This window comes from Shewanella sp. ECSMB14101 (assembly GCF_000773485.1).
Taxonomy (GTDB): Bacteria; Pseudomonadota; Gammaproteobacteria; order Enterobacterales; family Shewanellaceae; genus Shewanella; species Shewanella marisflavi.
In genome coordinates, this window is record NZ_JSFF01000019.1 from 56,356 (window position 1) to 114,026 (window position 57,671).

The 57,671-nt window shown below is 48.8% G+C and carries 50 protein-coding genes, 12 tRNA genes and 1 pseudogene (2 of these 63 only partly in view); 29 read left to right on the forward strand and 34 right to left on the reverse strand.

The window, feature by feature from the left end; genetic code table 11:
• From NY07_RS14215 to NY07_RS19545, 3 genes are all read left to right on the forward strand, one after another.
• On the forward strand, positions 1–680 hold the 3' end of the coding sequence (locus NY07_RS14215) for a DUF3413 domain-containing protein (protein WP_033540029.1). The gene continues 1,108 nt to the left of window position 1, outside the view; only the last 680 of its 1,788 coding nucleotides appear in the window; the start codon falls outside the window, past its left edge; it ends in the stop codon at positions 678–680.
• 132 nt (positions 681–812) lie between these two features.
• Positions 813–889, forward strand: a tRNA-Pro gene (locus tag NY07_RS14220).
• Between the two features lie 514 nt (positions 890–1,403).
• Positions 1,404–1,562, forward strand: coding sequence for a hypothetical protein (locus NY07_RS19545; protein WP_161783165.1), 159 nt, complete (start codon positions 1,404–1,406; stop codon positions 1,560–1,562).
• Positions 1,563–1,875: 313 nt separating this feature from the next.
• Here the strand turns inward: NY07_RS19545 and NY07_RS14225 are convergent, their stop codons facing one another.
• The 4 genes from NY07_RS14225 to NY07_RS14240 all read right to left on the reverse strand — a co-directional run bounded on the left by NY07_RS14225 (position 1,876) and on the right by NY07_RS14240 (position 6,003).
• Positions 1,876–3,291, reverse strand: coding sequence for an aldehyde dehydrogenase family protein (locus NY07_RS14225; RefSeq protein ID WP_033540030.1), 1,416 nt, complete (start codon positions 3,289–3,291; stop codon positions 1,876–1,878).
• 253 nt (positions 3,292–3,544) lie between these two features.
• On the reverse strand, positions 3,545–4,213 hold the full coding sequence (locus NY07_RS14230; RefSeq protein ID WP_033540031.1) for an epimerase: 669 nt from the start codon (positions 4,211–4,213) through the stop codon (positions 3,545–3,547).
• 27 nt (positions 4,214–4,240) lie between these two features.
• Positions 4,241–5,242 carry an AraC family transcriptional regulator gene (locus NY07_RS14235; RefSeq protein ID WP_161783166.1) on the reverse strand — a complete coding sequence of 334 codons (1,002 nt, stop codon included), beginning with the start codon at positions 5,240–5,242 and terminating at the stop codon, positions 4,241–4,243.
• Entirely contained in the window at positions 5,239–6,003 is a 765-nt protein-coding gene (locus NY07_RS14240; protein WP_052125728.1) for an SDR family NAD(P)-dependent oxidoreductase, read from the reverse strand. The genes NY07_RS14235 and NY07_RS14240 overlap by 4 nt, the downstream gene beginning before the upstream one ends.
• Positions 6,004–6,479: 476 nt before the next feature.
• On the opposite strand from NY07_RS14240, the pseudogene NY07_RS14245 reads away from it, so the two are divergent.
• Both NY07_RS14245 and NY07_RS14250 read left to right on the forward strand, forming a co-directional pair.
• Positions 6,480–7,526: pseudogene (locus NY07_RS14245) on the forward strand (Y-family DNA polymerase); the annotation flags it as partial.
• A 340-nt stretch (positions 7,527–7,866) separates the two neighbouring features.
• Positions 7,867–8,055 carry a dsDNA nuclease domain-containing protein gene (locus tag NY07_RS14250; RefSeq protein WP_033540033.1) on the forward strand — a complete coding sequence of 63 codons (189 nt, stop codon included), beginning with the start codon at positions 7,867–7,869 and terminating at the stop codon, positions 8,053–8,055.
• Positions 8,056–8,559: 504 nt separating this feature from the next.
• On the opposite strand, the gene NY07_RS14255 is transcribed toward NY07_RS14250, so the two are convergent.
• Positions 8,560–10,047 carry a hypothetical protein gene (locus NY07_RS14255; protein WP_140946911.1) on the reverse strand — a complete coding sequence of 496 codons (1,488 nt, stop codon included), beginning with the start codon at positions 10,045–10,047 and terminating at the stop codon, positions 8,560–8,562.
• A 299-nt stretch (positions 10,048–10,346) separates the two neighbouring features.
• On the opposite strand from NY07_RS14255, the gene NY07_RS14260 reads away from it, so the two are divergent.
• The gene (locus NY07_RS14260; RefSeq protein WP_052125732.1) at positions 10,347–12,527 is read left to right on the forward strand and encodes a sensor domain-containing diguanylate cyclase; all 2,181 of its coding nucleotides are present in this window, start codon (positions 10,347–10,349) and stop codon (positions 12,525–12,527) included.
• Between the two features lie 40 nt (positions 12,528–12,567).
• Here NY07_RS14260 and NY07_RS14265 read toward each other — a convergent pair whose 3' ends face one another.
• Positions 12,568–14,052, reverse strand: coding sequence for an alpha/beta hydrolase (locus NY07_RS14265; protein WP_033540036.1), 1,485 nt, complete (start codon positions 14,050–14,052; stop codon positions 12,568–12,570).
• Positions 14,053–14,143: 91 nt separating this feature from the next.
• On the opposite strand from NY07_RS14265, the gene NY07_RS14270 reads away from it, so the two are divergent.
• Positions 14,144–14,602, forward strand: coding sequence for a DUF6942 family protein (locus NY07_RS14270; RefSeq protein WP_052125737.1), 459 nt, complete (start codon positions 14,144–14,146; stop codon positions 14,600–14,602).
• A 108-nt stretch (positions 14,603–14,710) separates the two neighbouring features.
• On the opposite strand, the gene nadE is transcribed toward NY07_RS14270, so the two are convergent.
• Complete coding sequence (nadE, locus tag NY07_RS14275) at positions 14,711–15,544, reverse strand: ammonia-dependent NAD(+) synthetase (RefSeq protein ID WP_033540038.1); 834 nt, start codon at positions 15,542–15,544, stop codon at positions 14,711–14,713.
• A gap of 246 nt (positions 15,545–15,790) precedes the next feature.
• Between nadE and NY07_RS14280 the strand changes: the two genes are divergently transcribed.
• Together NY07_RS14280 and NY07_RS14285 are read left to right on the forward strand one after the other, a co-directional pair.
• Complete coding sequence (locus NY07_RS14280; RefSeq protein WP_052125754.1) at positions 15,791–16,570, forward strand: AraC family transcriptional regulator; 780 nt, start codon at positions 15,791–15,793, stop codon at positions 16,568–16,570.
• Between the two features lie 96 nt (positions 16,571–16,666).
• Entirely contained in the window at positions 16,667–17,317 is a 651-nt protein-coding gene (locus NY07_RS14285; protein ID WP_033540040.1) for a LysE family translocator, read from the forward strand.
• 25 nt (positions 17,318–17,342) lie between these two features.
• Here NY07_RS14285 and NY07_RS14290 read toward each other — a convergent pair whose 3' ends face one another.
• The gene (locus NY07_RS14290) at positions 17,343–18,272 is read right to left on the reverse strand and encodes a M14 family metallopeptidase (protein WP_033540041.1); all 930 of its coding nucleotides are present in this window, start codon (positions 18,270–18,272) and stop codon (positions 17,343–17,345) included.
• A gap of 210 nt (positions 18,273–18,482) precedes the next feature.
• Here NY07_RS14290 and NY07_RS14295 point away from each other — a divergent pair, with 210 nt between their 5' ends.
• Positions 18,483–19,136 carry an RluA family pseudouridine synthase gene (locus NY07_RS14295; protein ID WP_033540042.1) on the forward strand — a complete coding sequence of 218 codons (654 nt, stop codon included), beginning with the start codon at positions 18,483–18,485 and terminating at the stop codon, positions 19,134–19,136.
• Between the two features lie 56 nt (positions 19,137–19,192).
• Here NY07_RS14295 and NY07_RS14300 read toward each other — a convergent pair whose 3' ends face one another.
• The 8 genes from NY07_RS14300 to NY07_RS14335 all read right to left on the reverse strand — a co-directional run bounded on the left by NY07_RS14300 (position 19,193) and on the right by NY07_RS14335 (position 28,058).
• The gene (locus NY07_RS14300; RefSeq protein WP_033540043.1) at positions 19,193–19,597 is read right to left on the reverse strand and encodes a hypothetical protein; all 405 of its coding nucleotides are present in this window, start codon (positions 19,595–19,597) and stop codon (positions 19,193–19,195) included.
• Positions 19,598–19,919: 322 nt separating this feature from the next.
• Positions 19,920–21,137, reverse strand: a complete 1,218-nt coding sequence (gene sstT / locus NY07_RS14305; protein WP_033540044.1) for a serine/threonine transporter SstT — start codon at positions 21,135–21,137, stop codon at positions 19,920–19,922.
• A 300-nt stretch (positions 21,138–21,437) separates the two neighbouring features.
• On the reverse strand, positions 21,438–22,331 hold the full coding sequence (locus NY07_RS14310; RefSeq protein WP_033540045.1) for a chemotaxis protein CheV: 894 nt from the start codon (positions 22,329–22,331) through the stop codon (positions 21,438–21,440).
• A 94-nt stretch (positions 22,332–22,425) separates the two neighbouring features.
• Positions 22,426–23,817, reverse strand: a complete 1,392-nt coding sequence (locus NY07_RS14315; protein WP_235363941.1) for a phospholipase D family protein — start codon at positions 23,815–23,817, stop codon at positions 22,426–22,428.
• 185 nt (positions 23,818–24,002) lie between these two features.
• Positions 24,003–24,473, reverse strand: a complete 471-nt coding sequence (locus NY07_RS14320) for a dual specificity protein phosphatase family protein (RefSeq protein ID WP_033540047.1) — start codon at positions 24,471–24,473, stop codon at positions 24,003–24,005.
• A gap of 42 nt (positions 24,474–24,515) precedes the next feature.
• Positions 24,516–25,811, reverse strand: coding sequence for a DEAD/DEAH box helicase (locus tag NY07_RS14325; RefSeq protein ID WP_033540048.1), 1,296 nt, complete (start codon positions 25,809–25,811; stop codon positions 24,516–24,518).
• A gap of 136 nt (positions 25,812–25,947) precedes the next feature.
• Entirely contained in the window at positions 25,948–26,547 is a 600-nt protein-coding gene (locus NY07_RS14330) for a methylated-DNA--[protein]-cysteine S-methyltransferase (protein WP_052125740.1), read from the reverse strand.
• Positions 26,544–28,058 carry a DNA-3-methyladenine glycosylase 2 family protein gene (locus NY07_RS14335; RefSeq protein ID WP_033540049.1) on the reverse strand — a complete coding sequence of 505 codons (1,515 nt, stop codon included), beginning with the start codon at positions 28,056–28,058 and terminating at the stop codon, positions 26,544–26,546. The genes NY07_RS14330 and NY07_RS14335 overlap by 4 nt, the downstream gene beginning before the upstream one ends.
• Positions 28,059–28,287: 229 nt before the next feature.
• On the opposite strand from NY07_RS14335, the gene NY07_RS14340 reads away from it, so the two are divergent.
• Positions 28,288–30,117, forward strand: coding sequence for an ABC transporter ATP-binding protein (locus tag NY07_RS14340; protein WP_033540050.1), 1,830 nt, complete (start codon positions 28,288–28,290; stop codon positions 30,115–30,117).
• Positions 30,118–30,190: 73 nt separating this feature from the next.
• Here the strand turns inward: NY07_RS14340 and NY07_RS14345 are convergent, their stop codons facing one another.
• The 8 genes from NY07_RS14345 to gltX form a co-directional block, all read right to left on the reverse strand.
• Positions 30,191–30,691, reverse strand: coding sequence for a cytochrome P460 family protein (locus tag NY07_RS14345; protein WP_033540051.1), 501 nt, complete (start codon positions 30,689–30,691; stop codon positions 30,191–30,193).
• Between the two features lie 106 nt (positions 30,692–30,797).
• Positions 30,798–31,178, reverse strand: a complete 381-nt coding sequence (locus NY07_RS14350) for a GNAT family N-acetyltransferase (protein WP_161783167.1) — start codon at positions 31,176–31,178, stop codon at positions 30,798–30,800.
• Positions 31,179–31,550: 372 nt separating this feature from the next.
• A tRNA-Ala gene (locus tag NY07_RS14355) sits at positions 31,551–31,626 on the reverse strand.
• Between the two features lie 74 nt (positions 31,627–31,700).
• Positions 31,701–31,776, reverse strand: a tRNA-Glu gene (locus tag NY07_RS14360).
• A gap of 108 nt (positions 31,777–31,884) precedes the next feature.
• Positions 31,885–31,960: transfer RNA gene (locus NY07_RS14365), tRNA-Glu, on the reverse strand.
• A 109-nt stretch (positions 31,961–32,069) separates the two neighbouring features.
• Positions 32,070–32,145, reverse strand: a tRNA-Glu gene (locus tag NY07_RS14370).
• A gap of 81 nt (positions 32,146–32,226) precedes the next feature.
• A tRNA-Ala gene (locus NY07_RS14375) sits at positions 32,227–32,302 on the reverse strand.
• A 103-nt stretch (positions 32,303–32,405) separates the two neighbouring features.
• The gene (gene gltX, locus NY07_RS14380; RefSeq protein WP_033540053.1) at positions 32,406–33,815 is read right to left on the reverse strand and encodes a glutamate--tRNA ligase; all 1,410 of its coding nucleotides are present in this window, start codon (positions 33,813–33,815) and stop codon (positions 32,406–32,408) included.
• A gap of 778 nt (positions 33,816–34,593) precedes the next feature.
• Between gltX and NY07_RS14385 the strand changes: the two genes are divergently transcribed.
• The 12 genes from NY07_RS14385 (at position 34,594) to NY07_RS14440 (ending at position 42,476) form a co-directional block, all read left to right on the forward strand.
• Positions 34,594–34,669 (forward strand) — tRNA-Val (locus tag NY07_RS14385).
• A 35-nt stretch (positions 34,670–34,704) separates the two neighbouring features.
• Positions 34,705–34,780 (forward strand) — tRNA-Val (locus NY07_RS14390).
• A 54-nt stretch (positions 34,781–34,834) separates the two neighbouring features.
• Positions 34,835–34,910 (forward strand) — tRNA-Val (locus NY07_RS14395).
• 40 nt (positions 34,911–34,950) lie between these two features.
• Positions 34,951–35,026: transfer RNA gene (locus tag NY07_RS14400), tRNA-Val, on the forward strand.
• A 38-nt stretch (positions 35,027–35,064) separates the two neighbouring features.
• A tRNA-Val gene (locus tag NY07_RS14405) sits at positions 35,065–35,140 on the forward strand.
• Positions 35,141–35,183: 43 nt separating this feature from the next.
• A tRNA-Val gene (locus NY07_RS14410) sits at positions 35,184–35,259 on the forward strand.
• Between the two features lie 152 nt (positions 35,260–35,411).
• On the forward strand, positions 35,412–35,639 hold the full coding sequence (locus tag NY07_RS14415; RefSeq protein WP_033540054.1) for a hypothetical protein: 228 nt from the start codon (positions 35,412–35,414) through the stop codon (positions 35,637–35,639).
• Between the two features lie 472 nt (positions 35,640–36,111).
• A complete protein-coding gene (locus tag NY07_RS14420; protein ID WP_235363943.1) occupies positions 36,112–37,077 on the forward strand; it encodes a TRAP transporter substrate-binding protein in 966 nt (321 codons plus the stop codon).
• Positions 37,078–37,164: 87 nt separating this feature from the next.
• A complete protein-coding gene (locus NY07_RS14425) occupies positions 37,165–37,803 on the forward strand; it encodes a TRAP transporter small permease (RefSeq protein WP_033540056.1) in 639 nt (212 codons plus the stop codon).
• A complete protein-coding gene (locus tag NY07_RS14430; RefSeq protein WP_033540057.1) occupies positions 37,803–39,200 on the forward strand; it encodes a TRAP transporter large permease in 1,398 nt (465 codons plus the stop codon). The genes NY07_RS14425 and NY07_RS14430 overlap by 1 nt, the downstream gene beginning before the upstream one ends.
• A gap of 82 nt (positions 39,201–39,282) precedes the next feature.
• Entirely contained in the window at positions 39,283–41,106 is a 1,824-nt protein-coding gene (locus tag NY07_RS14435; protein WP_081953844.1) for a sensor histidine kinase, read from the forward strand.
• Between the two features lie 2 nt (positions 41,107–41,108).
• Positions 41,109–42,476, forward strand: a complete 1,368-nt coding sequence (locus NY07_RS14440; RefSeq protein WP_033540059.1) for a sigma-54-dependent transcriptional regulator — start codon at positions 41,109–41,111, stop codon at positions 42,474–42,476.
• Positions 42,477–42,487: 11 nt separating this feature from the next.
• Here NY07_RS14440 and NY07_RS14445 read toward each other — a convergent pair whose 3' ends face one another.
• Positions 42,488–43,705 carry an MFS transporter gene (locus NY07_RS14445; RefSeq protein ID WP_033540060.1) on the reverse strand — a complete coding sequence of 406 codons (1,218 nt, stop codon included), beginning with the start codon at positions 43,703–43,705 and terminating at the stop codon, positions 42,488–42,490.
• A gap of 166 nt (positions 43,706–43,871) precedes the next feature.
• Here NY07_RS14445 and NY07_RS14450 point away from each other — a divergent pair, with 166 nt between their 5' ends.
• On the forward strand, positions 43,872–44,762 hold the full coding sequence (locus NY07_RS14450; RefSeq protein ID WP_033540061.1) for a LysR family transcriptional regulator: 891 nt from the start codon (positions 43,872–43,874) through the stop codon (positions 44,760–44,762).
• A gap of 29 nt (positions 44,763–44,791) precedes the next feature.
• Here the strand turns inward: NY07_RS14450 and maiA are convergent, their stop codons facing one another.
• From maiA to phhA, 5 genes are all read right to left on the reverse strand, one after another.
• Positions 44,792–45,436 carry a maleylacetoacetate isomerase gene (gene maiA / locus NY07_RS14455; RefSeq protein ID WP_033540062.1) on the reverse strand — a complete coding sequence of 215 codons (645 nt, stop codon included), beginning with the start codon at positions 45,434–45,436 and terminating at the stop codon, positions 44,792–44,794.
• A 94-nt stretch (positions 45,437–45,530) separates the two neighbouring features.
• Positions 45,531–46,517, reverse strand: coding sequence for a fumarylacetoacetate hydrolase family protein (locus tag NY07_RS14460; protein ID WP_033540063.1), 987 nt, complete (start codon positions 46,515–46,517; stop codon positions 45,531–45,533).
• Between the two features lie 246 nt (positions 46,518–46,763).
• The gene (tyrR, locus tag NY07_RS14465) at positions 46,764–48,308 is read right to left on the reverse strand and encodes a transcriptional regulator TyrR (protein WP_033540064.1); all 1,545 of its coding nucleotides are present in this window, start codon (positions 48,306–48,308) and stop codon (positions 46,764–46,766) included.
• Positions 48,309–48,541: 233 nt separating this feature from the next.
• On the reverse strand, positions 48,542–48,880 hold the full coding sequence (locus tag NY07_RS14470; RefSeq protein WP_011865235.1) for a 4a-hydroxytetrahydrobiopterin dehydratase: 339 nt from the start codon (positions 48,878–48,880) through the stop codon (positions 48,542–48,544).
• Positions 48,881–48,913: 33 nt separating this feature from the next.
• A complete protein-coding gene (gene phhA, locus NY07_RS14475; protein ID WP_033540065.1) occupies positions 48,914–49,711 on the reverse strand; it encodes a phenylalanine 4-monooxygenase in 798 nt (265 codons plus the stop codon).
• 422 nt (positions 49,712–50,133) lie between these two features.
• On the opposite strand from phhA, the gene galU reads away from it, so the two are divergent.
• The 4 genes from galU to NY07_RS14495 all read left to right on the forward strand — a co-directional run bounded on the left by galU (position 50,134) and on the right by NY07_RS14495 (position 53,145).
• Positions 50,134–51,039 carry a UTP--glucose-1-phosphate uridylyltransferase GalU gene (gene galU / locus NY07_RS14480; protein WP_033540066.1) on the forward strand — a complete coding sequence of 302 codons (906 nt, stop codon included), beginning with the start codon at positions 50,134–50,136 and terminating at the stop codon, positions 51,037–51,039.
• A 14-nt stretch (positions 51,040–51,053) separates the two neighbouring features.
• On the forward strand, positions 51,054–52,067 hold the full coding sequence (gene galE, locus NY07_RS14485) for a UDP-glucose 4-epimerase GalE (RefSeq protein ID WP_033540067.1): 1,014 nt from the start codon (positions 51,054–51,056) through the stop codon (positions 52,065–52,067).
• Positions 52,068–52,114: 47 nt separating this feature from the next.
• Positions 52,115–52,591 carry a ferredoxin-type protein NapF gene (gene napF / locus NY07_RS14490; RefSeq protein ID WP_033540068.1) on the forward strand — a complete coding sequence of 159 codons (477 nt, stop codon included), beginning with the start codon at positions 52,115–52,117 and terminating at the stop codon, positions 52,589–52,591.
• Positions 52,592–52,701: 110 nt separating this feature from the next.
• Positions 52,702–53,145 (forward strand): bactofilin family protein, encoded by a 444-nt coding sequence (locus tag NY07_RS14495; protein WP_033540069.1) that lies wholly within the window; start codon positions 52,702–52,704, stop codon positions 53,143–53,145.
• A 50-nt stretch (positions 53,146–53,195) separates the two neighbouring features.
• Here NY07_RS14495 and NY07_RS14500 read toward each other — a convergent pair whose 3' ends face one another.
• The 4 genes from NY07_RS14500 to cysQ form a co-directional block, all read right to left on the reverse strand.
• Positions 53,196–53,864, reverse strand: coding sequence for a DUF2982 domain-containing protein (locus NY07_RS14500; RefSeq protein ID WP_033540070.1), 669 nt, complete (start codon positions 53,862–53,864; stop codon positions 53,196–53,198).
• 12 nt (positions 53,865–53,876) lie between these two features.
• Entirely contained in the window at positions 53,877–54,617 is a 741-nt protein-coding gene (locus NY07_RS14505; RefSeq protein ID WP_033540071.1) for a YdcF family protein, read from the reverse strand.
• A 62-nt stretch (positions 54,618–54,679) separates the two neighbouring features.
• The gene (mak, locus tag NY07_RS14510; RefSeq protein WP_033540072.1) at positions 54,680–55,570 is read right to left on the reverse strand and encodes a fructokinase; all 891 of its coding nucleotides are present in this window, start codon (positions 55,568–55,570) and stop codon (positions 54,680–54,682) included.
• A gap of 28 nt (positions 55,571–55,598) precedes the next feature.
• Positions 55,599–56,393: a 3'(2'),5'-bisphosphate nucleotidase CysQ gene (gene cysQ / locus NY07_RS14515; protein ID WP_052125746.1), complete on the reverse strand. Its 795-nt coding sequence runs from the start codon at positions 56,391–56,393 to the stop codon at positions 55,599–55,601.
• Positions 56,394–56,782: 389 nt separating this feature from the next.
• Between cysQ and NY07_RS14520 the strand changes: the two genes are divergently transcribed.
• Positions 56,783–57,671: the 5' portion of a capsule assembly Wzi family protein gene (locus NY07_RS14520; protein ID WP_033540073.1), read on the forward strand. It continues 578 nt past the right edge of the window; only the first 889 of its 1,467 coding nucleotides appear in the window; its start codon is at positions 56,783–56,785; its stop codon lies beyond the right edge, outside the window.

Here is a 57,671-nt window from a genome sequence, read left to right on the forward strand (position 1 = left end):
AGTCTATCGATAGCTTTAATCAGTGGCAGATTCAGCAGGACAAGCCCTGGTTTGCCCTGATCAATCTGCAAAGCCCAGACAGTTACGACACGCCCGTAGGCTTCTTAGGCATCGAGACGGTGAAACCCGCGACGCCGCTGAAACCGGCGCAAAAGGTACTGTTTAATCAATATCGCCAATCACTGAATTTTATCGACAAGCAGCTACAACGCCTGCTCGAACGTCTGCCAAGCAGTACCTTTGTCATGATCACAGGCGTATCTGGTAAAGCCTTTACTAGCGACAACGATAACCAACGAGGCAATCTGTCTCCGGCGAATGTGCATGTGCCAATGATCATCCACTGGCCCGATATGCAGTATGACAAGACAGTCAGCTACCCTAGCAGCCACTATGGTGTCGTACCGACCCTAATGACCCAGCTGCTCGATTGCACCAATAAGGCCACCGACTACAGCGCCGGGCGCAGTATTTTGCAGCCTCAGAGTGAAAACTGGACCTATATTGGCGATAACTTGGTATTTGGTATCTATCAAGAAGATGAGATCACAGTGATCGACAGGCACGGTAAATATCGTATCTATGATCGTGACTATAGGAAGCGCCTGCGCAACAAGAAGATCAGTGCACCTGAACTTATTCAGGTGATGCGCGAAGGACGTCGTTTCTATAATCACTAGAGAATCGGTGGCGACTATAAACTAGCCAGTCGATCCTGCTCCGCAGTTGAAAGGCTTGCACTGGCGCAAACGACTTGGTAAAGTTCTGCGTGTTCAGAGCAGACCCCAAGTCTTTGCTGCTTTGGATAAAATCGGTATGTAGCGCAGCCCGGTAGCGCACTGTCATGGGGTGTCAGGGGTCGGAGGTTCGAATCCTCTCATACCGACCAAATTCTTAATCAAAAAAGCCTGTAATTCTTAACGAGTTACAGGCTTTTTTGTGTCTAATGATTTATTGTTAGCAATTCAAACATGGTCAAACTCCGGTCAAACTCTGGTCAAACCTACGACGAAAATCCGTAATAAATCTGGTGTCCTTTCGATTACTTTTTGTAATGATGTGGGCGTTGTAGATGCTTATTCACTCCTTTTGTAATACAACTCCCACAGTATCTGCAAATGCCACTCTTCATTAGGCGGTAATTTGCTTGATAAATCGCCTCACCAATGTCGTTTCTTCAACTGAATCACTCTCAAAGCTAGTTGCCAACGACTCCGCCCCGTCGTTATAACTAATGCAAAAATTAACCAAGCCTGATCGACTCTCTTCATAGTTACCATCCGTTAAAAACCATTCTTTGTCGCACTGCCTCACATCCCACATGAAACCCGAAAATTCGCACCGGTCGCACCTAGATAATCATGCGGCCACTTGGGTCGCTATAAACATAATTGGGAGTACCTATGAAAGACAATGCTATCGCTCTTCAGCTCATCAGGCTAAGAGGCATCATTAAACAACTTTATAAAGTGATAAACATAGAGCTTGAAAACGTTAGCGATATTCAGCTCGGACTAATTGCTGAACAGGAATTTCTGCTCTACTCGGTTGAATCAGGTTGAATTATACTAGTCTGGACCCAACTCGCCAAATTCAAATCACGATGCAACAGATCCGAAAGGTTGCTCTGGCTCTCTTCTACCCCAAAACTGCTTAACCCAACAACCTGTCGAGATACTGTTGCCAATAGTTGACCTATTTCATCTAATGGTTAAATATGTACTCAGTTTACTATGGTAGGTTAGGCAGATTATATCTACTCTTTTTGCTCTGCTTAGCCAAAAGTTCTTCTTCTCTCACTGAAAGTTGAGCACCGTTTTCTTGGTGCTCAACTCTGAGAGTGTAACTGGAATTCTACAAAAGTAAGTAAACTGATTAGCTCACAGATTTAAGCTCCAGGTATGAGCGAATACCGAACGCCCCATTTTCTCTGCCGATACCAGATTGTTTAAATCCACCAAATGGTGCTGCTGGATTATGATTAAAGGTATTTACAGAAACCACACCTGCATCAATTCGATTTGCTATCACTTTAGCATGGTCGACATTGGTACCACTTACGTAACCAGCCAGACCATATTGGGTGTCATTCGCAATTTCAATAGCTTCTTCCTCAGTTTTATAGGTCAGTACACACAAAACTGGGCCAAAAATTTCTTCACGTGCAATGGTCATGTCGTTGGTGACATTGAAGAAAATGGTAGGTTTCACGAAGTTACCATTTTCCAGTCCTTCAGGATGACCTTCTCCTCCAATCAAAACCTCAGCTCCTTCTTCAATACCTTTGGTGATATAGCTTTGCACTCGTTGGTATTGAGCTTTTGATACCATTGGTCCAATAGCGGTGTCGTTCTCTTCCGGTCGTCCGACTTTTAGGTGCTGGGCTACAGCCTGTTTCAATGCTGCTTTAATTTCTTCAGCGCGGCTTTCTGGGATTAACAAGCGAGTTCCTGCAATACAAGCCTGACCGCTATTCATGAAGCTGGTCATCAGAATAAACGGAATTGCCTGTTCTAGGTTGGCATCTTCCAGGATGATGTGTGGGGATTTACCACCCAGTTCTAAAGTGACGCGTTTAAGTGTTGCAGCACCATCGCGAGCAATGGTTTTTCCTACCACTGTAGAGCCTGTAAAAGAGATTTTGGCCACATCAGGGTTGCGGGTTATCTCGGCACCGACCACATCACCACGACCGTTGACAATATTAATCAAACCAGCGGGTAAATTTGCTGCGTGAACACACTCCATAATCACTTGTGTTTGTAGTGCACTCATTTCGCTTGGTTTTGTCACAACAGGACATCCCGCCGCTAACGCAGAAGCTGTTTTGTTGCAAAAATACATTATGTTCGCATTCCATGGCGTAATGTGGCCGGCAACACCGACAGGGTGAAGTGACACTTCTGTGTTACCTACCATTTCCTTAAAGGTCATATTCTGTACGGCTTCTTTGGCACTTAAGATTACGCTCGCCGCACCTTGAACAAGATATTGCGCCATCTGTATTGGGCCGCCGTACTCTTTCACTAATGCCTCAACGTGATCATCTAAACGGTCAACGATAGCATCATGAAGTCTTTGTAAGTACTCTGCTCGTTGTTCCGGTGTTGATTTTGCATAGCTTTTGAAAGCCTGTTTTGCCGCAGTGATCGCTCGTTGTGTATCTTCTTCATTACCGAGTACAACTTGACCAATGATTTCCTGAGTCGATGGGTTGATAAGATCGGCAACATCATTACCGTGGGATCCCACGAAGTCGCCATTGATATAATGTTTAGTAATGATTTGCATAAAGCACTCCTGAATTGGTGAGTTTTAACGTCGGTTGCCAGTATTAAGTTTGCCCTCTATACATCTTTGAGAAGGCGCGTTCCCTTACTTAACTGATACTGATTGTATCTCGGCCAATTTGATTTTGACTTGCAGATGATGCCAAAGTTATTGCGGATGGCGTCAATTGTTTCTTGGTAAAATGGTCAAACTTGGGGGATGGAGGACGGTGGTAAGAAGAAGGCCCTTTTTCGCAAAGAGCCGGAATTAGGCGTTATTGTTTTGCCAGCATTGCGATGTCTTTGACTTCCAGGATGGGCGTGTAGTACCCATATCTCGAGGCGTTTAGCATGGCCTGACCTATATCTCGTGTCGTTAGAATATACGTTGGGAGCAGTCGCTTTAATAATGGGAATAGCGGCTTCATCATTTGGTAAAAAATACGATAGCTAGCCGTTTTCGAACGAATATTGTCTAAAGGTTGTATTACTGCCGGCCGGAATAGGTATACGGCAGAAAATCCACAACTGAGCAGCGCATTTTCTGTTGAGCCTTTCACTCGTGCCCACATGGTTTTTCCTTGTTCACTACTATCGGTACCGGCACCAGAAACATAAATAAAAGTCATGTTGGTATTGTTCTGCACCAGAGTATGAGCGGCGGACAACGTAAAATCGTAAGTAACTGCATGATATTGTTGTTCATTCATTCCTGATGAAGACTGACCAAGACAGTAAAAGCAGGCATCTATTCTCGGCAATTGTTCAATCGATTGCGGTAATAGGGTGAAGTCTTCACATATTATTTGAGTCAGTCGCTTGTCAGTACTCGTGAGTGGTCTTCTTCCGATAACAAAAATCTGCTCTACATCAGCCGCGGATAAAGCTTCGCGTAAAACCCCTTGACCTACCATGCCGCTGGCACCAAAAATCAGTATGTTCATGCTACCTCTCACTAACAATGATGATTTCTAAATTTTGTTTTCCAATCGATGTTCCTCCCGCCATTTCGAGGGGGTGATATTTTCCCATGCCTGAAATGCGCGAAAGAAAGAGGCTTGATCTTCATAGCCGAGCATATAGGCAATTTCGCTTAGGTCATATTCGGTTTCTCTCAGATATTCAAGCGCCAGCTCATGACGGGTATCGGACAATATCCCCTGGAAGTTGCCTCCTTCATTACTGAGTTGTCGTTGCAATGTACGTTCGCTGATCGCCAGTTCTCTCGCGATGCTTTTTAGCTCAGGACGTCCGGCAGTGAGGCTTTTTCTCAACAACCAGCGTACTTTATCTGACATCGATGTACTGGCTTGCTGTTGAGCCAATTCATCATCCAAAGCTCTATCTAGCATGGCGGTCAGTTCGGTATTGAATTGGGTAAAGGGCAAATTCAGCATGCGATTACTGATATACAAGCTATCCTGCTCGGCATTCCACTTGATAGGGCACTGGAAATAATCGGCAACAGCCTTGGATTTTGCTCTGCGCAGTTCAAGTTTGATGTTCTGGATGGGATTGTCGGTTCCGTTGCGTCCAAGAGCGATAATAGAAACAAACGTCGCGTCCGTCAGGGCCGATGGGGTATGGCTACCAGCAAACGGCCAGTGAGGGATAATTCTCGTATATTTATCACCAGCTTCAACTATGAGCTGCTCGGGAGCGCATAAAGATTTATATCTAACGACCCGTTGTACAGCATCAAGAAAATTTTTAGCGTGATAGGCTACAAGAAAAGAAGGAGGCAAAACCTTACTATCCAGAGTACTGGCAAGCTCCATACCCACATCCGGGCCTTTCAACTGCTCTAAGGCAGTCCACAGCGCAAAAAATTGTGCCGTGGTGACTTTCGCTTGCTCCAGTCCGACTGAGAGTGGCAACTCTGCCTGTTTGATTAAGAGAGACCGGCTAATGTTAAGCCGGTCAACACCCAGCCAAAAAGCGCAGGGTAATTTGATTCGATCAGGAGTCATCATTTTGCCTGAAATCCACCGTCTATATTGAGAATGTGACCAGTCACAAAACTGGCTTCGTCGGACAGCAGCCATGCGATACCGTTGGCAATCTCTTCCGGTTTACCTAAACGGTTCATCGGATGCATGGCGCTGATGACTTCTTCATTGTAGTTTTCATCGCTGCCGTCAAGTTGTTTGGCAATAATGTCGGTTTTGGTTGCGCCTGGTGCCACGCCATTAATACGGATCCCTTGAGCTGCATGATCAAGCGCCGCAGATTTAGTGAGTCCCACCACAGCATGTTTTGTAGCTGCGTAAGTGCCAGCCCATGGCATACCGTTTAAACCTGCAATAGAGGCAAGGTTGACAATTGAGCCATTTCCTTGTTTTAACATTTGGACAATCTCGTGTTTCATGCAGTAGTACAAACCTGAAACATTGGTGTCGAGCATAGCCTGAAAGTTAGCGCTATCGGAAAAATTCAACGAAGCGGTTTCATTGGAAATGCCCGAGTTATTGATTGCCATATCTAATTGACCAAATTTCTCAACGATTTGGTTAATCATCGCCTGAACTGCTTGTTCATCTGTGACATCATTTTGAATGAACTCGACGATAGCTCCCTGTGTTGCTACCTTTTGAATTTCCTTAACCGCCTCGGCACCTTTGTCGATATTACGGCCAGAAATGATTACGTTAATGCCCTGGCTAATCAACTTCTTTGCTGTTGCCTTGCCAATACCTGTTGCTCCACCAGTAATTAATGCTGTTTTATTCATCATAATTTTTTCCTCAGTGATTTGTGTTGACCAAATCATCATAGTGCGGAAAAGATACGATTGATTTGCAGAAGGCGCCAATTTAATTGCAAAAGGTGACAGATTGAAGAAAGCTAAGCGTTGATGGTGTATATGGGATTAGTATTATTTATGCGATAAGAACAAAACATTTCCTAAAGCTAAAACACATTTGTCCAAAAGTGAGCCAGGAAGCAACAGGCAGAGGTGTGATCACCGAGTCACTTGAACCTGTTTGTGTCGAGTGAAGATTGTCCCTAGGCAATTTGTCTATCAGTCTTCCTCGGTAATCAAATTATTAATTCCTTAGCGATTAAATTGGATAAAAAATTAGACACATAGATGAATCCCCACTAAAAAATAGACAGCAGATTGGGTTTAGTGATTTTTCAGGCGTTAGACGCCAGCAACCCATGTAGCAGAAAGGATGATCACTTACTCGCCTATTTTTAGCAGGAATTATTAGCCAACTGTATGAGTTATACGGCTCTCTTTCTGCAGCCATGATGGAAATCATTGGGCGGTTTGCACCAGAACAACACATTTATAGTATTGATGAGTCATTTCTATCTTTCAGAAACGTTTACCCGGCTATCCCCTGTCTAATATCTCACGGCCGTAAAATCCGCAGAGCCGTATGGAAAGAAGCAAGGTTGCCGGTGTGTGTAGGTATAGGAGAGACACTCACACTAGCCAAAGTAGCAAACCATGCGGCTAAACACCTACCAGGCTACGCTGGCGTTTGTGCTATCACCACAGATGAGGAGCGCAGTTATATTCTTGAGCAAATGGAGACTAAGGACGTTTGGGGGGTTGGTAAGCGTATCGCCAAACGGCTTGAGGCCATGAAAGTGAACACAGCACTAGCGCTCTCCCAAATGGAACCGAGTGTTGCACGTCAGCAATTTAGTATTGAGCTCGAGCGCACAGTAAGAGAACTTAATGGCATTCCATGCAAAGGTTGGGATGCAGCAAGGGCTGATAAAAAGCAGATATTTTCAACGAGGAGTATGGGTAACCGTATTTCTGATAAAACATCCCTACTCCAAGCTATCACCAAACACGTCGCCATCGCAGCAGCTAAAGCAAGGCAACAAGGCTCCCTTTGCAAAACGCTGCTTGTCTTTGCGAGTAACTCACCGTTTGATGATCGTCCAACAGGATTTAAAATCACGCTCCCTCTTGAGATACCGACGAATGACACATGCGAATTGATAGAAACAGCTGTGCATTACAGTAGCCTTAGATTTCAACCAGGGGTACGTTACTACAAAGTCGGCGTAGGTCTGGTTGAGCTATGTAGCGAAAAGCACTTCCAACAAGATTTATTCAATCAACCTAAGAGTCCGACTCTAATGAAGGTGCTTGATTGTATCAATGCGCGCTATGGAACTGACTCACTTTTTGTTGCTGGCCAAGGCGTAGCACCGAAATGGCAAATGAAGCGAGACTTGCTAACACCGCAATATACGACACAGTGGTCAGACATTCCTCGGATTAAGTGTTAGACGCCACAGCTAATAAAAGGAAACAATGTTATCTGCACGGCATACGTAAATGGCTTTCTTGAAGTAGAAGCTTTGCCTAAATTTGGATCTATTACTACTGAAAGACATAACTAGAAGTTGAATAAAAATTTGTTAAGCACTCATGTAAATTAGCAAGACATGAATTAATTTGGGTATGGACAAAGTCAATTATTTAGTTTCCCTGTTTCGATGTTGCAGCTCACACATTCTTAACCATCAGAATTCATTACCTATTCGTTCGATTGAATGCTATTATTTGCAGTCTATCGAATAAATAATGTGATTACGTAAGTCCAGTAAACCAAACGTAAGGGAATATATGGGATTAGCTGAAGCTTTGATTTGTATCCCGCAGTATGAAAGAGGCGGTGAGATTGCTCAACGTGGGTTTGATTATCAAACTTGCTGGGCATTGTCTCAAATGCTGGAATATGAACTAGATGACAAGAACTATGTGTTTATCTTCGAATATCATTATGGTAAAAGAACACAAATTACCGCTGTATAAAGACACATCAAAATCAAGATTAATACTTGATAATCAATATCTTACAATTAAATCACGCACTGTCATGGGGTGTCAGGGGTCGGAGGTTCGAATCCTCTCATACCGACCAAATTATTAATCAAAAAAGCCTGTAGTTCTTAATGAGTTACAGGCTTTTTTGTGTCTAATGACTTATTGTTGGTAATTCAAACATGGTCAAACCTACGACGAAAATCCGCATTAAATCTGGTGTCCTTTCGATTACTTTTTGTAATGATGTGGGCCTTGTAGATGCTTATTCACTCTCTTTGTAGTAGCCCCCACATTCTCTGCAGATGCTTCTCTTCTATAGGATTGAGAGGGATTATTGAAACCGATAAATTACCTTTTCTTGAACTTTAACAGCAAAGATATATGAGTAATGCCTTAATCACAGTAAAGCCGAGGGGCCAGTCCACTCCCCAAAAGCATTATCTCAGGGAGCAAACCTGCTCCCAATTTTGAATTAAAAACTAATCCACGAACTTAATAAGTATAATATTCCACATCTACGCCACCCGCTTGATCACGTTTTATTCGTCCAGACCTGATGTTTTCACTAATTGACTTACTCCGCACTGGCGTCAGACGGATCACTGAACAGAAGTTTTCATCTTGTTTACGAATCATCGCGTTTTCAGAACGTATTTTTTTGAATATACGATCGTAATGCTGATCTGCGACGCTGATACAATTAGTCATTGAGTTGCAAGCAATTTTAAACGTTTGGGTCACAACTACATATTTAATGTTGTTACATCTGACCTCACCGTAGATATAGGCGTCTTTCAATGCGTTGGAAACCTCATTTTGAACAGGTATTGTCTTATTACGCGCGGTATCCGAATCAATTGAACTTGAGTTTGTGGTTCTCTTGTTTGTCGCAAGATTCACGTTTGACGATGAAACGTTTGACGATGAAACGTTTGAGCCCATTTGTTCGGCTACCGAGGACGCAAGCTCATAAGGACGAAATGTTGAATCGCTGTCCCCTGCATCTAATAATGCTTTCATTTGTTGTTCATATTGCTTTGCAGCCGCTATTTCTTGGCGTTTTTGTTGCGCCGAACGTCTGGACAGATCTTTATATTCACTAATACTGGCCAGAAGCTGATTTCGTTTCCGATCATCCACCCTGTCGGTGTTACGGTAATAATCAGCGATATGTTGTTCGACTTGATACTTCTTTGCACAATAGGCGTAAAGAGTCACACTACTATAGTCATGGTTACAAATAGAACGATAGTTGCTCGGTCGAGTAAAATCCTCTTTGTAATCGAGTAACAAGGTGATCATCTGATAGGTAACCGGATTCGTCTCATCTGCCGTTAAAATTGCATAGGCTAACGGTCCTTCGACACTTCGCTGAACAGTTTTCATCCCGTTCATCCCGTCACTAATTACCGTTGATTTACACTCCGTCACTCTATAACTGGCTTTGTGTTCGAGCAGTATTCTAGCCGATTTGAGATACCCTTTATCAATGGCCAAGATTAGGGGCGTGGTAATGCTTTGAGAGCAACGATTTGGTGAAAACCCCTTATCTAACATCATCGCTAAAAATTGGCTGGCTTCCTCGTCACTGAGATCGTGTACCAGAGGGGAGGCTATAGGGTAATACTCTAAATCGTTCTCGAATAATCCCATGGACTTACGCACATAAAAGTTATCTAGACTTTCTAGTAGCCATTTTGCTAACGAGTAGTCTCTGGTGTAGATCGCACAATCTAGCAACGTATTACAATAGTCGTTAGAATCGTCCCTAGAATACAAATAGGCGGATGTATTACCACGACTTAGACTTCTAAAGCTCGTTAGATACGCTATTTTTTCATCCGTCTGTACATGTTGATTTGATTGAATATAATCAACAGGATGTTGTCTACTACTGCAACCCAGCATTGTAAATAGCACCACAATACAGCCAATTAATAAGAGCAGGTGATCCCTTTTAACACTAGAGTTAAGCATCATTGAATCCTCAAGCGAAATCGATTTGTGCTCCAATTATAATCAAAATCAATCAATAGCTAACATGTCACAAATCAAAAATTATTCACTCCTTTACGATAACCTGATTGCCATCTTACCACTGCACTGAATAAGCAAGAATAAACGTCCCCTCCCCCTAACATCGACCGCCTGCGACCCAAAAAGAGTGATAAGAAACATTTGGTTAGCAATTATCTATTGATTAACTTACACTGCTTATAACAGCCTAAATGGCATCATGGGCGGCTGTAGCCATAGAGCTTTGATAGGGAATTACTTCATTGATCAATAAGAATCATCTTGGTTTTGCATTGCTGCTGGGTGGCCTCGGCCTGCTGGTTAACCTCTCGCCTATCCCTCTGTTTGGCAACCAGCAACTTGTTGTGGGCAACCTCTTCTTCGTGATCGTGGCCATTTTTCTCGGCCCTTGGTATGCCCTGCTCACCGCCCTGCTATGTGCCTCAGGTCTCTTCATTGCTTGGGAGAGCTGGCATATGTTCCTTCTTTTCCCCTTGGAAGCCCTCTGGCTAGGTTATGCGCGGCGAAAGGAGTTTTATACTCTGTACGCAGACATCACCTTTTGGTTACTGCTAGGGATGCCCATCTTCTACCTGTATGCCCACTTAGTATTTCAACTGCCAAATAGCTATATGAGTTTTATCACTCTGAAACAGGGGATCAACGGCATACTTTACACAGCTTTGGGGGGCATGGTGGTAACCCTGCTACCGGCCCATCTGCATATTAAAGACAAGTTAGTTAATCGAAAACGTAAGAGTTTCAATGCTCAGCTCACCTACACCTTTACCCAGGTATTAACCCTGGCACTGCTAGTCTCGGCGCTGATCTTCAACAACAACGCCATCGAGCAGCAGCAGAAAGATGTCAAACTCAATCTGGAGGACTCGGCCGCTCATCTAGGGAAAGCGACCGAAAGTTTTATCGATGGCCATATTAACGCCATCGATAATGCGGCGCGTTGGTTAAGCCTGTCTAAGTACGATCCGGGCGAGTGGCAGGGATTACTATCAAAACTGCATCAAAGCTATCCATTTTTTATCTCTATGCTTATCGCAGATGACAAAGGGGTGATCTCAGCTGCCAGCCCTACCTCACGACTGGACAAAGACGCGATCGCAAATAAGAGCCTCAGCGTCATGGACAGGCACTACTTTCAAGAGTCCTTCTATAACCAGCTGACTTTCGTGTCACCGGCCTTTCTCGGGCGAGGATTTGGAAGTGATCCTATCGTTGCCATTAGTGCGCCACTGTACACTTACGACAACCCTATTAATCCTATTGGCATTATCGAAGGCTCGTTAAACTTAACTAAGTTTGCCAACATAGATGAGCGCAATCGCGAATTTAATGAACAGGCCATGATGTTGACCGATGAGAATAATCTAGTGATCTATGCCTCGGAATCACTCAAGCTGGCCCCCCTAACTCCGCTTAAGGTCAACACCTCAGGGCACCTTTATCGTACCAGTCTGAATATGATCAATATTCACCAACTCGACAGCGTTAACCCCGAGTTTGCCTACGCCAAATATGTGTTAAAGAACGGCTGGTCGCTCTATGTGGTCATGCCCTTCTCGCCGCTGGTAAAACAGGTAGAACATCAATACCTGACTACCTTCAGTGTGCTATTTCTAGCCTTTATCATTACCATCTTGTTGATCAAGGTGATTAGTCGCCGCTTAACACAGCCACTGGAAACCATCGCCCAGAAATTCATTCAATGGGGCATGGCTGAACACAGTGATGAGATTCAGTTAGATTCAGCGCCAAGGGAGATCTTTGCCCTCTCCACTAGCATTCAGAAGAGCAAACAGGAGCTCATAAGCTACCAACTGGAACTAGAGGAGAAAGTGACGCTGCGTACGGTAGAACTTGAAGAGGTTAACCGTAAGCTTCAATCTCTGGCCGAGCGAGACGAACTGACCCAGCTCTTTAATCGCCGCTACCTCGAGCAGCATTTCGAACCGATACATGATCTGTGTAAACGCAGCTGTGCTGCCTTGGCCTTCTGCATCATAGATATCGACCACTTTAAGCAGATCAACGACACTTATGGCCATCAGGCGGGCGATACCGCGCTCATCGCCATGGCACAACTGATGCGACAATTCTTTAAGCGAGATACAGATATCGTCTCCCGCTATGGCGGCGAAGAGTTTCTGGTTATATTGCCGCAATGCAACGCCCTTCAGGTAGAGCAACAACTCAACCAATTTAAAGAGGTGGTGGCTAACCATAAAATAACTATCCAAGGAGAGCAGGAGATCGCGCTCACCGTCAGTATCGGCGCAGTGATTAGCAATGCTGGCTATATGAAGGATATTGACCACTGGTTTAAGATGGCCGATCTCAATCTGTATGAAGCTAAAGAGAACGGCCGTAATCGTGTAGTCTGCTCCCTGCTATCGGACGACGATCAGATAGAAGCTTTTCAAGTTTAATAGACAGACCACTCACAATGAGTGAAGTGCAGACCTTGACTCATTTATTATCAGTGGTGGCTTCTCTATCGGCAATAAAGCTGTCCACACGCTGCAGCACGTAAGGAAAGAAGGGGTTCCACTTCTGCCTGAGTATTTCTCCGGGTGACACACCTAAGATCCCCCGCTCGCCACGGGCCGCAGCGGCGCCTATCTGTACCCTGTCGATCCCTTTATCAAACTCAATACCATACAAGTTATCTGTCGCCGGATAAGGTAAGGCAACATGGGACAGAGAATAAACACCTGTCGGCCAACTCAGGCCTAAGGGCAGTTGCTCAACCGCCTGATCGGGTCGATAGCGATTAGCCTCAACTTCGGCAATACGTTTGGATTCCCCAGGCTCTTGCCGGTTCTGCACTAACGTCATATCGAAACTTGGTGTATCGGGTTGCAATACAGGCAACAGACTAACTAAGGGGTCTTTGACTACCAAGGCCTGATTTATCGTCAACCGGTTAATATCAAACAGCACCAATTGATGATCTTTTACCGGCAAACGTTGATAGAGATCTCTTACCACTGCGGGGGTCGATACCGTGCTGTCGGCGACAGACTGGAAGGTGAGAACACTGCCGAGCTGAGCCAAAACCTCTGGCGAGAGTCCATCCATTAGACGCTGATTATGCTCGGCTAACTGGTACACCACATCTCCAGCATTCACTGCAAAGGAGTTGTACTTGAATGGATCATATTCGGTCAAGATAGAGTTCCAGCTGAGTTTCTCCAGCCCCAGCAACTGCCCTAACTTGTCTTGCCACTTGGCAGCTGCAGCCACAGGTGACAGACCGATAGCAGGCGAAAGAAAAATCATCCCCCGATAACTGGTATCGTCGCCGCGCTTTAGCGCCACGAGTTCATGGTTTAATGCAAGCGCCGCCCCGGTTGAAAACGCCACCACATAAATTGGCTTATCGCCTAATTGCGCCTTAAGGTGCTCTGTAGCCAAAGAGACCGCCTTCGCCATCTCTTGCCAGGTGAGATCCACCAATCCCGAGGGGATGGTGCCATGACCGGGTAATCTCAGCCCCACTAGGTGAGCGCTTGATTTGAAATGAGTCGCGAAATGAGACAAGGCGTAGGGGGAGTCTGACATGCCATGCAACAACAAGACACCAAACTCTGCCTTGGCATTTGGCCACTCATAACTGCGATTCCATGCCGTTAACCAATTATCGGGATCGGCATAACTACCATGCACATAGCGATTGAGAGGTTGATCCACCCAGTTCTGGGTCTTGTGATAAACCTTACGTTCCACCTCGTCAAACAGCTTGGCCTCAAGGGATAGGTACTCGCGAAAATCTTGTACCTGCTTGTCCAGGCGAAATTGATGTTCAAGGTGGGTGATATGCCATAACGAGAGATCTGGACGGGCATTTAAAAACCAGATCCCAAACGCCAGCGCTGCACTGACGATACCTACACAGGCATAAGTGATAGCAATAGTAAGATGTTTGGTCGAATGAATAAGAAATGTCTTCATAATGAAAAACCGCGGCTCCTTTTGCGTTACCCATTAACATACACGGCTTTATTGCGTAAACTCCAGCCCCAAACGCCAAGGAATGAGTAATATGCCTCACAATGTGAACACTTTAGGGCAGCCTAAGGCCAAGCGCTGCTTTTACCTGCCCAATCCCCCCGCACTGCCACCCGATTGGCAATGTGAGCAGACTGGTAGCCTGGACAGTCTTATCGCTCTCAATGGCAACCATTGGCGCAAGATCTTAGTGATCATGGCCAAGATCTGTGCACCTGGCCCCCAGTGGCGCCCCTACTTGAATCTGTTACTCAAACACAATGAACAGATACGTTTTGGCGCAGCGCAGCTAAGCCCCTACGCCAGCGAGCATTTTATCTGCGGACAACAAAGCGCTATCGCCCTAGGGCTTAAGCCCCTTACGCAGCCGCAGCAGTTTTCGCACCAGAGCCTAACCGCCGGTCAGGTATACTGCCTGCCCTATCTGGATTATCGCCAGTGCCCAAATGTCTTGATTGAGTCGCTGCGTCAACAACTGACTCAATCTGACTAGCGCTATCTTGCTTCGTCTAACCAGAGAGTAAAAGTAAAAAAGGCGCCATTGGCGCCTTTAATCTGCTTAATCTCTATCAATGATATTCCCTAGCAATCATATTCCCTATCAATCATACAGGGTCGGGATAGGCTTACGCTTATGCTGGGTTGCATTATAGATGGCGATCAGCCGCGCCTCGACGGCGGCATCCACAGGCTTACCCTCAAGAAAGTCATCAATCTGATCATAGGTTAGTCCCAGGGCAACTTCGTCTTCTAGCTGGGGTTGGTCACACTCAAGATCCGCCGTAGGCGCCTTATCCACCAAGATAGCTGGCGCGCCCAGCGAAGCCGCCAGCTGACGCACCTGACGTTTACTCAGACCAAATAGGGGCGCAAGATCGCAGGCACCATCTCCCCACTTGGTATAAAAGCCAGTGATATTCTCGGCGCTATGGTCAGTCCCCACCACCAGGCCACCGGTGAGACCCGCGATCTCATACTGGGCAATCATACGCATTCTGGCTTTCACATTGCCTTTAACAAAATCGACACTGCTTTGAGGATGAGAGATGACGCCGGCAGTCTCTAGTCCGGCTAAGGTTTGATGGTGGATCCCTTCAACCCCTTCACCTATGTTTACCGTCACCAGTTTGCTGGGCTGGATAAACTGACAGGCTAACTGAGCCTCGTCCTCATCTTTTTGAACCTTAAAAGGTAATCTTACCGCGATAAACTGATAGCTTCCCTCAAACTCGCCTTCGCTGTTAAGCTCATCCACGGCCAATTGGCACAAGCGGCCCGCCAGGGAAGAATCGACGCCACCGCTTATCCCAAGTACTAGACTGGTAGCGCGTGCCTCTTTGAGTTTCGCTTTAATAAAGGCAACACGTCTTTGTACCTCATATTCCACTTCAATATGGGGCTGCACCTTCATTTCACGTATGATCTGTCCTTTCACTGGTCCGACTCCAATTTGGTTAATTATCAGCGTTATTCTCGGCTGTCCATTATGAGCCAAATCAGCGGGAAATTCACGACCAAAGCATAGCCTTGAACGATAAATCCGCCTTGAACCTGCAATTATTTACTAGTCATAGGAAAAGTCGCTAGGCTACACTGGCCGGAGAATCAACAGCACAGTGGAATCATCTTGTCTGGCACGGTAGAAAAAATTGATTATTGGCAATCGAGCATCTTAAAAGAGATGGAGCTCAGCCGCGCCCAATTTACCCACTTTGCCTTCGAGAAACATGTGCATCTTGACTATCATATAGGTGTCGTCTGCCGCGGAGGCCAGCGCTATCACCATAAGGGATGCGAATACCGCCTGACGCCAGGCAACCTCTCCACACTCAACCCAGACGAGAGCCACAATGGCCAAAGCATCACCGACACAGGCTATGAAGCCCTAGTGATGTCCCTACCCACCAGCTATGTAAAACAGGTAGGCGACGCCCTAAACCAGAGCGAGCTCTATTTCAGTGCGCCGCTGTTAGACGATGCCAGACTCAGAACCTACTTTATCCAGCTGCACAGACAGCTGACCCATTACCAGCAAAGTACCAGCGCCCTTGAAGCCGAAACCTTACTACTGGGATTTATCAGCGAACTCTTTTATCGTCATGGTCAATTGCACAACCTGCCAGGAAACCGGGCTAAATTAAGCGGCTTGCAACTTGAGCAGATAAAACAGCAGTTTCATGAAGGACTGGATCAGGAGTTCGATCTTGAGCAGTTGGCACTCTCTGTTGGGCTGAGTAAGTTTCAGTTTCTGCGTCAATTCAAGGCGGCCACCGGCATGACGCCCCATGCCTATCTTAAACGCCTCAGACTGGAATATGCCAAGAAGGCGCTGATGCGCGGCGACAGTGCGATCAGCACAGCCTATGAACTGGGCTTCTTCGATCAGAGCCATTTCAACAAGGCCTTTAAGCGGGCATTTTTAACCACACCGGCACATTTTCAAAAACTGGTCACGGCTTAGGTCTGTGAAACTAGATGTGCAATATTTTACAATCCTGGCAAGCGCAATCGGCCTAGTATCGCCATAAAGCCCCATCTCCAAAGGTCAAAACACACAATGGAATTACAACTACAGCTACTGGTTTCACTGGCAATCATACATACGGTCGCCCTAGCTAGCCCGGGGCCGGATTTCGCCTTGGTGGTTAAACTCGCAGCGCAGGAACACAGACGCACGGCAGTCGCAGCCGCATTGGGGCTGGCCGTCGCCATCACAGGGCACACATTGTTGAGCCTCACCGGCGTTAGCCTTATCATTAAAAGCTCGCCGACCCTCTTTATGGCGGTGCAGTTGATTGGCGCCAGTTATCTTGGCTGGATGGGTATAGGCGCAGTGCGCGCCGCCGTCGCACACTGGCGAGATGAGCAAAAGATCAGCCCCACGAGCACTCAAGGACATGGCCTGGGTACCACCCAGGGCTTTATACAAGGGGTCTCGACTAACCTGCTCAACCCTAAGGCGCTGGTGTTTTTTATTACCTTGTTTTCCACCTTGATCACCCCTGAAGTGACGCTGGCGACCAAGGTGGCTGCCACAGTAATGATATTTGCCCTCTCTCTGGGCTGGTTTAGCCTGATTGCCCTGGTGCTGTCCCATCCCAAGATGCAGCTCAAGATGAAGCGTGCCACACCGTTGATCAACCTGATGACGGGCTTACTATTTATCTTTGTGGCGGGAGTGATTCTATTAGGCGCCCTCGCCCGCTAAAGGGCGAGACGCCTTAGTGAGCAGATTAAGCGCTGGCGAGCTGAGTTTTGATATAATCCAGCGCCGAGCAGACAGCCGTGACCTGCGCCTGAATGCAATTTTCATCATCAACTTGGGGACTGTCAGGATAGACCTCTGTGGTGGTGTTGTATTTAGCATCACTAAAACCACTGCACAGACCCAACGCCTTGGTCGCATAGTTGATCACCCCGAACTGGGTAATGGGCGCACCAATCAAGCGTCCCTGCTCGTCGGCAGGTGCGATATGGGTCACTTTAGATACCGCCTTGATAATGGCCGACTGCATCTCATCGTTCGGGTTTTCACTATCGCCTACCAAGTAAAAACCGTCAGGGATATTCCAGTTGCTGTGCACTGTGGCGTCTCTGGCCGCCAATGCCGGGCGAAACTCGCTGTTATCTGTGTCAGTGGTCTCGTGCAGATCGATATGGGCCATCAGCGACAATTCAAAACCCGCTACCCATTGCATTAAGGCACGAGACTCCTGCGCCGGACTATCGGCATAAAAAGAGCGGTTAGGATCAATCGCCTCGGGATTCCAGCGATTGATGGTCTCGTAACCCCATGGGCTAACGCAGGGTGCCACCAGAATATTAAAATCCTCACGGTACTCGGCAGCCTTAGTGATCAAAAACCGCAGCGCTCCCTGAACACCACTGGTTTCATAGCCATGCACACCACCGGTCACCAAGATTGTCGGCTTATTTTCATCCCAAAGACGTGACTTAAAACCAAACAGAGGATATTGCCCCTCAGCATAGTTGAGCTCGCCATACTGCACGGCTTCAAATACCTCATTCACCTGACTGAACTTAACCTGCACCTCTTGTTCGTAAGAGCGTTTTTTTTGCTGCGCCTCACGCCACTTAAGCTTTTCAGCATCGCCCCACGGCTTCCCCGCCTCACCAATCCAATAACCCTGCTTATTTGTCATTATGCTTATCCATCGTGCTTTTAGTATTTGTTTCTGCCGCGCGGCCTTAGCAACACTACGACACCTTGGCCTATCATACCCAAACTTGCCCCAAGATAGAGACTCTTGAGTAAAAATCATCGCGGCCAGATAAAAAGCCAACGCCTTGAAGACGCTAGCGGGATAGGCACGGCGGGCAATCTTTGTTAGGATCGCCGCCGAGGAGAAACCATGAAAATTTTTAGCTACCAACCCCCGGCCATTCCCTGGCTCGATATACGTTATCAGGATCGTGACATCGTCATACTCAATAAGCCATCAGGCCTATTGTCTAATCCTGGCCGCGCCGAGGAAACTCATGATTGTGCCATCAACCGTCTGTTACAGCGCTTTCCCGAAGCCATCTTAGTACACAGATTAGACTGCGCGACCTCGGGGATCATGGTGTTTGCCCTCAACAAGAAAGCCGAGTCTAATCTCAAGACCCAGTTTCAAAATCGGACGACAGAGAAATATTATGTGGCAGAGGTTCAGGGCATCATGGTCCAGGATAGCGGCAAAATCACGCTGGCAATGAAGGCAGATAGTGAGCAGCCACCGCTACAAAAGATCGCCGAAGATGGCAAACCGGCCACCACCTATTTTGAAGTGTTAGAGCGGCGCAGCAATAGTACCTTAGTGAAGCTCAAGCCGATCACGGGCCGCACACATCAGCTCAGACTGCATATGAAAGCACTGGGACACACCATACTAGGGGATGATTTCTATGGCGATGAGACGGTGATCGCAGCCGCGCCACGTCTGCATCTACACGCGGAGCACCTGGGAATTACCCACCCCTATAAACAGAAGCGACTCAGCTTCTATAGCCGTCACCCCTTCTAAGTCAATGGCAGGTTTAGACAGTGTAAAAAAGGCGCCCTCTGGCGCCTTTTAACGATTTATGCCGCTCGTTTAGCGGTATAGAAACATTCGTCGCTATTGCAAAACTGCAGGTTATGATCTTTCGACAGCAGGAAATACTCGCCAAATAGATTGCCACCTAAGTCTTCAAGCTTTAACCCATGTTCCAACTGAGTCGCCTGCATCTCATCTAGGCTATGGCAACCGTCGTTGTACCAGGTCTCTAAAAACAGCTTATCGCCCTGACGGTAAAGCGTGATCTTGTCGCCCAACGAGGGGCGTTCATCTATCCACTGGCCGATAATTTCGCGTGTATCCATATCTTGCTCCTGCCAATTTAACCGCTTGCGCTTTTCAACAACCGACATTTCGATAACTTGAAGTAATGACTGCGAACCACTTGCGCAGGTTTTGTCTAACATTACCCTAAGCTCAGATCTCATATTTATTTAACCTCTAACACCCGCAAATGTTGCAAAACTGTAAACAAAAGTCATCTTAAACCAACAAGTTAAACCGTATTATCTTGTCCCTTTATGTGAAATTGTACCCCAGGAGCGAAATAAAAACGCGATCTAAATCACTTTTGATGCATTATTTAAGTAAAGTGTAATACAAATTTTTTTCAAGACGCTAGGCGGAAAAGATATTACAAGCGAACAATGAAGTGGCAAATCGGTTTATTCACCTGGGCGGCAGGATACCCGCCATAAAAAAAGGAGCCCGAGGCTCCTTTCTACAATTGGGTCTTTCGATTCAGATCCCTTAGACCTGTTTTTCTGCCGCCTCGCAGGCCGATGCGGTAAAGAGCACATCGGTTGAACTGTTGAGTGCCGTCTCTGCAGAGTCTTGAATCACACCTATGATGAAACCAACGGCAACCACTTGCATAGCGACATCATTTGAGATGCCGAACAAGCTACAAGCCAGGGGGATCAGCAGTAACGAGCCACCGGCCACACCAGACGCGCCGCACGCCGATACCGCCGCAACAACACTTAATAGAATCGCAGTCAGAATATCCACCTGGACCCCTTCGGTATGCACGGCAGCCAGTGTCAGCACTGTGATAGTGATCGCAGCGCCCGCCATGTTAATGGTTGCTCCCAGCGGAATTGATACCGAATAGGTATCTTCATGCAGATCTAACTTCTCACACAGGGCCATGTTGACTGGTATATTCGCCGCGCTTGAACGAGTAAAGAAGGCGGTCACGCCACTCTCTCGTAAGCAGGTAAACACTAACGGATAGGGGTTACGACGGATCTTAAACCACACGATAAGTGGATTAACGATCAGGGCGATAATCAACATAGAACCTAGGAGCACGCCAAGCAGTTGAGCGTAACCGGCAATAGCTTCAAAGCCTGTTGCGGCAAAGGTGTTCGACACTAGGCCAAAGATACCGATAGGTGCCAAACGGATCACGAAGCGTACCATTTGCGACACGCCATGGCTGACGTCGGCAAATACTGTCTTAGTGGTTTCAGAGGCGTGGTGCAGCGCAATACCTAAACCGACACCCCAAGCCAAAATACCAATATAGTTCCCTGTCATCAGGGCGTTAACTGGATTATCGACCACTTTAAACATCAAGGTATTGAGTACTTCCCCAATCCCCTCCGGCGGGGTTGCCCCTTGGGCACCGCTCACTAGTACCAGCGTGGTCGGAAAAAGGAAACTCATGGTAACGGCGGTAATGGCGGCGGCAAATGTGCCGAACAGATAAAGGACGACAATAGGCCGCATATTGGTTTTAGTGTTCTTCTTCTGATTAGCAATCGATGCCGCCACCAGAACAAAAACCAAAATAGGAGCAATCGCTTTTAACGCGCCGACAAACAGATCACCAAGGAAAGCGACACTTTGCGCCGATGAAGGTGACATACTCGCAAGCACCACACCGGCAATAATCCCCAAGATAATTTGCAGTACTAAACTGCCATCTGCCAATTTGGCAAATAAAGAACGATTTTGATTCATTGATTGACCTGTCATTATAATTAATTGTGTTTTAACGCTTGCTGATCACAGCCAGTGTTTGCCGAGATGAACAGTCTTCATTATCATATTTGTATTCTCAATTACCGCTCATCAGCCTGCGATGCAAGCCAGACGAGAGCGCAATCGAGCGAAGACACACTTTCAAACACAGGGCCAGCGCAAGGTTAAACTTCCTTCATCCTGTGTTTTATAGAAACTCCCTTCCCTTGTCTAGCAATCGACGTGATTTCGTTTTAGATATTACCCATTAGCATCATAAACATAACAAAAATCTAATCTTTACTCTGCTTGATGCCGCTTCGCCCCTCTGAGCATCGCCTCGACCAACTCATGGGCATCGAACTTGGTCAGGGCTTCATTTGCGCCCACCTGATGGGCCTGGCTCACGCTGATCTCGCTAGAGAGAGAGGTATGCAAAATAATATAGGCATCGGCTAAGGCTGGAGTGTTCTTCACCTCGAACGCCAGCTCGTAACCGTCAAGGCCTGGCATCTCGATATCGCTCACCAAGAGATCTACCGGACGACCTTCCTGGGCAGCATGTTCCATGATAAAGAGGGCTTCGCGGCCATCTGACGTGACCAGATAAGGGATATTGATGCTGTCCAGCGCATCGCTAAGTTGTTTGCGAGCCACCATAGAATCATCCACCAGCAGAATATTCAGCGGCTTTAAGATCTCTCGCTGCACGTCGGTTAAGATAGCGCGCTGGGCTGCGGGATTGGCAGGAAATATCTTTGACAATAGCAGCTCAACATCCAAGAGCTGCACCAACTTATCATCGACACGTGTCACCCCCGTTAGAAAAGCACTCTTGCCCAAGTTCTCTGGCGGCGATTCAATATCGCGCCAATTGCACTCAATGATCTTATCTATACTACGCACCAGAAACCCCATCACCATGCGTTGGCAATCGGTAATGATGATATAAGCGTTGGCACGCTCTTCTTGGGTGATTGGCGCATAGCCCACTGCAGCGGCCATATCGATAATGGGAATAGTATGGCCCCGCACGGTCGCAGCGCCAAGAATGGCGGGATGGGATTGGGGAATGGCGCTGAGATTGGTATAGGGAACCAGTTCACGAATTTTCAAGGTTCCCAGGGCAAATAGCTGAGTGTGCGACAAGCGGAACAACAGCAACCCTTGAGATTGGCTCGCCTTACTTTTCATAATCTTACCGACATTCTTATGTTTATTTATCGATGAGTTTAACCCTAGCACAGCCTGATTAAATTGACGATGCTCAAGGCTTGATAATTTATCTCTACAATTGAGATTCTATCGGCAATAGACCGATGAAGTCTGCCATAAAACGGCGCCAGAAACTGGCATCGGGATCGGCGTAATAGATCTTACCGTCAAAATCATCGTGCCAGATGAACTCATCCCCCTGCAGGGCTAAACGATAGCTGCTGCGCTTAAGGGATTGCTCGATAGAGGAAACCACTTCGCGAGCAAACTCGCTCTGCTCGACTATCAACCCCATCTCTGTGTTAATCCAAGCCGATCTCGGGTCGAAATTAAAAGAGCCAACAAACACCGACTTTTGGTCCAAAATAAAGGTTTTGGCGTGCAGACTCGTGCGCGAACTGCCTTTCCAGGCACTGGGACGGCGATTGATATCAACTTTTACCTCATACAAGGCGATACCATTTTCCAGCAGACGCTGACGATACTGTTTGTAGCCTGCATGCACCGCCAGTACATCTGTGGCCGCTAAACTGTTAGTGACGACTGTGATCGCGATACCTCGCTTAGCGGCATTAATCAACGCCTGAGTGCCTGAATCGGTTGGCACAAAATAGGGTGATACAATCAATACCTCTTTTCTCGCCTGAGCAAGAAACTCACCAAGATCAGAGAGCAGCCATTCTTGTTTAGACTCGCTATTTGCCTTCTGGGGTGGATCAAAAATCAGCTCGGCATCCCCCCAATACCAGGGAATCCCTTTTTGGGTGATCTGTTTTACAAGTTCGCTGAATTCGAGTCGCTCAAGGTACTCATCGTGAACAAAATTTTGCTTATTTGTGGCCATGGCTTTAGCTGCGGCCTGATGCATTTCGCTGGTCGCCGCTGGCACCAGATTCGTAATACTCTCCACCTGATCGCTATTCCAATACAGATCAAATTGATCCGATACCTGGTCCACCACGGCGCCTATGGTCAAAAGATCAAAGTCGCCGAAGTCTACATCGCTGTTCTTGGAAAAATACTCATTTCCTATATTGCGCCCGCCGACAATGGTGATCTGATTATCTACGGTGAGCGATTTATTGTGCATCCTATGATTAAGGCGTGAAAATCCAGTCAACATCGCCACACTTCTGAAGGTGCGCTCATAGGACGGGTTAAACAAACGGATCTCGATATTAGGATGACTCGCCAACAGGATCAGGGCATCGTCCAAGGTTTTAGTGGTGAGATCATCGAGCAGCACCCGCACCCGCACCCCGCGTTCGGCGGCATCTATCAGATACCAGCTCAACAAGCGGCCGGTCTCATCGTTATGGTAGATATAATATTGCAGATCGATACTGGTACGCGCAGACTTGACGATGGCAAGACGCGCAGCAAAGGCATTGACACCAGAGGAGAGAGGTAAGATACCGGTTTTACCTGGATGCGCCGACAAATCATCGGTCAGATATCGCGTCATCGGGGAATTATCTGGCGTCTCAAGTTTATAACTCGGTGTTACCGGATGGGGAGGTGGCAAGCTGCTACAAGCAGACATTGCCAATATAAAGAATAAAACCAGGCTATTTTTTACCATTGAGAATTTCATAACGTCCTGTAAAACCTTTTGATATCAGCGCCTAGGCTATAACATAGGTATTAGTATCACGCCTGTAAAGCATATAAAACATCATAAACAAATTGATCCCACCCGTCGGAACTAAAGGCGATATCGCGTACGGCTCGAACCTGACTTACCGCGTGCAAAGGTGCCGCGCCATTTTCCATCAGATAATAGGCCATCAGTAGGCCGGTTCTGTCTTTGCCTGAGCGGCAGTGGATCATAACCGTTAAGCCTTGAGCCTCACACTCGCGGATAAAGGCCAGAGCCTTGGGCAACTGGGCCACACATAGCGCCTGGTCGCCCTCTTGAGGTGGAATATTCTCCGATAGAGGAATGCAGGCGTAGCGAAGGTCCAGCCTAGCCATCTCATCGGGATCACAGAGTTCCCCCTGGTTAACCGATAAAATCGCATCGATCCCCTCAGCCTTAAGCTGCCCGAGATCCCACTGGATCAAATTCGGGCCACAACGACCGGCAATCACGCCTTCTACTAACCAAAACAGCTGCTGCATACGCCCTACTTTTTCTCAATATCTGCCATTAAACGCCGCATACTATGACGGATTCTTCCAGATCCCGTCATTGATCTTTGGTAACTTTTTACGCTTTTTTTTACCGGTTCCGGCGGGCTTTGCCACAGGTTTCCCTTGGCGTGATGGACAATCTTGCGGCGCTTCGTCGTCGGCCTCGAAACCAGCATACTGCTCTCTTGGCAGACGTAGCTTATTTTTCTTTTCTATTACTGAAAAATGATGATATTCATCGTGGCTGATCAGCGAAATGGCTTCCCCCTGCTCCCCTGCGCGGCCACTTCGCCCAATGCGATGCATGTAATCTGCGGGGCTACGTGGCAGCTCAAAGTTAATCACCACAGGTAACTTGTCGATATCGATGCCGCGCGCCGCTATGTCTGTAGCGATCAGCACGGTTGTCTCTCCGCTTTTGAAATCCTCAAGTACACGGCTTCGGGTACCCTGGGCCTTATCGCCATGGAAGACTTGCGCGCTAATGCCGCGCTTGGCCAGTTTCTGCGCCAGGTGATCACAGCTACGCTTGGCACTGGCAAACACCAATACCTGACGCCACTCACGAGTCTTAATCAGTTCGGCCAGCAATGCCGTCTTACTGCTACGATTGACCGTATAGACGCGCTGGATAATATCGGCGCGCTCTTCATCTTGCAGTTCAATCACCTCAGGATCGACCAACAGTGCGCTGGTCAGTTCTCGCACCTCTTCAGGAAAGGTCGCCGAAAACAGCAGTGTCTGTTTCTGCTTAGGTAAAAGCTTTAGGATCTCGGCGAGTTCTTCAGTAAAACCCAGGTTGAGCATACGGTCGGCTTCATCAAGCACCAGGGCCTTAAGCTGCGATAAGTTAACCGCATTGCTAGAGACAAGATCCAACAGACGACCAGGAGTCGCCACCAAAATATCTGTGCCGCCGCGCAGCGCCAGCATCTGGGTATTGATAGAAACGCCACCAAAAACGGCGACCACTTTCGCCCGGGGAGCCAGTTCTCCGCCGTAGCTGATAAAACTGTCAGCCACCTGCTGGGCTAATTCACGGGTCGGCACCAACACCAAACCACTGACATGATTACCGCCGCTAGCCCGTTGCCCCGCCAGTTTTTGCAATAAAGGTAAGGCAAAAGCCGCCGTCTTACCCGACCCCGTCTTAGCGCCGGCCAACAGATCACGTCCGGCTAGGATGGCGGGGATCGCCTTGGCCTGAATGGGCGTGGCCTTTTGATAGCCAAGGTGATTCAGCCTGGCTTGTAATGCCTTAACCAAATTCAACTGGCTAAATTCAACCGTCGACACGGGCAGTTCTGAAGGAGCGGATGGGGTCATGATAAAAGTAAGCTACCAATACAAAATACAGCCGACTATTGTACCTAAGATTGGTCCACAACACCTAATCTTTAGCGCATCATCTTTATCAGATTATATTTGCGATATCACCTTGGTCACATCAGCCAACCAGGCGCTAGCGGCCAAGATCTGACTCAAGGCTTGCGATATTGGCCTCTAGCGTCAGCAGTTTTTGCTTGATCGTCAGCCCATAGGCATAGCCGGTTAAGGCGCCACCTTTACCGATAATACGATGGCAAGGAATGATGATGGCGATACGATTGGCACCATTAGCACTGCCTACGGCACGCACCGCTTTGGGATTGTCTATGGCATTGGCGATGTCGCTATAACTGGCGGCTTGGCCAAAGGGGTGAGTCAACAAAGCTTGCCACACCTGATGCTGAAAAGCCGTTCCCACAGGCGCCAGCGCTACGCTAAAGGCTTTCAGTTGACCAGCAAAATAGGCTACCAACTCCTCCTCTGCCTGCTTAAGATGCGCCTCGGCCCTGGCCTGTTCCTGCTCGCTAGCCGTGATAAGACTGACGGGGCGAGCGACAAAGCCGTCGTCTTCGCCAGGCAGAAAGCTTAGGTGTGACAGACCAAACTGATTGGCAGCCAGACTCAAGCGGCCAAGAGGCGTATCGAGCACTTTTTGCGCTAAAGCCTGATCGCCAGCAAGACCAAAGTCGCGGCTTAGGGGCGTGTATTCAAGTTGTGGGTTATGTGCACTCATTGTTGATTCCATAGTTGCAGGGTGAGATAGCTGCCCCAGGGCGCAACCTCTTGTGCTAATTGATGACTCAGCTCTTGATAATATTTCTGAGCTTGTTTTTTCACCGCCTTAGGGTCTTCACACGCTTGCCTCGGCCATGACCCAGGCAAGTTCAGCAAAAGCTGCTGTTTGACCACGAGATCGCTGCTAAGCAGCACATCAGGCAGGCTCAACCCTCGCAGGCGCACATAATCCAATGTCCAGGGGCCAATGCCTTTTATCTGCAGCCAGGACTCGATATCCGCCTCGGGGGCTTTAGCCACAAATGTCGCCAGCGCCCGAATCGCCTCTTTTCGCACTCCCGGCATCTTCAGCCCTTCCAGGCTGGCACCAGTTAGTTGCTCTGGCTGCGGAAACAGGCGCAGTGTGCGCTCACCCAAGGTTACCGTCTCGCCATAGTCGGCCACCAGTTGTCCCAACAGCTTAACCGCCTGGGTGACGCTCACCTGTTGACCCAATATGGCTCGGCACGCTGCCTCAAAGGGTGACCAGACACCGGGAATACGCATTCCGGCTTGCACCTTGGGCAAGGCAGCCCCCAAGCCGCTCAGTCTATCGCCTATGGTGAGAGGATCCGCGTCGAGATCTAATAGGCGACGAATATGGCTGACGATCCCTTTTAACTCCCTGAGATCTTCCGCCCTTGCCAGATGAATGTCCACATAAAAGCAGGCCTCCTCTTCACTGTGTTTAGCGGTGAAATGACCCCTAACACCATTCAGTGTAAAGCTGCGCCCATAGCTCTGCTCATCAATCCATTCCATCTCGGGAACCATTCTCTGAGTGTAGAAATCCCTGAGATGCGCCCAGTCATAGGGTGGCCGATAGGCAAATTTTAAGGTCAGCCCCTGTTTAGCCGACGGCGCCTTTGCTCCAGTTTTGCGGATCTCGCTCGGAGTCAATTGCAGCTGCTCTCGAAAGATCTCATTAAAACGTCTGACACTATTAAACCCAGCGGCAAAAGCGACCTGAGTGATCGGCATCTGAGTCTGATGCAGCAACTGTTTGGCAAACATCAGCTGCTGATAGAGGGCATATTGTTTGGGAGAGGTTCCTAAGGATTGCTGAAACAGCTGGCGTAGATAACGCTCGCCTATGCCTAAACGCTCGGCCAGTGCGCTCATTGAGATCGCCTGCGGCCCAGCTAATACTCCGGCATTAATCAAATTGAGCGCGCGATTAAGACTCGTCTGCGTACCAAGCCAAGGGTTGGAACCGGGGGCACTGTCGGGTCGGCAACGTAAGCAGGGTCTTAGCCCAGCCTGCGCCGCCGAGATTGCATCAGCGAAATACCTGACATTAGCCTCTTTGGCGGGCACAGCCGGACAGATAGGTCGACAATAGATCCCGGTGGAAAAGACACCGACAAAGAAAAGCCCATCGAATCTGGCATCTCGGGACAAACGAGCAATTCGGTATTGCTCCGCTTTGACGGGATCATGTATCACGCCCTGGCCTGACTTGGCTAACATAAGGAGTACCCTAAAGATCGCTTAAAATCACATTGCAATGTCACTGAGTTAGGCTCATTTAAATAGGAATAGACTTACTCTAATGGAGGAGAAGTTCAGATACTAGCGGAAAACGGCACTCATACTAACTTGCCCGGTTAAGTAACAATACGTCGCACTCAACCCGCAGCTACTATATGATTGAGGCATATCAAGTCTGATGATAACCCTCAACTTTATAAGGACTTAAATGTTTAAGCGTTTTGAATCATGGGTTTCTGCTCTACCAGATGATGAGGCAGTACAGCCACCGCGCGGCATCTATAAGTTTTGCCGTCACTACACTCGCGGCTTCGAATTACCATTGGCCTTGATGTCGATACTCACCGCCCTTCTGGCGATACTCGAAGTGTCACTATTTGCCTTTATGGGTGATCTGGTGGATCTGCTGGCTAACCACAGTCCAGAGACGCTGTTTGCCGAACAGGGTGACAAGTTGTTATTGATGTCGGTATTGGTTCTGGTGGTTATCCCGTCTCTGGTGCTGTTACATGCTCTGGTGGTCTACCAAGGTCTGCTGGGCAACTATCCCATGTCGATCCGCTGGCTTGCCCACCGTTATCTGCTCAAACAGAGCATCTCTTTTTACCAAAACGATTTTGCCGGGCGTATCGCCACTAAGGTGATGCAAACTTCGCTAGCAGTGCGGGAGACAGTAACTAAGCTATTAGATGTATTGGTTTATATCTTAGTTTACTTTCTTTCTATGCTGGTGATCATCGCAGATGCCGATCTGCGTCTGATGCTACCTATGCTGGCTTGGTTGGCCCTCTATGTCGGCCTGCAATTTTATTTCCTACCCAAGCTGAAAAAGGTCTCCACCGAGCAGGCCGATGCCCGCTCCACCATGACAGGGCGTATCGTCGACAGCTACACCAATATCGCCACAGTGAAACTGTTTTCACACACCCAAAAAGAAGCCCAATATGCCAAAGACAGCATGACGGGCTTCCTCGATACCGTGTATCGGCAGATGCGCCTGGTCACAGGTATCAACGTCAGCGTGCAGGTCATTAACTACTTACTTGCCTTTACCGTCGCCGCCGTCTCCATCTGGCTGTGGCGTGACAGCGCCATCACAATAGGGGCCATCGCCGTAGCAGTGAGCTTGTCGCTCAGACTCAACGGTATGTCTCAATGGATCATGTGGGAGATCAGCTCACTGTTCGAAAACATCGGCACGGTTGCCGATGGCATGAATACTCTATCGCGTCCGACCAGCGTGCAAGATAAAGAAAATGCCGCCCAACTTACCGTCTCTCAAGGCGAAATCGCCTTCGAACAGGTGAGTTTTCACTATGGCGAAGCCAGTGGCGTAATAGAAGATCTCAACCTTAAGATCAAACCCGGTGAAAAAGTGGGTCTGGTGGGTCGCTCCGGCGCGGGTAAATCGACTCTGGTGAACCTGCTCATGCGTTTTCACGATGTCGAGCAAGGTTGTATCACCATAGATGGGCAAAATATCCGAGAGGTAAATCAGGACTCGCTGCGAGCAAACATCGGCATGGTGACCCAAGACACCTCTTTGTTGCATCGTTCGATCCGCGACAACATACGTTATGGAAGACCTGACGCCACAGAGGAAGACCTGGAAAATGCCATCAAACAAGCTCAAGCCTATGATTTTATTCAGAGCCTGAGCGATCCGGAGGGCAACCATGGCTTGGATGCCCAAGTCGGTGAGCGCGGTGTAAAACTTTCTGGCGGGCAGCGTCAACGCATTGCCATCGCCAGAGTGCTACTGAAAAACGCTCCGATTTTACTCTTAGATGAAGCCACCTCCGCGCTCGACTCCGAGATTGAGGCCGCGATTCAGGAGAGTCTCTATCAGCTGATGGAAGGTAAAACGGTGATTGCTATTGCCCACCGTCTATCGACCATTGCCGCCATGGATAGGTTGATCGTGTTAGATCAAGGCAAAATCGTCGAGCAAGGCACTCACCAGGAGCTGATAAAACAAGGTGGGATTTACGCCCAGCTTTGGGCCCATCAAACCGGTGGCTTCCTGGGGGTAGACTAGGTTCTTCACTGTCTCAAACTGGATGCCTAAGGACCTGATCCTTAGGCATTGCTACCCGCCCTAACCTATTGAGCTAGTTTGTCGGGAACCATCCCGGCTCGGTGAATACCCAGTCATTGTCTTTCACTGGGGTATGACAACTGACACACACCTGCATCCCTCCCTCAAATGGCGTCTGCTCGGCGCCAACCCAACGCGCCCATCCCCAGCCATAGGTGTCGGCATACTTAACCGAGTCCTTGAACATAAACTCGGCATGGACAAAGTCTTTAGGCCCTATCGCCTTAGGCCAGTGAGCTAATTCACCCGCTTTCCACACCACCTTGGCCAGAATGGCACCGTCAGGCCAGGGAGAATGTTCACCGCTACGAGCCGCCTTGATAGCCACGTCATTGCCCAGAATAGCCCTTACCGTATTATTGTCGGTTCTATGGGACACGGCGATGCTTGACCAGGTCTGCCAACCTTGTGGATAGTCAATGCCATGGGAAGGTAAAGGCGTTTTGTCAGCTGCATAACCATTTGATGAAAATAATGAAACGGCTGATAACAGTATTAAAAGAATTGTCTTCATTGTCTGACTCACTCTGTTGCGAAAAGCACAAATCATCGGCTTAACTATTAGTGTGTCAGTGTAGTCTCAATAGGAAAGCTTTGCCGAAGGTAATGTAAGAAAGGAATTATGTAATGAGTTCAAGCTTGGATGAAAAGGCCGTAGCTTTGATATCAAAAAATTTATCATTTCGCTTCTGTTTCATCGCACGATAAAAGAACAAATCAACTAACTTACTTGCGTTAAGCTCCTTTGTCGTAAAGTGGATCTCAACTTGGTTCGGTAAAAGGCTAAAACTAAAATCAAGACTCATATTCAATAGCTTACGTGCAATGGCCTTTCCCCTTGCTTCTTTATCAACATAAATTTGACCGATGTAAGTGACTGATTTTTTGATATGGTGCCTGAAATAACAATAACCAATAGGACTCTCATCTTCGACCGCAACCATGACCCAACGAAGATACTCAACATCATTAATCTTGCACTGTGTGATATCAGCTAACACTAAATTCTCAAAGTCTCGTGCTAGTTCACTTGAAACCTCAGACAGGTCGAATTCTGATTGGAAAACATCGAGATCTCTAGATATGAACATCAACATAATTGCCCTAATTCATCAGGTTAACGATTTTCCTGAAGTGTGGCACATAATCCCCCGCTCGGCGAAAGCAGATTAGTTTGGCGAAAATAGGCAAAACACAAGCAATTGGATAGGCCCCTACTCTGTAAGTATTTGATGGCCTCATTTTGAGGCATCAGGGTGCCAATCAAATTCGTGCCATTGCAGCTGTGTAGATCTAAGGAACGATAAGAGAAATGACAGATGAAAAAAAACCACCCTATTGGGTGGTTTTTTCCGCGTAACTAAACGCTTATTTGGTGGAGCCTAGCGGGATCGAACCGCTGACCTCAACACTGCCAGTGTTGCGCTCTCCCAGCTGAGCTAAGGCCCCGAAACTGGTTGTGACTATACAGTAAAACCTGAATAAACACAATGTCTTATTTCAAAAATTCTTAAAATAAGAAGTGGTATCCCATAGGGGATTCGAACCCCTGTTACCGCCGTGAAAGGGCGGTGTCCTAGGCCTCTAGACGAATGGGACGCCGTCCTTACGTTTAGACTCCGTAAGCGAGTGAATACTCATTGAAACCTGTAGGCTAAGCTTCAATGCTATCGAATCGTCAACTTAATAGTCAACCACTCAAGAAAGTGGTATCCCATAGGGGATTCGAACCCCTGTTACCGCCGTGAAAGGGCGGTGTCCTAGGCCTCTAGACGAATGGGACACTGTTGGTACCTTATACTCTGTACCGAGTGAATACTCATTGAAGCTAGTAGGCTATTGCTTCAACGCTATCGAATCGTCAACTTATTCAGTCAACCACTCAAAAAAAGTGGTATCCCATAGGGGATTCGAACCCCTGTTACCGCCGTGAAAGGGCGGTGTCCTAGGCCTCTAGACGAATGGGACACTGTTGGTACCTTATACTCTGTACCGAGTGAATACTCGTTAAAGCTAGTAGGCTATTGCTTCAACGCTTTTCAAATTAGATGGTGGAGCCTAGCGGGATCGAACCGCTGACCTCAACACTGCCAGTGTTGCGCTCTCCCAGCTGAGCTAAGGCCCCTTACCTAACTTGTCACCTTTGAGTGCACCGCGAGCATCTGCCGGCTGTGTCTCAACTGCGAGGCGCATTCTATGCAGCACACCCAAAAGTGTCAACTCGTTTTTTAGGAATTTATTCTATTTGCTACAAATTCAATCGCTTTGGAGATTCTTTGCTCACAACGAGCCTTTCCAACCAAAAATGCGGTTAAATCTACAGCAGGCGACATACCGGCACCCGTCACGGCGACACGCAGTGGCATACCTACCTTACCCATGCCAACTTCTAACTCTTCAGCAGTCGCTTCGATCGCTTGATGAATAGCTTCAACAGTCCATTCGTTTAGCTCAGCAAACTTCTTCTGTAATAACTGCAGCGGCTCTAATGCAACGCCACGCAGATGCTTCTTAGCCGCGGTTTCATCGAAATCATTAAAATCTTCATAGAAGTAGCGGCTAGAGGCTGCCAACTCTTTTAATGTCTTGGCGCGCTCGGCCAGTGCAGAAACCACTTCAGCCAAAGCTGGGCCGTTTGAAGTATCGATATTTTGATCTTGCATATGCCACTCGAGATGCTTGGCTACGTACTCAGGTGCCAGCTCCTTCATATAGTGCTGATTCAACCAGATCAGTTTTTCGGTATTAAAGGCAGATGCCGCCTTATTGATATCATCGAGCTTAAATAGCTGCTTCATCTCTTCAATAGAGAAGACTTCTTGATCGCCGTGTGACCAACCTAGACGCACCAAGTAGTTAAGCAGCGCTTCAGGCAGGTAACCGTCATCACGATATTGCATAACGCCTACAGCACCATGACGCTTAGACAATTTGGCGCCATCGTCACCCAAAATCATCGCTACATGAGCGTATTCTGGTACTGGGGCGTTTAACGCCTTAAGAATATTAATTTGACGCGGCGTATTGTTGATATGATCTTCACCACGTACCACACAGGTGATGCCCATATCCCAGTCATCGACCACAACACAGAAGTTATATGTCGGCGTGCCATCGGTACGGGCAATGATTAAGTCATCGAGTAAGTCGTTTGAGATCTCGATACGCCCACGCACGTGATCATCAAAAACCACACTACCTTCTGTTGGGTTTTTAAAACGCACCACAAAAGGCTCATCGGTATCACGCGGCGCTTTATCACGACAACAGCCATCATACTTTTGCTGTTCTCCTTTAGCCGCCTGCTCTTCACGCATCGCTTCGATACGCTCACGGCTGCAGTAACACTTATAAGCTGTGCCCTGCTCTAACATCTGCGCGATGATCTCGTTGTAACGATCGAATCGTTTGGTCTGGTAGTAAGGACCCTCATCCCAGTTCAGTCCCAACCACTCCATACCTTCTAAAATTGCCGCACAGGCCTCAGGGGTTGAACGTTCGAGATCCGTGTCTTCGATACGTAAAACAAATTCGCCTTGGTTAGCGCGGGCATATAGCCATGAATAAAGTGCCGTACGAGCACCACCTACATGAAGAAAACCGGTAGGACTTGGAGCAAAGCGCGTCTTAATCGTCATAATGGGACAGTAACCTGTTATCGAATCGTCTAAATATAGACTGAGCTATTTAAATGTGGGGGCTATTCTAACAGCCAAATGGGATAAGAGAAAATAGCTAGCCCGCAGCCTGGACTCACTAGGCATAAAAAGTTGATCCCCTATCACTGGGGTTTAAACGAACTGTAAATCATAGTGCCGCTTTTATTGGCTAAGAGCATATGGGATAAGCACAGCGTTCATAAAAGAGAACCACCAAGATACGGTGTCCCCAAGCAGTTACACAAAATAGGTAGCTCATCAAGGCAAGCTAAAGCCAAATCAGCGTACCGCCTCTGCTTACTATTATAAAGAGCCACGCTAGAGCGCTCATTCATCTCAACCAATCGTTATTCTAAACTAATCGTTATTCTCAACCAATAAAGAGGCATCCTCGAACGCTCAGCTTTTCAATTGCAGAAACATGACGATTCGGCGACGCCCAAACCACAAGCTAAGTGAATGATAACTGCCTGCTTATACTTGCTACATAGCACGAACACCTCCCCTAGCCTTTTCTTTTGTTCAACAAGCTAACCACCAAGGCTAACGATTAGCCTAAAGCCAAACAGGTAAACCATCTATTGCTGCGCTCAGCATCCCCGCCTCTGTGCAGGCTTTAGTCAGACGGTGATAGTAAATAATCCTGATTTGTTTAACATTAAGTCAATCCGAACAAATTTGAACCGGACTCATTATTTTCTCGAAAAAAGCGTTGACAGTAGATCGTTCCCCCCTATAATACGGCCCCACACAGCGAGGTCGATTAGCTCAGCTGGGAGAGCACCTCCCTTACAAGGAGGGGGTCACTGGTTCGAGCCCAGTATCGACCACCATACACTGTATGGCTGTAACAATTTGAAGTATCCCAGGTCGATTAGCTCAGCTGGGAGAGCACCTCCCTTACAAGGAGGGGGTCACTGGTTCGAGCCCAGTATCGACCACCATATTTTGGTAATACTAAAATAAATACTTCAAATTAACGTTGTGAGATATTCCCAGGTCGATTAGCTCAGCTGGGAGAGCACCTCCCTTACAAGGAGGGGGTCACTGGTTCGAGCCCAGTATCGACCACCATCTCATTTAATGAGAGAGTATCGAATATAATAATGTCCCAGGTCGATTAGCTCAGCTGGGAGAGCACCTCCCTTACAAGGAGGGGGTCACTGGTTCGAGCCCAGTATCGACCACCATTGTTATCACAATTTGTAAGACTACTGTATTTATCCCAGGTCGATTAGCTCAGCTGGGAGAGCACCTCCCTTACAAGGAGGGGGTCACTGGTTCGAGCCCAGTATCGACCACCATATCTTCAAGGTATGGCTAAGAAAAATCACAGTCAGTATCCCAGGTCGATTAGCTCAGCTGGGAGAGCACCTCCCTTACAAGGAGGGGGTCACTGGTTCGAGCCCAGTATCGACCACCATATTTCTTCTTCATCGCTTAATCCCCCTATTTATAATCAAACAACCTAGCAACAAGCCTTTGCAGCTTAGATGCGCTATTGCGATTCCCTTAGCCTCAACTATTCTTCATTAAGACTTTGCTCAAACTCAGTATGATTTAAGGTGGTTGACTATGGCCGATGTCACTCAATCTGCGTCGCTCGCAAGCATTGCCGCATACCTCAAGCTCACCCATGATTGTGATGAGCAGCAAGCTATGATCGAAGCCAAAGAGGTGATGCAAAACCTTATTTCAATGAGGCAAAAGGGCTTTATCACAGGTTGGTACTTCGACGCCCAGGGGCATCTCGAATTACTGCCAAGTGAGGCGATACTCAAACGCATTAATCCCGCCAAATAATTTGCAAAACACAGAGAAAAATATCCGCTTACACCAACAACTTTTGCTTCCCGCCGCTTTCAATAGAACACTCACCCAAAATCCAGTGATCACGCTTTGCGTGCCAGCTAGCGACCCGCGTCACAATCACCTCAAAACACAACATCGCCCCACCCACAAATCAGCATACCAATGAGATAGCGGTCAAACTTCACCTTGTTAAAATGGGTGGTTTTCCACCCATCAGGCTAAGACGAATGGGCGACATCCTCCCCATCTCTGGCGATTGCCGCCCACCAAGAGTTTTGCAACATGCTGATATAGTTTGATTTACATTATTTAAACATCTTTGGCCTGGTCCTTGCCTATAATTCCTATGAGTTAATCAATTCGCGAACCGGCAGTCGCCCTAAGGCACTGAAGGATTAACAATAAAAGGGATAACAAAATGACCAAACTCAACACCTGTACCTTTATCAAACAGATCGTCAAGATGACCTCAATTGCCGCACTATTGGGGGCCAGCCTCAACAGCTGGGCGGCGCCAACCGAAATTAAGTTTTCACATGTGGTCGCCGAAAACACGCCTAAAGGCCAAATGGCTCTAAAATTTAAAGAGTTAGTCGAAGAGCGTTTACCTGGCGAGTATCAGGTCAATGTGTTCCCTAACTCACAGCTATTTGGTGATAACAACGAACTTTCAGCACTACTGCTAAACGATGTGCAGTTCGTGGCACCGTCACTGTCGAAGTTCGAACGCTACACCAAGAAATTACAGATATTCGACCTTCCTTTCCTGTTTAAAGACATGGATGCCGTCAACCGCTTTCAACAAAGTGAAGCTGGTCAGCAACTGCTGAACTCAATGAAACGCAAAGGGGTTGTTGGCTTAGGCTATCTACATAACGGCATGAAGCAATTTTCAGCCAGTAGCCCGCTAGTGTTGCCAAAAGATGCCGAAGGTAAGAAGTTCCGCATCATGGCATCTGATGTCTTGGCGGCGCAGTTCCAGGCTGTCGATGCCATTCCAGTGAAGAAGCCTTTTTCTGAAGTCTTTACCCTACTGCAAACCCGTGCCATCGATGGTCAGGAAAATACCTGGTCAAACATCTACTCTAAGAAGTTTTTTGAAGTACAAAGTAATATCACTGAAAGTAATCACGGCGTACTGGACTACATGGTAGTCACCTCAAACACCTTCTGGAAGTCACTCCCGGCAGACAAGCGTAAAGTCATTAAAGCGTCACTGGATGAAGCGATTGCTTATGGTAATGATATCGCCGCAGCTAAGGTGAACAAGGACAAACAAGCCATCATCGACTCTAAGCGCTCAGAGATCACCTATCTGACACCAGAACAGCGCGCCGCATGGGTCGACGCCATGAAACCTGTATGGGCGCAGTTCGAAGATAAGATTGGTAAAGATCTTATCGATGCAGCTGTTGCATCAAACCAATAATAAGCGCTAACCCCCTAACTTAATAGGAAGATATTGAGGCCGTTTCCAATGGCATTCGGCCTCATTCCTATTTAAGGAGTTCTTGAGATGATATCTCGGTTTTTTTCCCATATCGAAGAGTTAGTGCTCAACACCTTGATCACTTCGATGACCCTACTGGTCTTTGCAGAGGTCATCGCCCGCTTCTTCTTCAACACAGGCTTCTTATGGATCCAGGAGCTCACCCTTACCATCTGCGGCTGGTTCGTTCTCTTTGGCATGTCTTACGGTGTGAGAGTTGGTGCTCATATTGGCGTGGATGCTTTCGTCAGGAAACTCCCTAGAGCTGGGCGTAAATATACCGCCACCTTGGCCGTCGCTATCTGTCTGGCCTACTGCGGCATGTTTCTGGTGGGTAGCTGGGATTATCTGGCCAAGATGTACCAAATTGGCGTACCGATGGAAGATATCGACCTGCCCCATTTCTTAGTCAGCGGCCTCGACCCTGACGCTGCCTGGGAATACCTGCGTATCGACGTGGAAGAACCGGCCGTGCCTTTGTGGATCTCCCAGAGTATTTTGCTACTTGGCTTTGCGTTACTCACTTGGCGCTTTCTACAGCTGGGTTTCGCCATCATCACCAACAAGACAGATGGTTTTGTCTTTGCCGATGAAGCTAAGGAGAGCATGCACCTGATCGATCAAGAGGCTCAGGCCGACAACGAGCAGCCGGGAGACAAAAAATAATGACTATAGCAACCCTGTTTATCAGCCTGTTTGTCTGTATGCTCCTTGGCATGCCGATCGCCATTGCGCTGGGTTTTTCCAGCATGTTGACCATCTTACTGTTCTCCGATGATTCGCTGGCCTCGGTCGCCTTAAAACTCTATGAGTCCACCTCAGAGCACTATACCCTGCTGGCGATCCCCTTCTTTATTCTTTCCTCAGCGTTTCTCTCCACCGGTGGCGTCGCAAGGCGTATCATCGAATTTGCCATGGACAGTGTCGGCCATATCCGTGGCGGCTTGGCGATGGCCTCAGTAATGGCCTGTATGCTGTTTGCTGCTGTCTCTGGTTCATCGCCAGCAACTGTGGCCGCTATCGGCTCCATCGTAATTGTCGGCATGGTAAGAGCCGGATATCCGGAAAAATTTGCCGCAGGGGTGATCACCACCTCGGGCACCTTAGGGATCTTAATCCCCCCCTCTATCGTGATGCTGGTTTATGCGGCCGCTACCGAAGTTTCAGCAGCGCGCATGTTTATGGCAGGCCTTATCCCAGGCCTGATGATGGGGCTATTGTTAATGCTCGCTATCTATATCGTGGCACGCATTAAAAACCTACCCTCTCGCCCCTTCCCTGGCGTGCGTCCCTTGGCTATTTCAAGCGCTAAAGCAATGGGTGGTCTTGCGCTTATTGTCATCGTTCTGGGTTCCATCTATGGCGGTATCGCTAGCCCCACAGAAGCGGCAGCGGTCGCCTGTGTGTACGCCTATTTTATTGCCGTGTTTGGCTATCGAGATATCGGGCCGCTGAAAAACGTCAGCTGGCGTAACAGCGATGAACCTCTGTTTAGGGCCACAGCACGCAACCTCGCCTTTATGCTGTTGGCTGTTATTAAAACCCCAACAGACAAAGAGATCCGCCATGTGGTACGTGACGGTGCGAAAGTCAGCATCATGTTGCTATTTATCATCGCCAACGCCATGCTATTTGCCCATGTGTTAACCACAGAGCGGATCCCTCATATCATCGCAGAAACCATAGTGGGTATGGGACTACCGGTTTGGGGCTTCCTCATCATAGTCAACTTGCTGCTGCTGGCGGCGGGTAACTTTATGGAGCCATCGGCCATCTTGCTGATCATGGCGCCCATTTTGTTCCCTATCGCAACTCAACTCGGCATAGATCCTATCCATCTGGGTATTATCATGGTGGTGAACATGGAGATAGGTATGTTGACGCCTCCGGTGGGGCTCAACCTATTTGTGACCGCAGGGATCACTGGGCGCAGTATGGGTTGGGTGATTCAATCCTGTATCCCTTGGCTAGTGTTGCTGCTCTTCTTCCTGGCACTGATCACCTATATCCCGCAGATCTCACTGTTTCTACCGGAATATATAGATAAGTTAAACGGTTATTAAAATACTTGATTTTGTTTAACAATTGGGCGAGTCTGAAACGGGAACAAGCTCCCACTATTTCAGGCTCGCTTTTCAATTGGACATGCCTTTTATGTCAATAACGATAACAAGAAAAAAATACCTCGGCATCGGCTTAATTATCTTGCTAGGCCTCGCCTTTACCCTACGCGCCGCCTATTGGTTTCATCTAGAACACGGCTATGAGATGACGCGGCAACAATCTAATGCGCAAATGAAAGAGCTACTGAGCTTTCTCTCAGGCTCTCTTAGTCGCTATGAGAGCATTCCTCAAGTGCTATCAACCAATCCCTTGCTGGCTAACGCTTTGGCACAACAAGACGATCCAGAAACCATCACGCCACTCAACCTCTATTTGGAGGAGATCCAAAGCATTACAGAGGCACTGGATATCTATCTGGTCAATATCAATGGCGATGCTATCGCTGCCAGCAACTGGCAACAGAGCTACTCCTTTATCGGCAAAAACTTTGGCTTTCGCCCCTATTTCAAAGACGCAATGAACGGAAAAATGGGGCGTTATTTCGCCGTAGGAACCAGCTCCAACAAGCGTGGTTACTACTTCTCCTACCCTATCTACAACCAGGGCTATCCGATTGCCCCGAATCAGGGCGATGCCAAGGTTGTCGGCGCTATCGTCGTCAAGGTTGATGTCACGGAGATCGAACAACAAAGTACTGGCATGGCCAGAGGTAGCAACTATGAGTTTGCCATCAGCGATCCCGACAATATTATTTTCCTCTCTAGTCAACCCAAGTGGCGCCTCACTTCTCTGGTGCCTGTGACCCGCCAACTCAAACAGCACATTACCGCATCACGGCGCTACGCCAACCGCGACATTAATCCGCTAGAGATAGAACCCCCCTTTACCGCATCATTGGCGGAAGATTATCAAATCTATCAAATTGGCGGCGATAAGCATGGCAAAGAGTATATGGATAACGCCGCCATGATGAATGATGCTGGCTGGCGGGTCCATATACTTTCCCCTATGGCCCCCATCTATCAATCACTGCCGCCACTACTCTTGCTTTACGGCGCCCTCTACCTGTTATGCGCCCTGGCACTGCTGTTTGCTATTGAAAGGCGCAAAAATATCCGCCGCATGCAACAGGCGCACGAACAACTTGAGCAGAGAGTCAAAGAGCGCACTCAAGCGTTGGAAACCAGTCATCAAGAGTTAAAAGAGACGCAGGATGAGCTGATCCAGGCCGCTAAGTTAACGGTTATCGGTAGTCTCTCGGCCAGTATCAACCATGAGATCAACCAGCCGCTGGCAGCTATTCGCAGCTACGCACAAAACACCCAGACGCTGTTGTCCCGCGCTAAGTGGGACGATGTTTCTAGCAATATCATGACCATCATAGAGCTGACCGATCGCCTAGCCGCGATCGTATCGCAATTTAAGAGCTTTACCCGCAAGAGTAAGGGTAACGATAAGGCGGTCAGCGTGGCTCAGTGCATTAAAGATGCCCTGACCATAGTTCAGCCCGAAGTCGATAAACAAGGCATTAATCTTGTGCTCAAAAACACTGACTGTGAGACGCTGATCTGGGGCGACCCCATCCGCTTACAACAGGTATTGATTAATCTGATGAGCAACGCCATGGTGGCCATGCGCGCCAGCAGCCCAAAACAGTTAATCATCAGCGTTAACCTCAATGACCGCGTCGAGATCACCATTGAAGATACCGGCACAGGCATAGATGAAAGTCAGATGCAGAAAATTTTCGACCCCTATTACACCAGCTCTCGTCAGGGTTTGGGCCTGGGCCTCTCTATCTCCAGGCGAATCGTCGAGGCGATGCAAGGCAAAATCAGCGTGGCGAATCGCGCCGAAGGTGGCGCCATCTTTAATATCACGCTTCCAATACATGCAGCGGGTTAGCCATGCAAAATCAAATTTTTAATCAATACGATATCCTTATCGTCGACGACGAGCCCTTGATAGGCTCGGCCCTGGTACAGCTGTTTGAATTAGAATCCTACCGCGCCCTCTCCTTAACCGACGCCAAGCAGATTGGTCAGGGACTGCCAGATAACTGGCCCGGCATAGTGATCTCAGATGTGAACATGCCCGATACCGACGGCCTCGCCTTGATGCGCACCCTGCTTTCCCAAGACAAAGATATCCCTATCATCTTGCTCACGGGTCACGGTGACATCGCCATGGCGGTACAGGCGCTCAAACAAGGTGCCTATGATTTTATTGAGAAACCTTTTAACAACGAGCATATGCTGGATATTGCCAAGCGCGCTTTGGAAAAACGCGCGCTGACGCTGGAAAACCGCAGCCTGAAGCGGGAGCTTGAATCCCAAAGCACCCCTGGACCGCGTATCTTAGGCCATAGTCCGGGGATCAAGCAGATGCGCCACATCATACATCAGGTGATCGACATGCCCGCCGATGTATTGATTGAGGGTGAAACAGGCACAGGCAAAGAGCTGGTTGCCCGCTACCTGCACGATCACAGTCCTCGCAGTGAGGCCAACTTTGTTGCCATCAACTGCGGCGCTATTCCTGAAACCATCATCGAAAGCGAGCTGTTTGGCGCCGAATCAGGCGCTTTTACCGGCGCCGATAAGACCCGCATCGGCAAGTTCGAGTATGCCAACGGCGGCACACTGTTTCTCGATGAGATTGAGAGCACCCCCTTGTCCTTGCAGGTCAAGCTGTTGAGGGTATTGGAAGACAGGAAGGTGGAGCGCCTCGGCTCCAACAAAAGCATAGATTTGGATATTCGCATCATAGCTGCGACTAAGGTTGACCTGAAAACCTTGTGCGATACCGGTGAGTTTCGCCAAGATCTTCTTTACCGTCTTAACCTGGTGACAGTGCCAATCCCGGCCCTTAGGGAGCGACGTGAGGATATCGGATTACTGTTTCTGCACTTTGCCCGCATTGCCTCGGCGCGCTACCACAAGGCGCTGATCCCCCTCACTGCGGAATACACGGCTCAGCTGGTCTCCCACGACTGGCCCGGTAATGTACGCGAACTGCGTAACCTGGCCGAGCGCTATGTGTTACTCGGCCCAGAAGCGGCCTTTGCCACCTCACTGGGTCAAAGCAATCAGCTCAATGCCAATATGTCACTACAGCAGCGGGTAGAGTTTTTTGAGCGATTATTGATTGAAGAAGCGCTGAGTAACAACAAGGGCAGCATCAAGCTCACCATGGAGCAGCTCGAACTGCCGCGCAAAACGCTTTATGACAAGATGCAAAAATTCGGTCTCAGCCGAAAGACCTTTCTAAGCTAACCCTTCATCCATTAGCTCGCCGCATCAAGCAGTGGCGAGCGTGGTCTGTGGGTGCGCTTTAGCATCGCCACGATGAGAATCACACCACTTAGCAATGTCAGGCTGCCAGCCACCACACCGCTCCAGCCCCAATGCTGCCAAAACGGCAACAGGAATGGCCCGCCGAGCGCCGCACCTAAATAGTAGCTACACAAGTAGAGCGCCGTGGCTTTCGCCCTGTGCTGCTGAGCACGTTGGGCCACCCAGGCATTACAGACGCTATGAAAGGTAAAGAAGCCAAAACTCGACAGCAGGAAACCTATGATGATGGCGCTGCTGGTATCGCCTAGGGTGATCAGGCTGCCGACACACATCATCACCGCCGAGAGTACAAATAGTGGTTGACGCCCTAAGCGTGTCACCCATTTCGCCGAGCGAAATGAGGCATAGGTGCCACTCAGGTAACACAGGAAGATCAGTGTGACCTGAAACTTGCCCCAATAAAATGGCGCCTGCATCAGGTGCAGCTGAATATAGCTAAACTGATTGACCATCACCATAAAGGCGAGCGCGCCTAACAGATAGAGTTTCACTAAGGTACTGTCACCAAGGTGCAAGCCAAAGCCCTTCAGATCGGCAAGGCCGAAGCGACTCTTGTGTTGACGGCGACGGATCCGCACTCGGTCGAGCCGCGGCAGTAATGCCAGCACACCCATTACACCAGCCAGGGTTAACACAGTCACCAAGCCCATGGCCTCTACCCAGTTTAAATACTCTGTCATCAAACCGCCGAGCAGGCGCCCGGCAATCCCTCCAAGGCTGTTGGCGCCTATGTAGATGGCCCCCGCCTTGAGCAGCACACTGGTATCGAGCAGATCCTTAAAATACGCCATGGCGATGGCAGGCACCGCCGCCAATAACACCCCTTGAAATAAACGCACCGCCACCAGCGCTGAAAAGTCCTGCACCCAGATCAACATAAAATCTGCCACCACCAGCAAAGCCAGGCTCCATAGCAAGGGCTTGCGCCGTCCCAGCTTGTCCGACAGGGTCGCATAAAAGAGCAGCGAAAAGGCCATGGAAAAACTGGTGACCGACAACAACAGGGTGGCGTGCGCCGGTGACACACTAAAACTGCTCGCGATCAGCGGCAACATCCCCTGCACCATATACAGGTTGATGTAGATCACCACGGAGGCCAAAGAGAGGCCCCAGATCAAACGAAGTTGTAGTGCACGGCTGGCTGTCATTTTCTGCGAGTTCAAAGGAGTCGATAGACACAGGCTAACACCGGCGCTAACATAACAAAAATAGATTATAACTATGATGTCGATAACATGATGTTATAGATAATTTGAAGATCAGCCCATTAAAACGAGCCTTTAAACAACAAGGCATTAGCTCTGGTGATTCACGATGGATATCAAACAGCTTAGGCAGTTCGAGGCGCTAGCCACCAAAGGCAGCTTTACCCTAGCGGCCAAGCAGCTCAACATTGCCCAGCCAGCCCTGAGCCAGGGAATAAAGCGCCTTGAGCAGACGCTTGGGGTCACGCTGATCAATCGCAACAAACACTATCGTGGTCAAGATGGCAGTCGTCTCACCCTTACCGCCGAGGGCGAGGCCCTGGTACAACACGCCAGGCTGATCCTCAAGCAGGTCAAACAGGCTGAGGCCCATATTAAATCTATGGCCAACCTGACCAAAGGCGAGGTACGTATCGCAGTGCCAGGCATGCTAGGCTCCTACTACTTGCCCTCGCGCCTGATGGCCTTTCGGCACAGATATCCGGATCTCAAGCTATCACTGTTTGAAGGCGGTACCCGCGACAGCTTGCGGATGTTGCAAAATGAAGAGGTCGATATCGCCATCATCACAGGGCAAGACTTACAGCCTAATTTCGACAGCCATCTGCTGCTCAGAGAGCAGATGGTGGTAGCCGTGGGTGAAGAGCATCCGCTGGCCGAGCATGCAGCCATTACGCTAGAGCAGTTTTTTGAGCAGGAACTGGTGATGTTTAAGCCGGGCTATTTTCACCGGGAGTGGATGCTGTCACAAGCCAAAGCCTTGGGTCTTGAAGCCGATATCGCGTTTGAAACTAACCTGATCAATCTCATCAAACAGGTGGTCGCTCAGGGCTTTGCCATCACCAGTGTGCTGGAGATGGTGATCGAGGCAAGAGATCCTATCCGCGCCATCCCCTTCTCTCCGGCCGTACACCTTGATCTGCACATCGCCTGGAATAGAGAACGCCCCATAGGTCTGGCCGACAGGGCGTTCGTCGAGTTCTTAATGAATAACCCCTAGCGAGCCGCTAACGGCATCATTAGGCTAATCTAACTGGCATCGGCCTGACGCTCGGGCGCCGCCAATTGAAAGGCTTCGAGCTGATGACAATTGTCCCAGATACGGCGAATATTCGGATATGGCGTCAAATCGACCTTGAAGCGATTGGCGTTATAGACCTGAGGGATCAGGCAAAGATCCGCCAGCGTGACCTCATCGCCATAGCAATAGCTACCGGCGTGCTTTTCCAGCTGCTTTTCAAACGCGCTAAAGCCCTGATGGATCCAGTGGTGGTACCAGGCGTTCTTAGCCTCTTCATCGAGACCTAGGGTATTCGTCAGATACTGCAGCACCTTGAGGTTATTCAGCGGATGCACCTCACAGGCGATTGAAAGGGCCATGGCGCGCACCTCGGCTCTCGCCTTGGGCTCCTTTGGCAACATCAAGGTTCCACCATACTGCTCGTCGAGATATTCGATGATCGCCAGTGACTGAGACAGAACAAATTCGTTGTCACCTTCGATAAATGTTGGCACCAACTCCTGGGGATTAAGCGCTGCATACTTAGGCAAGTGCTGCTCGCCACCCTCTTTAACCAGATGCACTGATTCGAGCGTGGCATCCAGCCCTTTTAAATTGAATGCGATGCGAACCCGGTATGCGGCGCTTGAGCGCCAATAACCCAATAATTTCATCACATAGCTCCTTTTCTCTTTCCACCCATTGCCCGGCGGCAGTTACAAAAACGGGGCAACCTTAGCCGCCCCGAAGTCTCAATAAATCTGAGTATTAACCTTTGTACTCAACCACCTGCTGGTCGATAGCACCAAAGATTGATTGCTCGTTTTCATCCAGCATCTCGATACGCACGCGATCGCCAAAACGCATAAATGAAGTCGATGGCTTACCGTCGCTGATGGTCTCTAGCATACGAGTCTCCGCCAGACAGCTAGAGCCAGCGCTGCGATCATAGTTAGAGATAGTACCTGAACCTATGATAGCACCGGCGCCCAATGGACGAGTCTTAGTGAAATGGGCAATCAACTGGCTAAAGTTAAAGGTCATATCGATGCCACAGTTTGGCTTACCGAACAACTCGTTGTTCAGATGAGTGATCAATGGCAGATGCACCTTAGACTCACGCCACTTATCACCCAGCTCATCCGGGGTGACAGCGACAGGTGAGAAGCTGCTTGAAGGCTTAGACTGGAAGAAACCGAACCCCTTGGCCAATTCAGCTGGGATCAGGTTACGCAGCGACACGTCGTTCACCAGCATCAACAGCTTGATATGCTTCTCAGCTGAATCAGCGTCTATGCCCATAGGCACGTCATCGGTGATCACTGCAACTTCAGATTCGAAATCTATGCCCCACTCTTCGCTGGCCAGCTCGATATCCGCCTTAGGAGCGATAAAACAGTCCGAACCACCTTGATAAACCAAAGGGTCTGTCCAGAAAGTTTCAGGCATCTCGGCGCCACGCGCCTTACGTACCAATTCAACATGGTTTACATAGGCACTGCCGTCGGCCCACTGATAGGCACGCGGCAAAGGTGACAAGCACTTGTTTTCGTCAAAATCGACGGTGTTCTCAAGCACACCTTGGTTAAGCGCCTCATAAAGCTCTTGCAGTTGCGGCTGAAGCAGATCCCAGGCATCCAGCAATTGCTGCATGGTGTGCGCGATAGCCGGAACCGCAACGGCCTTGGTTAAATCCTTACTCACAAGCATCAGCTGACCGTCACGACGGCCGTTGTTATAACTTGCTAACTTCATACCCACTCCTATCGAAATCTTATTCTGCCAGACCAGACAAACACACAGGTCAATGGTCTGGTGCAATCAATTTGGCATAGAAATACCCTATGCGCGCCGAGATAGGAATAGCGTGACACAAATCACATTAAGCCTATCACTCACTCAATATGTAAACATTTAATTACAGCAAGTAAAAACCCCAACACTATGGGGTTTTCACTTTAGCTCTGCCGGAAAAAGCAGCAACTCACTGGCAATAAGGTTTTACATCCCTTTTTGCTTGTTGATCTTATACTCTCTCAGTTTGTTGGCGATGGCAGTATGTGACACCCCAAGCTTCTTGGCCAACTGACGTGTACTCGGATACGCAGGATAGAGGCGTCTAAGCAGGCTTGCCTCAAACTGTTTCATCGCCTGATCTAGGCTGCCCTCAAACTGATGATCGAAGTAGCCAAAACCCTCGGCATAAGAAGGGAGTTTAAGTTGATCCACCGTCAATTCCGCCGAGCCATCCCACATAGATACCGCACGGAAGATGGCATTTTTCAGCTGACGCACGTTACCCGGCCAGGCATAACCCAAGAGGTGTTCACGGCACGGAGCCGAGATACGACGGATAGGTATGGAAAGCTGCTGACTGTAGTGCTCGAGGAACATCTCGGTCAGAGGGATGATATCCACCTTTCGCTCTCTGAGTGACGGCATATGGAAACTCAGCACATGGATTCGATAGTAAAGATCTTCACGGAATTCACCGCTTTGACACAGCTCCGCCAGGTTTTTCTGGGTCGAGCAGATGATGCGCACATCCGAGCGCACCTCCACATCGCCGCCCACACGGCGGAAGGTGCCATCCTGTAGCAGACGCAGCAATTTAACCTGCGCCGCCTTAGACATCTCGGCTATCTCATCTAAAAAGACAGTACCGCCCTTGGCCTCTTCGAAGAAGCCACGCTTCACCACTTCGCCACCACTGACGTAACCAAAGAGTTCCTCTTCGGCGGCGCTATCTGGCATAGCGGCGCAGTTAATCGCTATAAAGGGATGCTCGCGGCGCATGCTGGCATCGTGACAGGCTCGGGCCATCAACTCCTTGCCTGTGCCGGTTTCGCCCGTAATCAGCAAAGGTGCGTCGAGCTGGGCCATACGTCTGGCCTGAACCAACACCTCTTTCATCTTATCGCTGACCGCCAACACATTTTCAAAACCAGTAGTCTGATTCTGTAGGGCATTAAATTGCTTACCGACTCTTGCGGGAGACTTGAGCGACACCACGGCGCCGGCCAAAATGCTCTTATCATTTTCATCGGGTAGATAGATAGGCAGCATTTCAGCCAGGTACTCGCTCTGACCAATATTGACTCGAGTTGCCTGCGCCAGCACCAAAGGTTCACTGAGCCAACGATTGAAATTAAACCCTTGCACCCAGTGGTTAAGCGGTTCATCGAGGACTTCATGTTCGCCCATATTGACCGTCATCAACGCCGATTCGTTAACGATACGAATGCGTCCCTTGACGTCGATGGAAAACACAGAATCTGGCAGGGTTTTTAGCAGCGTCTTAAGCGCATAATGTTCCTGCTCCGATGGCATGAAAGAGACGGTGCGCACATCATGCACCCCCTCCACCTTTCTGATCAAAGGTAACAGCTCGCTGAGCACATCAAAGTTAACTTCAGCAAACTGCAGATAGAGAAATCCCTGGTTACTGGCATCGATAGCTATCAGGTTAATACCATAGCCTTCGAGGATCTCCAGAATATCTTTTGCTAGACCCACGCGGTCGATGCAACTTACTTCTAAGCGCATACCCTTTCGTCCCTTTTTATATTTATTACTTCACGGTTTTTGGGATTATCGCGAGCATGGTTGCGCATCATGTCAAAACAGGTGAGACACACGACGCAGAAATGCCGATAAAACGCCTATACGTTAGAGTGTAATGAGATTTGTGGCAAGAGTTGTTTACAGTAGATTATAGGTGCTGCCAAAAAAACAGCGCCATAGCTAGGCTATGACGCTGATTTTATATTAGTTTTTACTTAGTCTAATAACTGGTCTGTCTTGGCAGCCATGATGAAATCATTACGGTGCAGCCCTTTAATCGAGTGAGACCACCAGGTCACTGTCACCTTACCCCATTCGGTTAAGATCCCCGGATGATGAAACTCCTCTTCCGCTAAGTCTGCCAATTTATTGGTAAATTCCATTGCCAGCTTAAAGTTTTTAAACTTATAGACGCGCTCAAGCTGCATGATACCGTCACGCACTTCTACGCCCCAATCTGGGATCATGCGGATCAGCTCGGCCAACTCGGCATCGGTCACCTTAGGCGCATCGGCTTGGCAGGCTTCACACTTCATTTGGGCTAATTCAGTCATACTTCTTCCTTCTCGTTTTCTTAACTGGCTTGCTTAACTGGCTTTAGATTTTGGCTCAAACAGCGGGGCATGTAGCCCAAGCTGACGCGCCTTAGTCACGGCGCCCATGATATCCATTTTGACGATTTCATCTAAATAATCGATTGATTCAATGGTGTAATAAATCGGCTGCATGATGTCGATACGATACGGCGTGCGCAAGATATCGATCAAATCGAAAGGCTTAACCACAGGGGTATCGCTCATGGCATACAGTGTCTCACCCGGCGAGCTCAAAATGCCGCCACCATAAATCTTTAACTCATCGTTTGCCTGACGGATCAAGCCAAACTCTACGGTAAACCAATACAGACGCGCTAGAAACACGCGTTCCTCTTTCGAGGCGGCCAGACCCAACTTACCGTATTCGTGAGAGAAACGGGCAAAAGAGGGGTTGGTCAACAATGGGCAATGACCAAATATCTCATGAAAGATATCCGGCTCCTGCAGATAGTCGAACTCCTCTTTGCTGCGAATAAAGGTCGCGACCGGAAACTCCTGGTTCGCCAACAACTGGAAAAATTTCTCGAACGAGATCAAGGCCGGCACGGCAGCGGTCTTCCAACCAGTAGCCTGTTGTAGCACAGCATCAATCTCGCCTAGCTGCGGGATCCTGTCTGAAGCCAAGGCAAGATCCTCGAGCCCTTTCAGGTAGGCATCACACGCATAGCGGGGCAAATTGCCCTTCTGTCTGTCATACAGTGCTTGCCAGATCTCATGTTCGTTGTCAGGGTATTCGATGAACCCATGACTATCAGGCAATCTCGCCTGATAAGCGGTTTGTTTACTCATGATAAATACTACACAATTGACTGCTCCTGCCTCCATATTTGACTAAACGCCATGTTTTGTTAACAGGATCACACTTTATAGTTTTGACCACACAGGGCTCATTGTGTAATCCAAAATTTACACTTATGGATAACTAACCTACAGAAACAAATAAAATCAACCAGATAAAAAACAAACAAATGTAACAACTGTGAAACAAATGCTGGGTTTTAGACCATTCTCATTGGCTTAGCGAACCCTGACAAGATTTATGTAAGGGTATTTTTCACTTATGGTGGCTCACCACACAGTCAAGGGACCTTAGATCACCAGACAAACAGATGTTAATAAAGCTTCACACTTTACATAGGCCTAAATCCCCTGACTTTTCAGAGCGCTTTTATTAGAATAGAAAGGCATTTGCGCAGCCAACTAGGATTAGGATGAAACAGCAAAAAGTTAGTAAGGCGGTCATTCCCGTCGCGGGTCTTGGCACACGCATGCTTCCGGCAACTAAGGCTATCCCCAAGGAGATGTTGCCCATAGTGGATAGACCCTTAATCCAATACGTTGTCAACGAGGCTATCGCCGCCGGGATCAACGAAATCGTCTTAGTCACCCATGCCAGTAAAAATTCCATCGAAAACCATTTCGACTCGAGTTTTGAGCTCGAGGCGCAGCTTGAGCGCAGGGTAAAGCGCCAATTGCTGGCCGAGGTACAGGCCATCTGTCCCAATGACGTAACCGTTATCAGCGTACGCCAGTCCCAAGCCAAGGGATTGGGGCACGCCATCTTATGTGCCCAGAAAGTCGTCGGCGATGAGCCCTTTGCCGTATTGCTGCCCGATGTCATCATTGACGATGCCAGCTGCGATCTGACTCGAGACAACCTCGCCGAAATGGTCAAACTGTTTGATGAAACCCAAGAGGGTCAGATCATGGTCGAAGGGGTACCCGAAAACTGTGTCGATCAGTATGGTATCGCCGATGTGAATGGTCATCAGCTCGAAGTGGGTCAATCTAAACCAATCAATGAATTAGTGGAAAAACCTAAGGTTAGCCAGGCGCCATCCAATCTGGCAGTGGTAGGTCGCTATGTGTTGCCCAAACAGATCTGGCCCCTGCTGAGTAAGACGCCAGCCGGCGCCGGGGATGAGATCCAACTGACCGATGCCATCGCCATGCTGATGGAGAAACAAACGGTCAACGCTTACTATATGCACGGCAAGAGCCATGACTGTGGTAACAAACTCGGCTATATGCGCGCCAACGTAGAGTACGCGCTGCGCCATCACGAAGTGGGCAGGGATTTTGCCGACTATCTCAAAGCCTTAGTATCAGATTTATAACAGGATAAAGATTAATGACGATTTTAGTCACAGGTGGAGCCGGCTACATAGGTAGTCACACTGTTGTTGAGCTACTCAATGATGATCAACAGGTGGTCATCATAGACAACCTGAGCAACTCCAGCGTCGAAGCGCTAAAACGGGTCGAGCAGATCACTGGTAAAGGGTTCACCTTCTATCAGGGAGATGTACTCAACAAGGCCTTCCTGCAGAAGGTCTTTACCGACCATAATATCGATTCTGTGATCCATTTTGCCGGGCTTAAAGCGGTCGGTGAGTCAGTTGCTCAGCCACTGAGATACTATGAAAACAATGTCACCGGCACCCTAGTGCTGTGCGAGGTGATGGCCGAATTTAACGTGAAAAACCTGGTCTTTAGCTCATCAGCCACCGTCTATGGCGACCCCGCCTCACTGCCCATCACCGAAGACTTCCCTACAGGAGCGACCAATCCTTACGGCCAGTCAAAACTCATGGTCGAGCATATCCTTAAGGATCTACACCATTCAGATCCTAGCTGGAACATCGCCAGATTGCGCTACTTCAATCCTGTGGGCGCCCACGAGAGTGGCCTTATCGGCGAAGATCCCAACGATATTCCCAACAACCTAATGCCCTTTATCGCCCAGGTTGCTGTTGGGCAACGTGAGAAGCTCAGCGTGTTTGGCGATGACTATGACACCCACGATGGCACTGGTGTGCGCGACTATATTCATGTGGTGGATCTGGCTAAAGGTCACCTCAAAGCGCTCGAAAAGCTCAATACTCAACCAGGGCTAGTCACCTATAACCTGGGCACAGGTCAAGGCTATAGCGTACTGGACATGGTTAAGGCGTTCGAGAAAGCTTGCGGCCACACCATCGCCTATCAGATCGCGCCACGTCGCCCTGGCGATATCGCCGCTTGTTACGCCGATCCACACAAGGCGCAGAGTGAACTCAACTGGCAGGCGACACACAGCATCGAAGATATGGCTAACAGTAGCTGGCATTGGCAGTCGTCCAATCCCAACGGCTACAAGGCCTAAATCAGACTTAGGGAGCCTTGGCTCCCTTAAAACCTCAGAGTAAATCTATGAGCAATCGCATCAACCAAAGCCGCCGTAACCTCTTTAGTCGCCGTAAGAACCAGGTGATCCGTCCACCTTGGAGCCGCACAGATGTAGAGTTTACCGACATCTGCACTCGCTGCGACAAATGTATCGAGGCGTGCGAGACCCAGATCCTCTTTCGCGGTGATGGCGGTTTTCCCGAAGTTGATTTCAGTCGAGACGAATGCACCTTCTGCGGCGACTGCGCCAAGATCTGTCCCGAGCCACTGTTCACCGATCTTGAGCAAAGCCCATGGCAAATAAAGGCATCGGTCAACGACACCTGTCTGGCCAACAGCGGCATCTATTGTCAGACCTGTAAAGATGCCTGCGATCCCAGAGCGATCACCTTTACCCCAGGCATAGGTCGAGCCCCCAAGCCTGAGATAGACACTGAGCTGTGTACCGGCTGCGGCGCCTGTGTTGCGCCCTGCCCTAACCAGTCAATCAAGCTGGCTTGAACCTTGGGCAAGGTAGCCAAAAATCTGACAGCGAGCGCCAAATATTAGTGGTTTTGCTGCACAAAATTTAAGGGTACTATTGGTCCAAACGGGCCAAAAAGTTAATCATTATGTTTGGAAAGAAAAATAACAACGCAGGTCTCACTTTTATCGCACAAGGGACTAAATTATCCGGGGAAACGCATTTTGCGGGCGAAGCCCTTATTGGCGGCGAAGTGCACGGTAAGATCAGTGCTACCGGTAAATTGACCATTGAAGCCGATGGTTATATCGAAGGCGAGCTGCAGTGCAAAGAGCTTAAAGTCTCTGGCGTATTTAAGGGTAAGATGAAGTGTGAAAAGCTTAACATTACCAGCACGGGCAGTGTCGAAGGCGAGATTGCCTGTAACTCGATGGAGATCTTCGAAGGCGGCCAGTTTATTGGTATGCGAGTGCGAGAAGAAGTCGCCCTGCTCTCCAGTGAACCTGACAACACAGACTTTCAGAGCAAAACAGAACGTCAAGGCGAGTCTCAGCTAGATAATTATATTAAAGAACTGACAACCTCTTCATAGACTCCAAGCTTTCGATAAAAGCCCAGCAAGGCTTGAGTAACAAGGCCACACTATTGTGTGGCCTTGTTTTTATATTCCCGAACCAGGGCGATAAACTTCCTCGGCTCCCGGTCTAAACAATCCACCGGCAGATAAACATGGTAACCCAGTTGCGTGTTGAGCTGCTCGCAGCGCCGGGCAAACATTGCCTGTACCCCCTTAAGCTGCTCTCCTTCCAGGGTAAATGGGGTGAACTCAGAGTTAAGATAACGCTCCAGATCCGCCAGCTCACCATCTAGGGTCAGCGAAGACATTAACAGCGGGCGCTGCTCACTCAATAGCCCGGTAGCCAGTCTCGGCGGAATATCATCGATCAACGGCCACAAAGACTTTAACCTTACCCCTATGTAGGGCAGATCATGGCTATCAAACGACTGAATACTTCGCGGAATATCAACTCGCTGTATGTTCTGCCACTCCATGTAGATGGTGCCCCTGTGATGGTGATACACCAAGCCTCTAGGGCGCAGCTCTATACTCACGTCTGGTTGCAACCACTTAGCCGCTCCCAGCACAGTAAAGATCATGCCGAAAATAAAAAATACCATCCCCGGTCCCATAAGCGCCTTGGAGACGATAAACATCACCAAAGCACAGGCCAAGGCGATGATGCCAACTAAGGTGAATGTGCGCGCATTGCGCTTGGTCATTGCGCGAATGACAACAGCTTCTTGTTCCATAATCTCCAAACGTTAATCTGCTAGGGCAAATTTAATCTTCAGCCAAACCTGTCCCACATACTCATGAATGGCCCGCTGAGAAGCCAACAGATTACGGGCATCTAACTGCCACCAATAGCCGCCACGGGCAATAAAATCGGCAGGCGCCGCTTGAGGATGCATGCCTGCTTGGTGAAATATCATCATAGCTCTGGGCAAATGAGTCGCCGAGGTCACCAGCCTAAAGGGCCTATCACCAATTTCCCACTCGAGAAATTGTGCCTCTTCCAGGGTATCCTTTGCCAGCGGAAACTGAATGATCTGCTCAGGCTTTACCCCAAGCTCCATGGCTGCATTGGCCATTACCTGAGCCTGAGGAATGGCGTCGCTGCCTCCCCAACCGCTAACCACCAGCTGACATTGCTGACCAAGCCCGAGTTGCCTCATGCCTTCTGTTAGGCGAGCCAGCGCCGTAGCCGACAGCTGCAGCGTTGCCCGCTCAGAGATGCTTGAGTCATGGTCAGAACCGAGCACCATCACCACGCAGCCCTGCGTCATAGGCGTATTATTCACCGGATATTGCTGCTCAAGGGAATTGGCCAGCTGATAACTGCCCCACTGACTGCTGAGCAGCAAGAGGATGGTAAAGGATGATGCAATCAGCGTCTTGACCAGTTTACGTCGCCTGAGTATTACGATGGCGATAAACAGAAGAAATACCGATAACGGGATCGGCATTAACAGTTGTGAAATTAGTTTTTTTACCCAGAACATGGCTATCCTTTGCCCCCAATGAAAAGTGGGGGCAAGTGTAACCTAGCGCCGGACGTAAGTCATTACCACAGCCAAGCGGCGCCGCGCACGCCAGATGAGCCGCCATACATATTTTGCACCACAGGAGTACGACACTCGCCGCCAAGCACATACTTAGACAGTACGGCTGGTAGTCTCGGGTAGATGGCTTCAATGTGAGACACACCGCCACCGAGCACAATAATGTCCGGGTCGAGCATATTGATCATATGCGCCAGTGAACGCGCCAGACGATCGATAAAGCGCTCAAATGCCGCAGTTGCCAGCTCCTCACCCTGCTCCATTCTGCGGGCGATCTCGATACCGCTTGGGGCATCGCCGCCAGCCGCCTTATAGTCGCGCACAAAGCCGGTACCAGAGATAAAGGTTTCAATACAATCTTTGTTACCGCAGAAACATTCGGTCGAATTAAATTCATCAGGGGTCATCCAAGGTAGCGGATTGTGCCCCCACTCGCCGCCGATGCCGTTGCCGCCACCATGCACCTTGCCGTTGATGGCAATACCACCACCACAGCCTGTGCCTATGATCACCCCAAACACTAATCCCTTACCTGCCGCAGCGCCGTCCACAGCCTCGGAAACGGCGAAACAGTTGGCGTCATTGGCCACGCGAACCTCACGCTCTAAGCGTGCACCTAAGTCCAGATCGAGGGGATGGCCGTTGATCCAGGTAGAGTTAGCATTCTTTACCAGACCAGAGAAAGGCGAGATCACCCCGGGGATACCGACGCCCACTGTGCCCTTTTGACCCAATGTGGATTCAGCTTCGTTGACGAGTGCCTCGATAGCATCCAAGGTGGCATTGTATTCTCGTGGCGTGGGGACCCGCTTTCTAAACAGCTCCTTGCCCGCTTCGCTCAGGGCCACCAGCTCTATCTTGGTTCCGCCCAAATCAACACCCATTCTCATCATTCTCTGCTCCAATCTTATTCTCTTTATCTTACTTTTCGAGCCAATGCTTCGCCGTGGCAATAAAGTAGGGATTTAAAATGTCTTCTTTCTGGTTGTAATCCAGCGGCTGACCCGTGTCGGCATTGATCACACTACCGCCAACACTCTCTAATACAGCCTGGGCCGCCGCAGTATCCCACTCGCTGGTGAGGCCCAGTCGGGGATAGATATCTGCCTTAGCTTCCGCCAGCAGACAGAACTTAAGCGAGCTGCCGATACTGGTCATAGTGTGCTCGCCCAGCTCATCGAGATAGGCGGCTAAGCCAGGACTCACATGGGAGCGGCTTCCTACGACTCTTGGCACACTCGGCGCCTTGACTTGCTCTTGTGTCAACTCAACCAGCTGATCGCCGTGGGCTAACCAGGCTCCCAGGTGCAGAGCGCCGTAATAGCACTTATCCAATACAGGTGCGTAAACCACACCGGCCACGGAGCGACCATTTTCGATATAGGCGATATTAACGGTAAACTCGCCATTACGCTTAATAAACTCTTTGGTGCCATCAAGCGGGTCTATTAGCCAATATTGCTGCCATTGACGACGGGTCTCCCAAGGGATATCGGCCGCCTCCTCTGACATCACGGGGATCTCAGGGGTTAAACGCGCCAACGCATCAACAATCACCTTGTGACTGGCCAGGTCGGCAGCCGTCACAGGACTATCATCAGCCTTGGCCGTGACTTCGACCTCATCGGTGCCGTAAACGGCCATAATTGCCTCGCCCGCTTGTTTGGCAATCTCGACCAACTCGGCTAACCATTCTTGCTTAAATGTATGACTCACAATATTAATTCTCTTCTTTGCTCGATGCCTTTTAGTATGCCATCTCTGATCCCAAGAATTTAATAACAATTTGATCATACTTTGTTTAAAAGATACTAAGCTAGCCACTACCCCAAGAAAAGCCTTTAACACGACTTGCATTCGTATTCAGGCATGTGTCGCTGTGGGCTAAAGCAGGCTTATACACGGCTTCATTCCTAATCAGCTACGTAATACTGACAACGACTCACCAACTCAAGTCTCACAAATACAATACCGATAAGCCACTGCTTTGAAACAGCTAAATGACAAATACGCTCTCATCGCACAAAAATATACAATTACCTTGTATATTAATTAATTACTTATAAAATCTGCCCATGATTAAATGACAGAAATTTCGCCTTCATATGAACAAATATCTCCCGGCAGGCCTACTGCTTATGTGCAGTTTCTCCAGCCAAGCGGCTTGGTGGATTGAGCCGACAGATCTACCGCTACGCGCTGACATTCAATTGCTTGCCGATACAGGTATCATCAAGCAACCTGTGACGACCTATCCCTTGATGTGGGCTGGTATCAAACAAGATCTCGATAGCGCTGAGCTCCTTCAGCTCACATCCGCCCAGGCTGCTGCCTACGACAGGGTGATAAACGCTTATGCCAAAGATCATCAAGGCTTAGACACCAGCTTTACCCTGAGCGCCGCAACCGATACCGCGCGCTTTTTGGGGTTTGGCCATGACTACCGAGATAAGGCGCAAGCCACGGTAGATGTCGAGGTCACTAAAGAATGGTTTAGCGGCCGCCTCTCTGCCAGCTACCATGAAGATCCAATAGATGGTAAAAGCGCTCGACTGGACAACAGCTTTGCTGCGGTAATGCTAGGTAACTGGATTATCAGCGCCGGCGCGCAGCAGAAATACTGGGGACCGGGCTGGGATTCAGGTCTAATCCAAACGACCAATGCTCGCCCTATGCCAGGTATCACTTTTAGTCGCCATAATAGCGCTGCCTTCGAGACGCCTTGGCTTAACTGGATAGGCCCTTGGACCTTTACCACCAGTTTCAGCGAGATGGAGAGTGACCGCTATGTGCCTGAAACCAAACATTGGGGCGCTCGAGGCACACTCAGACCTATCTCTCAACTCGAGGTAGGCTTCTCCTGGACCATGCAGTGGGGCGGCGAAGGATATGGCAATAGTCTGGGTGACTGGTGGGACGGCTTGTTTAATGGCGGACAATCGGAAGGCGAAATTGAAAATGGCCAAGAGAACATGCTCGCTGGCTATGATTTTC

Excerpts from the sequence above, each read along its gene's own strand:
- NY07_RS14430 (WP_033540057.1), top strand. The coding sequence starts at position 37,803 with ATGACTATAGCAACCCTGTTTATCAGCCTGTTTGTCTGTATGCTCCTT.
- NY07_RS14335 (WP_033540049.1), bottom strand. The coding sequence starts at position 28,058 with ATGTTAGCCAAGTCAGGCCAGGGCGTGATACATGATCCCGTCAAAGCG.
- NY07_RS14295 (WP_033540042.1), top strand. The coding sequence starts at position 18,483 with ATGAAAATTTTTAGCTACCAACCCCCGGCCATTCCCTGGCTCGATATA.
- NY07_RS14280 (WP_052125754.1), top strand. The coding sequence starts at position 15,791 with ATGGAGCTCAGCCGCGCCCAATTTACCCACTTTGCCTTCGAGAAACAT.
- NY07_RS14265 (WP_033540036.1), bottom strand. The coding sequence starts at position 14,052 with ATGAAGACATTTCTTATTCATTCGACCAAACATCTTACTATTGCTATC.
- NY07_RS14230 (WP_033540031.1), bottom strand. The coding sequence starts at position 4,213 with ATGAACATACTGATTTTTGGTGCCAGCGGCATGGTAGGTCAAGGGGTT.
- NY07_RS14460 (WP_033540063.1), bottom strand. The coding sequence starts at position 46,517 with ATGAAGTTAGCAAGTTATAACAACGGCCGTCGTGACGGTCAGCTGATG.
- NY07_RS14470 (WP_011865235.1), bottom strand. The coding sequence starts at position 48,880 with ATGACTGAATTAGCCCAAATGAAGTGTGAAGCCTGCCAAGCCGATGCG.
- NY07_RS14495 (WP_033540069.1), top strand. The coding sequence starts at position 52,702 with ATGTTTGGAAAGAAAAATAACAACGCAGGTCTCACTTTTATCGCACAA.
- NY07_RS14420 (WP_235363943.1), top strand. The coding sequence starts at position 36,112 with ATGACCTCAATTGCCGCACTATTGGGGGCCAGCCTCAACAGCTGGGCG.
- NY07_RS14310 (WP_033540045.1), bottom strand. The coding sequence starts at position 22,331 with ATGAAAAGTAAGGCGAGCCAATCTCAAGGGTTGCTGTTGTTCCGCTTG.
- NY07_RS14270 (WP_052125737.1), top strand. The coding sequence starts at position 14,144 with ATGCCTCACAATGTGAACACTTTAGGGCAGCCTAAGGCCAAGCGCTGC.
- NY07_RS14500 (WP_033540070.1), bottom strand. The coding sequence starts at position 53,864 with ATGGAACAAGAAGCTGTTGTCATTCGCGCAATGACCAAGCGCAATGCG.
- NY07_RS14425 (WP_033540056.1), top strand. The coding sequence starts at position 37,165 with ATGATATCTCGGTTTTTTTCCCATATCGAAGAGTTAGTGCTCAACACC.
- NY07_RS14285 (WP_033540040.1), top strand. The coding sequence starts at position 16,667 with ATGGAATTACAACTACAGCTACTGGTTTCACTGGCAATCATACATACG.
- NY07_RS14240 (WP_052125728.1), bottom strand. The coding sequence starts at position 6,003 with ATGATGAATAAAACAGCATTAATTACTGGTGGAGCAACAGGTATTGGC.
- NY07_RS14235 (WP_161783166.1), bottom strand. The coding sequence starts at position 5,242 with ATGATGACTCCTGATCGAATCAAATTACCCTGCGCTTTTTGGCTGGGT.
- phhA (WP_033540065.1), bottom strand. The coding sequence starts at position 49,711 with ATGAGTAAACAAACCGCTTATCAGGCGAGATTGCCTGATAGTCATGGG.
- NY07_RS14320 (WP_033540047.1), bottom strand. The coding sequence starts at position 24,473 with ATGCAGCAGCTGTTTTGGTTAGTAGAAGGCGTGATTGCCGGTCGTTGT.
- NY07_RS14440 (WP_033540059.1), top strand. The coding sequence starts at position 41,109 with ATGCAAAATCAAATTTTTAATCAATACGATATCCTTATCGTCGACGAC.
- NY07_RS19545 (WP_161783165.1), top strand. The coding sequence starts at position 1,404 with ATGAAAGACAATGCTATCGCTCTTCAGCTCATCAGGCTAAGAGGCATC.
- mak (WP_033540072.1), bottom strand. The coding sequence starts at position 55,570 with ATGATGAGAATGGGTGTTGATTTGGGCGGAACCAAGATAGAGCTGGTG.
- NY07_RS14435 (WP_081953844.1), top strand. The coding sequence starts at position 39,283 with ATGCCTTTTATGTCAATAACGATAACAAGAAAAAAATACCTCGGCATC.
- NY07_RS14450 (WP_033540061.1), top strand. The coding sequence starts at position 43,872 with ATGGATATCAAACAGCTTAGGCAGTTCGAGGCGCTAGCCACCAAAGGC.
- NY07_RS14255 (WP_140946911.1), bottom strand. The coding sequence starts at position 10,047 with ATGATGCTTAACTCTAGTGTTAAAAGGGATCACCTGCTCTTATTAATT.
- NY07_RS14325 (WP_033540048.1), bottom strand. The coding sequence starts at position 25,811 with ATGACCCCATCCGCTCCTTCAGAACTGCCCGTGTCGACGGTTGAATTT.
- galU (WP_033540066.1), top strand. The coding sequence starts at position 50,134 with ATGAAACAGCAAAAAGTTAGTAAGGCGGTCATTCCCGTCGCGGGTCTT.
- galE (WP_033540067.1), top strand. The coding sequence starts at position 51,054 with ATGACGATTTTAGTCACAGGTGGAGCCGGCTACATAGGTAGTCACACT.
- gltX (WP_033540053.1), bottom strand. The coding sequence starts at position 33,815 with ATGACGATTAAGACGCGCTTTGCTCCAAGTCCTACCGGTTTTCTTCAT.
- NY07_RS14330 (WP_052125740.1), bottom strand. The coding sequence starts at position 26,547 with ATGAGTGCACATAACCCACAACTTGAATACACGCCCCTAAGCCGCGAC.
- NY07_RS14250 (WP_033540033.1), top strand. The coding sequence starts at position 7,867 with ATGGGATTAGCTGAAGCTTTGATTTGTATCCCGCAGTATGAAAGAGGC.
- NY07_RS14315 (WP_235363941.1), bottom strand. The coding sequence starts at position 23,817 with ATGACGCGATATCTGACCGATGATTTGTCGGCGCATCCAGGTAAAACC.
- tyrR (WP_033540064.1), bottom strand. The coding sequence starts at position 48,308 with ATGCGCTTAGAAGTAAGTTGCATCGACCGCGTGGGTCTAGCAAAAGAT.
- NY07_RS14225 (WP_033540030.1), bottom strand. The coding sequence starts at position 3,291 with ATGCAAATCATTACTAAACATTATATCAATGGCGACTTCGTGGGATCC.
- napF (WP_033540068.1), top strand. The coding sequence starts at position 52,115 with ATGAGCAATCGCATCAACCAAAGCCGCCGTAACCTCTTTAGTCGCCGT.
- NY07_RS14505 (WP_033540071.1), bottom strand. The coding sequence starts at position 54,617 with ATGTTCTGGGTAAAAAAACTAATTTCACAACTGTTAATGCCGATCCCG.
- NY07_RS14300 (WP_033540043.1), bottom strand. The coding sequence starts at position 19,597 with ATGAGATCTGAGCTTAGGGTAATGTTAGACAAAACCTGCGCAAGTGGT.
- sstT (WP_033540044.1), bottom strand. The coding sequence starts at position 21,137 with ATGAATCAAAATCGTTCTTTATTTGCCAAATTGGCAGATGGCAGTTTA.
- NY07_RS14415 (WP_033540054.1), top strand. The coding sequence starts at position 35,412 with ATGGCCGATGTCACTCAATCTGCGTCGCTCGCAAGCATTGCCGCATAC.
- NY07_RS14445 (WP_033540060.1), bottom strand. The coding sequence starts at position 43,705 with ATGACAGCCAGCCGTGCACTACAACTTCGTTTGATCTGGGGCCTCTCT.
- NY07_RS14290 (WP_033540041.1), bottom strand. The coding sequence starts at position 18,272 with ATGACAAATAAGCAGGGTTATTGGATTGGTGAGGCGGGGAAGCCGTGG.
- NY07_RS14345 (WP_033540051.1), bottom strand. The coding sequence starts at position 30,691 with ATGAAGACAATTCTTTTAATACTGTTATCAGCCGTTTCATTATTTTCA.
- maiA (WP_033540062.1), bottom strand. The coding sequence starts at position 45,436 with ATGAAATTATTGGGTTATTGGCGCTCAAGCGCCGCATACCGGGTTCGC.
- NY07_RS14340 (WP_033540050.1), top strand. The coding sequence starts at position 28,288 with ATGTTTAAGCGTTTTGAATCATGGGTTTCTGCTCTACCAGATGATGAG.